We start from the raw sequence: 56,392 nt of genomic DNA, 5'->3' as shown, positions 1-56,392 counted from the left end.
ACGATTCAACACAGGATTCGCAGGAACAGGATGGGTGAACTTCGAAAGACCAGGTCACAGCAGGATCGGCAGCACCACGCCCCACGCGAACAACACCACCACAGGCAGCCCGAGCGCAACCCGCCACGCACGAGGCACCTCATCCGCGGTGACGACCGCCGCGACCGCGTAACCCCCACCGACCGCGGCCGAGACCAGGGGGAACGGCCATTTCCCCAGGTCGACGACCGTGGTCAGCAGCGCGAGGGTGACGAACGGCCCGACCACGGCAACGGGCCAGGCCGGGCGAAGGCGAGCCAGCGCCATGAGACCCCACGCCACCGCCGTTCCGGTGGAGAACATGATCGGCACGGCCAGCGCGGCGACGTAAAAGCACGCCGGACCGCTGCACAGCTCCAACGGCGAGAACGCCTTCAGGACCAGCGTCGCGAGCGCACCGGCCACGGCGGCGGCGAGGCAACGGTGAACCAGCTCCCGCGGTGCCATCCGCCGATCCTGGCCGACGCCGTCTCGGATCACCTGGATCAGCCGGGCGCGCCCGGCAGCCGGATCGTCATCAACGCGCCGCCTTCGGGCGCCCGCGAGGCGTACACCGCCCCGCCGTGCCGCTCGGCCGCGTGCTTCACGATCGCCAGGCCGAGGCCCGAACCGGGCAGCGTTCGCGCCTCCGACGAGCGGTAGAAGCGGTCGAACACCTTCGGCAGGTCCTCTTCGGCGATGCCCGGCCCGGCGTCGGCCACCTCGACCACGGCGGTGCCGTCGCCGAGCGGGTAGAGCCGCACCCAGACCGTCGCGTCGGGCGGCGAGAACTTCACCGCGTTGTCGAGGAGGTTGAGCACCGCGCGCTCCAGCGAGCTGTTGTCGCCGGTGAGCACCCACGGCTGCAGCGAGACGTCGAAGTTGATCTCGCCCGCGCGCCGCCGCGCCCGGTCCAGCGCCCGCTCGACGACGTCCAGGAGCTCGACGCGCTCGAAGCGCTCGCGCGGCTCGTCCTGGCGGGCGAGCTCGACCAGGTCGCCGATGAGCTGCGTCAGCTCGTCGAGCTGCCCGCTGATGTCGGCGATGATGTCGACGCGGTCTTCGTCCCGCAGCGGCGGCGCGCCCGGCTTGCTGGCGGCCAGCAGCAGCTCGAGGTTGGTGCGCAGCGACGTCAACGGCGTCCGCAGCTCGTGCCCGGCGTCCGCGACCAGCTGGCGCTGGCGTTCCTGCGAGTCGGCGACCGTCCCGAGCATGGTGTTGAACGTCTGGGTGAGGCGCGCGAGCTCGTCGTCGCCGCTGACCGGGATGGGCCGCAGGTCGCCGGTCTTGGCGACGCGCTCGGCGGCCGACGTCAGCCGGTCGACCGGGCGCAGGCCGGCGCGCGCCACCGCGGTGCCCGCCGCGGCGGCGACCAGGATGCCCGCCCCGCCGATCAGGAAGAGCACCAGCGCGAGCTCGTTCAGCGTGCGCTTGGTCGGGCCCATCGACTGGGCCAGCACGATGGCCTCGCCGTGCCCGTTCGGCAGCGCGACGACGCGGCTGTCGGACCGGAAGTCCGTCCGCAGCGACTCCGCCGAATCGCCGTTCGCGACGGCGAGCTCGTCCTGGCCGAACGGCGGCGGCGAGCTGGAGATCGGGTAGGTCATCACGGCGTGCTGGACGTCGGGCGCGGCGTTCAGCTGCCCGATCTGCAGGTCGGCGCTGGCCAGGAAGGCGCCGGGGACCTGCCGCAGCTCGGTCTGCACCTGCGGCGAGTCGGCGGCCGCCCGCGCGCGGGCCATCAGGCTGTCGTCGAGCTGCTCGTAGAGGTTGCTGCGCACGACCATGTACGCGCCGATCGACACCAGCGCGACGGCGCCGGCGACACAGGCGGCGGCGAGCAGCGTCACCCGGCCGCGCAGCGAGAACCGGCGGGCTCCCCAGCGCGTGCCGCGGGGGTCGCCGGGTTCGGTCACGGCGGGGTTTCCCTCAGGACGTAACCCACTCCCCGCACCGTGTGGATCAGCCTCGGCTCCCCCTCGGCCTCCGTCTTGCGGCGCAAGTAGCCGACGTAGACCTCCAGCGCGTTGCCCGACGTCGGGAAGTCGTAACCCCATACTTCCTCCAGGATCCGACCACGCGTGAGGACGTGCTTCGGGTAGGAAAGGAACAGTTCCAGCAGCGCGAACTCGGTCCGGGTCAGGCTGATCTCGCGGCCGCCGCGGCGGACCTCCCGCGTGCCGGGATCCAGTGTCAGGTCCGCGAAGGACAGGACCTCCGACGCCTGGCCGTTCTGGCCCTCCGGCATGGCGCGGCGCAGCAGCGCCCGCAGCCGGGCGAGCAGCTCCTCCAGCGCGAAGGGCTTCGGCAGGTAGTCGTCGGCGCCGGCGTCCAGCCCGGACACCCGGTCGGAGACGGTGTCGCGCGCGGTGAGCACGAGGATCGGCAGGTCATCACCGGTGCTGCGCAGGCGGCGGGCGACCTCGAGACCGTCGAGCCGGGGCATCATGACGTCCAGCACCATCGCGTCGGGCCGGTCGGCGATGATCGCCTCCAGGGCCTGCGCACCGTCACTGGCCAGCTGGACCTGGTAGCCGTTGAACTCCAGGGACCGCCGGAGCGACTCACGGACGGCGCGGTCGTCGTCCACCACAAGGATGCGCATGGCGCTAGTTTTACGCAGCGTGCTGAGACCCGCCTAAGAACACACGCAGAACTCACAAAGGATTTCTCACTCGGGACCCCGCGCGACCGGCGCGTTCCAGTGCCGCCAGAGCGCGATCATCCTGACGGAGACCACGACAGCGGCGGCGACGAGGGTCACCGGCCCCTCCGGAAGTTGCACAGCGTGACCGACGGCGACGAGCGCCGAGCCGGCCAGCGCGGCCACGGCGTAGATCTCCTTCCGCAGGACGAGCGGGATTTCCCGGAGCAGCAGATCCCGCACGGCCCCGCCGCCGATGCCGGTCGTCATCCCGATCAGACACGCGGCGTAGACGGTGGCGCCGGCGTTGAGCGCGATGGTCGTCCCGGCGGTGGCGAAGACGCCGAGGCCGAGCGCGTCCGCGAGCAGAACGCCCCGCCGCAGCCGCGCGACCTGCGGGTGGAAGACGAAGACGACCAGCGCGGTCCCGGCGCAGACGGCCAGGTAGGGCCAGTTCCGCAGCGTCGTGGGCGGGTGGATGCCGAGCAGAACGTCCCGGATGACCCCGCCGCCGAGCGCGGTGGTGAGGCCCACCACAACGACGCCGAAGACATCGAGCCGCGCCCGCACCGCGGCGAGCGCCCCGGACGCGGCGAAGGCGACGAGCCCGACGAACTCCAGCGCCGTGAGCAGCATCTACTGGTCGAGCAGCCCACCGCGGTAGGCCAGCAGCGCGGCCTGCACCCGGTTCGCGGCCCCGATCTTGGAGAGCACGGCGGAGACGTACCCCTTGACGGTGGCCTCGGACAGGTGCAGCCGCCCGCCGATCTCGGCATTGGACAGCCCCTGCCCGATCAGCGCGACGACCTCCCGTTCCCGTTCGGACAGCGACGCGAGCAGCTTCCGAGCGGGCTGAGCGGCGCGTTGTTCGTCCCGGTGCGACTGAACCATCCGCGCGGCCACCCCCGGGTCCAGCACGGCACCCCCGCGCGCCAGGTCCCTGACGGCCCTGAGCAGCGCGGCCGGGTCGATGTCCTTGAGCAGGAACCCGTTGGCCCCGAGCCGCAGCGCGAGGCTGACGTATTCGTCGATGTCGAAGGTGGTCAGCATCGCGACGGTGGGCGGGTCCGGGAGGGCGAGGATGGCCCGGAGAGCACGAATGCCGTCGTCAGGGGCCCGCATCTTGATGTCGAGCAGGGCAACATCGGGGTGATACCGCCGGGCGACCTCCACCGCGGATCTGCCGTCGCTCGCCTCGCCCACGATCTCGATGTCCTGGGCCCCGGACATCATCGCGCGCAGTCCCGAGCGCACCAGTTCCTCGTCGTCGGCGAACATGAGCTTGATCAACGAAGCCCTCCGCAACAGCCGGTGGGAGCGGCTCCCCGCGTCCCGTTAACGAAGGTTACCTACTGTTGTTCAGCAGTTCGAAACCAGACACGACCAGGTGAGGCACTGGTCCGTCCAGGTCAGGTCGGGTGGGCGGTCCGGCAGGGTGTATCCGCGATGTGGGAGACCGGTGAGAACCACTCACCTGGGTGACGACGAGAGTCGGGTCGCCCCACCTGCCAAGAGCAACGGCCGCCCGCTAAGCTGGGTCGGCAGCAGCAGGCCCTCGTAGCTCAGGGGATAGAGCACCGCTCTCCTAAAGCGGGTGTCGCAGGTTCGAATCCTGCCGGGGGCACCGTGGGTGACCGTCGTAGAGAGGTGTCCCGTCAACGGCACAGAACCGGTGACGGGCTCCATTGGCCGAATTCATGCGACTAAATGCGCCAGTATTCACATTGTCGCCGGGTCCACCTGTGGTCAACAGTCGCGCACTACTGCCACATGAACACTTCACCCCACAACATGACATCAGCACGCCCTCTGCACCCGAGACCTTGGACAGCTCACCGAACCTTGAACACCCGGTGAACTTATCGCAGCACTGGCCTCATGATGCGCAACAATGGACTATGAAGTTCCATCGATCACGCTGCGTACGTAATCCACCCGCCCTTGAACCGCCACACGAAATGCCCGCCCGGTCGCCATGGCAAGTGGTTCGCTATAGCTTACCTGCCCAGACTCGTCGACCTTAGTCGTAATGAACCAGCCCGCCTGATAAATACCGTCAGCCATAAACCTGCGGATCATCTCTTGATAGCGTTCACTATAGGACATTCCAGCAAAGACAGGATCAGTCGGAAAAAGGGCCTTGACACTCCGGTTTCGCTTTTCGGTTTCTTCCGTTTCCTGCAAGATGAAGACGTAGCCCAACCATGGAGGAACCTCCCCGTAGGCCTGGGCCTTCTTCTGAGCGGCCCACGTGTCAGCGCCAGATCCGAGCGCCTCTTCGAATCTATTATTTATATTCTTACCTACACTGCCAACCTGACTCTTGAATTCTATCGCAGCAACAAGTGAACCTTTATAGCGAATGGCCATATCCCACTTTTTTCGCGCACGAAAATGCCCCGGCAGGAAAGGTTCGTACACGATAGTGTCACGCGACACTCCAGCTTCCATGAATATGTCCGCAACCAAATCGCGGACTCCGTTCATGTGACCCGCAGCTCGCGCAGCGCCGCCAGCGAGACCACCATCAGCCAGGGCAGCCCTTTGATCTGCTCGCTTGGACCAAAAGAGCGCGACTGCAACTTGCGTAGGATCTTCATCGAATTCACGGTCACTCAACAATAAACTCCTTTGAATGGGTTGCACATTCAATAAAATTTGACGCTCGCCACCCGTTGCGGAAAGCTTCGCGAATAGTAAAGGTCCGCGCATTTTTTGCGCATTCCAGCTACTCGTCGCGTAGAGCTTGGATCGCGAACTTGACCCGGGCCTCGATCTGAGTTGCCAGCGTCTCGGCTGTCGCAGTCGGGATCGGCTCGGAGTGACCGACGGTGCCATCGCCGTTGAGCCAGGTGATGAGCATCCACCCCGCGTCGTAGACCTTCTGCGAGATGAGCCTCTCAAGCGCGATAGCGTACTGGCTAGCATACGTCATGATTTGGAACGCGGGATCGTCAAGAGGGAAACGAATCTTCGCCTTCTGCGCAGGCGTCAATCGGATGGGCTCACCGCTCTCCGCGTCTCGGTTGAACGTCATACACCACGCCGCCCAGACCCCGAGATTGCCGAACGCACCCGTCAGCTCCTGTACGGCTTTCGCGTCAACGGCGCTGCCGATCGCTTCTTCGATGCGGTTGTTCGCGTTGTTGCCCGAACTCGAAGCCTGTGATTTCAGCTCTACAACGCCCACCAAGTGCCCCTTGTGCTTTGCAACCACGTCCCAGTTTTTTGAGCGGCGGTAGTAGCCCGGGACAACACTGTCCACAGTGACGTCCGACTCGGTGAGTCCTGCGTCCACAAACATCTGCCTGACAAACATTGCGATGCTCTGCATGTGTCGTGCATCGCGCGCCTGCGCGCCGGTCGCCGACCTGCCATCCGCGGCAAGCCGGGCAACGGCGTCCTTTTTAGCCTTCCACCAGTTGACGAGGAGGGGTTCAACATCACGCGTCATGGTTAGGTACCGTATCGGTTAGCTCGTACTCAAGGATGTCGATTCCGTAAGCTCGTGCCGCGGCCGAGGTTGCAGCTTCGACATCGCGTACTCGGAAGGCACGACGCAGATCGTCAGCAAGTTCGCCGGAGATCGCGGTAGGCGCCGGCACGCGGATCTTCTTCAAGTACTGAGCTTGGAACCGCAGTGTTCCGCCCCGCATCCGTACACAGTATGCTTCGATGAAGGCCTGCGCGATCCGCGACAGCAGGATCCCGCCGAGCACTTCCATGTCCCACGTCTCCGAAACGACGTAATAGAGGTTGTGGTGAGGGTAGTGGCCACCCCGCTCCAGAACCGGATGGATATGCGCCTTCATATCCTGCAGCAGAAGCTTCGGCCTGTCGATGATCGAGGCGTTCACTTTGTCGATGGTGCGATGCCAACGATCGGGATTCTTCTTCGCAACAAATCGATCTTTGATTGCCGGGTGCGCGCTCAGGTGGGCGGCGAGGCGTGGGTAGTCGGCAAGATCGACAAGGTTGCCGTCGGCGTCCCATGGGTTCACCAGGTAGTTGCCCTGCCACTCGAACGAGCCCGACATGAGGTCTCGCCGCATTGATAGCGGCAGCATTCGATCCGGCTCCGCCGCATCAGCATCCTTGGTGACATAGGCCTTGTCGGCACCCGTGGCGATCCCGATGGAGACGCGAGTACCGGTGGCCTCGTCGTGCAGCGAGGCAAAGCCGTCGTTGAGGCGCTCGATCAGGGCGAGCCGCGCCGGCGAACCAGTGGGCCACATTTCGCCGGGCGGAAACCAGTGCGGGAGGCGGTGGGCACGAACACCATCGTCGGTGAAGTGCGTCAGCGATTCATCTCGCGACCACTTGGCCAGCGCCTGTGCCGAGGACTCGCCGAAAGCGGCAGTGGTCTCCGCGACGACCGACGTGCCCTGCGGTTCATTGGCCAGCACCGTGATCGCCGGGTACGCAGAAACGGCGGACTCGAACGCGTCGACATCGTGCATGGTCCACACGTGTTGGACCGAATACCGAGAGGACACCAGGTCGCGTAAGACCACGCCGTACTGGTTACGCATCCAGCGATCGGCGCAGATGAAGCCCACTCTGCCACCGGGTTTCAGCATCGCAAGGCATCGCTCGTAGAAGCCCACGTAGATGTCTCCGCGGCCCTTCATGGTGGTCCAGGCACGGCGATACTCAGTCGCCGTGTCCGCGTCGAGGTCGTCGTAACGGATGTACGGAGGGTTACCGATGGCGACATCGGCGGGCAGGCCGTCGACGCCAGGCAGCAGGAAGTCCTGATGACGGACCCAGGTCTTCGCGAGAGTAATGGCTATGTCACCGGGCAGACCTGCGGCAGCGAGCAAGTCGTGGCAGACCCGGCGAGCGGTCTTGACATGCTCCGACTGCAGGTCATATGCACGGACGGCATCGCCGAGCAGCGCAAGGTCCCGACCTTGAGATCGTGCTGAGGAGATCAGGCGTTCGACCGCCGGGCCGAGGAACGCCCCGGATCCGCACGACGGTTCGAGCAGGTGCAACGCGCCAAGGTCTCGATCGGCGGTGTAGCCGGTGATATCAAGCAGAACGTCGACAACCCAACGGCGAGTGAAAATCTCGCCGTAGTTGGCTGTCGGCGTGGGAGCGGTCAGGGTCACTCCGCCACTCTAGAGACGACCACCGACGGTTCTGAGGCCGACACGACAGAGAGGGTATCCCAGCTGCCTACCGCGTGAAGGGCCCTGCCGAGGGGCTGACGATGGTCTAGCACCAGGTGGTGCAGGCTGCATCACGACGATCCAAACTCACTACTTTGTGTAATCACGTCATTACAATATGCCTTGAGCTCCGCGCGCGTGCAGCAGGCCTGACGCCAGCTCACTCGTAGGTTCAAGCTGTGACCTGGCTCTCGCCAGGTCTGCACGGAGCGGACGAACTGAATAGAGCGGTATGCCCAAGCATGGAACTCAGCCAGCCTTGTTGGACCACAAGCCGATCACGGGTGAGTTTCACGAGATCAATCAACTGCTCGTCGATGAGCTGTTCTCATAGGCTCTCATTATGTCGGATTCGTGTTCGAGGACGAAGACCCTCCGAGGGCCAACCTCAAGTTGCTGCCGGCCGCAGTGCTCGAAGTGATGCAGACGAACCACATCGCCGGCCCCCATGCGGACATCAACCAAGCTACTGCGCTCGCCGCCGCGGAGACTAGCGACGGGGTGTCTGACGTGAATCAGTCACGTCCTTCGAGCTGGCAGGAGTGGGTTGCGGAAAGTGCCCGGCTTGCTGCCCTGCCATCCCCTCGGCGCAGTGATCAGGTGCGGCGGGGCACGGGGACCCGAAATTTGTGCTAGAAGACTTCCTGACCACCTGCGGGAAGCGAAGTCACCTTTCGAGGCGGCGGTAACGTCGCACTGGACCTGAATTGGGCGGCTCAGCTGGTGTACGCAGTCGGCAAAACGATGCTGACTTGCCACGTCCTGAACGTCTTACCGGAGCCTTGAATGATCTACATGATGAAGTCGGTTCCATCTTGAGGCCTGAGGTCGACACGTGTGATGAAGCGCCGTTTATAGTCGACGAACAAGTACGGCAGGACCAACCTCCGTGAGCTGACTCATAACCAGCTCATACCAGCGGTGCCTGTTCAGGCCGTGGTGGGCGGTCGCTGGGGCAGCTCGCCACGGTTGGCCTCGGAGCGGGGCCAGTTCGGTCAGGACGCCTCCGAGCTCGGTGAAGAAGTCGTCTCGCGCGGGACGGGTGCCGAGCCAGCTCATCGGCAATTCGATCGCGAACAGACCACGACCACCCGAGGTCGCTCGAAGCCGTTCGCCACCGAGCCGGAGGTCCGTCTGGGCGAAGGCCTACACGCCGGCACTTATTGCCCACCTTGGACCGAGTTTCCTTCATCTGCCCACCGAGCCCCGTACACCAGGCCTGGCGTCAGGTGGCGGAACTGCAGGTGGACCTCCCCCGCCCCGTCCACCTGCAGTGTCCGTCCCCGGTACCTCGGGTCCGGTACGTCCCTCTCGAACGCGCCGTCCAAGGCCAGGACCTCCGGCGGCCCTTCCTTCCCCAGCCGCAGCCGTAAATCGAATACCTCGCACCGGTGCCGCGGGACGTACACCAGGTGTGACTGCGGCTCCAGCGGGAACACCGCCGCGAACTCCCGTGACTCCCCGCGAGCCAGCGGAGCCGCCAGTAATGCCTTTCCCGATGCCAGCGTTCCGCCGTACAGCACCATCCCCTCGACCGCACTGGCAGCCAGGTCGAACGACCTCACGCCGTCCTGGTCGGCCACCACCCGGTGCTGCTCGAACACGCACGACTCCTCGGCCACCAACGCCAGCGTCAACGATGCCGTGTGCCAGCGGCCTGAGGAATTCTCCGACGCGCTCGACAGGGCCAGCTCCGCCAGCAGGTCTATCGCCTCGTCGACGCGGCGGCGGACCGTTCGCGGGTCGCGGTCGACGCGCGAAGCCGCCCACAGCACCCTCTCCTGGTACAGCGGCTGGCGGGCCTCCGGTGTGATCGCGAAGGCCGCCAGGGCCGCCAGACGCAGGTCCTCCGGCAACTGCAGCGACAGCTCCGTCAACCGGGCTGACACCTTGTCGCGGGTCGGCACCATTCCGTCGGACTCCGACACCCCGCAGGCCGCCCTCAGACACGGGCCGATGCGGTCCGGCAGCCTGCTCGCCTGCAGGCCGCGGCCCTTCCGCAACGTCTTCAGCTCCCGGACCAGCTCAGCGCGCTCCACCGGCTTCTCCCTCAGTGAGTCTCCATGGCAACCCCCTTTTGGACAGGGTGCGGTCGGCCGGTGGACGGGAAGTGGACAGAACGTGCATCACCGAGGCGATCAAAGCCGTTCCCATCCGGATGCCGTCGCGGCCCAGGTACGCGCGGAACGTTCCGATGCGGCCCAGTGCCTCCTGGTCCGCGTCGCCGAGGCCGAACGTCACCACCCGGGGGCAGAACGGCCACGCCGGGTCCACCAGGGCGGCGAACGCGCGCGGCCACGTCACCGGGTCCGTCGGCTGGCCGTCGGACAGGAAGAACACCAGGGGGCGGTGGACCTGCAGGCGGTGACGCCGCAGGATCACGACGTCGCGGTCGATCTCGGTGCGGAGGAACGTGAACAGCGGGCCGAAGTTCGTACCCGCGCACGGGCCCGGTTGTGGCAGCTCAGCGAGGTCGTCCATCGGCAGCAGTGACTGGACCACCTGCGGCCGGTCGCCGAATCCCACCACGCTGCAGAACACGCGGCCGGCCACCGAGGCGTCCGCGTGGACGGCGCCGCGGAACTCGCGCAGCCCGGTGTTCAGCTCGTCGAGGTGGTCGGTCATCGACAGCGAGACATCGCAGGCCACGTAACACGGCAACACGTCGGACCCCATACCGGTTTCTCCTTCACCCCTGATCGACCGGCGGAGTGTGCCAACGCCGTGTGCATCGAACGTGGAACAAATGCGGATTCCCGAAACCCGGACGGCCGATTGCGCGACATCGAAAGAGGACAGCAAGCTGACGCCGGGGAGGCCGCGTGGAGTTTCGGATGCTCGGTCCGCTCGAGGCGTGGCACGACGGGGTGCCGGTGCCGCTGGGTGACCAGCAGCAGCGGTTCGTCCTGGTCGTGCTGCTCCTGCACGCCAACAAGCCGGTGACGCCCGCGCGGCTCGCCGAGATCGTCTGGGCCGACCGCGAAGCCAAACCCACGCTGGTGCGCAGCTACATCAAGCGGCTGCGGGACGTCGTCGGGGACGCCACCATCGAGACCACCCCGACCGGCTACCTGCTGCGGGTCGGCGAGGACCAGCTCGACACCACGCGGTTCGACCGGCTGCGCGCCGAAGCCGCGGACGTCCGCGCCGACGACCCGCGCCGGGCGATCGCGCTGCTGCGCGAGGCCGCCGGCCTGTGGCGCGGGAAGTTCCTCGAGGACATCGACATCGACCGCGTCGGCGGGCCCGAGGTCATCTCGCCGGACGAGAGCTACCCCGATGTCGTCGGTGACCTGGCCGAACTCGAGCTCGAGTCCGGCGACCACCGCTCGGCGCGCGACCGGCTGCGGCCGCTCGTCCAGGCCGATCCGGCCAGCCAGAAGCACGCCGAACTGCTGATGCGCGCGCTGCTCGCCGGCGGCGACCGGGTTGCCGCGCTGCGCGTCTTCCACGGCACGCGCGACGCGCTCGCCGCCCTGCGGATGGCGCCCGGGCCGGTGCTGCGCAAGCTCGCCGCACGCGCCGAGCAGGGCGATCCGCCCAGCTCGCTGCCGTCGCGGCCCGGTGAGTTCACCGGCCGGGCCGCCGAACTCGCCACCATCGAGGCGGCCGCCGCAGCCGGGCGGCGGGCGGTCTGGATCAGTGGTGCGCCCGGGGCCGGCAAGTCCGGACTGGCCATCGAGGCCGCCCACCGGCTGCGCGACCGCTTCCCCGACGGCCAGCTGCTCGCCCGCCTCAACGGGTTCACCCCCGGCGTCGAGCCCACCAGTACCGGCGACGCCCTCAGCGAACTGCTCGTCGAGCTCGGCGTGCCCGCCGAGCAGATCCCGGCCACCGTCGGCCGGAAAGTGACGCTTTACCAGGCGACGCTCTGGGGCACCCGCACGCTCGTCGTGCTGGACAACGCCGCGTCGCCGGAGCAGATCCGGCCGCTGCTGCCCGAGGCCGACGGCTGCCTGGCCGTCATCACCAGCAGGCGGATGGGTGACGCCGACACCGGCGAAAACATCCGGCTCGCACCGCTGCCGCCCGAGGAAGCCGCCGAGCTGTTCCACGCCCTCGCCGGCCCCGCGCGGCTGCGCGGGCGCGCGTCCGACGTCGCCGCCGTGGTCCGCCGCTGCGGGTACCTGCCGATGCCGATCCGCGTCGCGGCCGCGCTGTTCCGGCGGCACGACCGGTGGCCGCTGGAGCACCTGCTGCGCCTGCTGGAGGAGAACGGGCCGTGGGGTGAGGACGACGGCGGCGCGGCCGTCCGGGTGTCCTACCGGCAGCTCGGCGAGCCGCAGCGGTCGCTGTTCCGGCTGCTGGGCAGCCTGCCCGGTCCGGACGTCGACGTCGTGGGCGGCGCGGCGCTGGCCGGCTGTGACGTCGCCGAGGCGCGGTCGCTGCTCGACGACCTGCACGAGGTCAGCCTGCTGGAGGAGGCCGCGCCCGAGCGGTACCAGATGCTCGACCCGCTCAAGGAGTTCGCCGGCCGCGAGCCGGCACCCGCGCCCGCGCTGGTGCGGCTGCTCGACTACTACCTGGTCACGCTCGCGGCCGCCGTCAGTGCCGCCTACCCCTTCGACCGGGCTCAGCTGCCCTCGACGACGGATCGGTCCTGCGCGGTGACGCCGGTGTTCGCCGACGGCGAGGCCGGGCTGCGGTGGATCGTCGCCGAGCGCGACAACCTGGTGGCCGCCATCCGCTACGCCGCCGGGCACGGGCTGCCCGAGCACACCTGGCGGCTGGCCGTGCTGCTGTGGCGGTACTTCAACACGACCAACCAGTTCGAGGACTGGATCGGCACGCTCGAGCTCGCCTGGAAGACCGTCTCCGCCGACGAGGGGAACGACTACGGCCAGGCGCACGTCCTGCTGCGGCTGGCCACCGCGCACGACCGGCGCGGGCAGCTCGCCGAAGCGCTGGAACTGGCCGCGAAGGCGCTGCCCAAGTGGCGCCGCCTCGGCGACCCGCGCGGTGAGGCGGCGACGCTGTGCGCGCTCGCCATCCCCACCATGGAACTGGGACGGCACGACCAGGCGATCGCCCACCTCGAGGCCGCGCTGGCCAAGTACGAGCAGACCGAAGACCGCCGGGGCGAGGCCCACGCCCTCGGCATGCTCGGCTACCTCGGCGAACTCCACGGCGACCTCCGGGTCGCGTTGGGGCGGCACGAATCCGCCGCACGGATGCTGCGGGAAATCGGGCACGTCCAGGGCCTGGCGCACACGCTCAACAACCTCGGTTCCGTGCAGGAGAAGCTCGGCCTGCTCGGCGAAGCGCTGGCCAGCTACACCGACGCGCACGGGTACGCCGCCGAAGTCGGCGACCACTGCGTCGAGGCCTACGCGCTCAACAACATCGGGAACGTGCACCGGCAGCGCGGCCGGTACACCGAAGCCGTCCGCTACCACGACAAAGCCCGCGAAGTCGCGGCGAACGTGCCGGACGCGGACCTGCGCACCCAGCTCTACCTCGACCGCGCGGCGACGGCGCTGGCCAGGGGCGCCCGGCAGGAAGCGCTCACCGCCGGCCAGGCCGCCCTCGACCTGGCCGACGGCAACGGCAACCGCGCCTACCGGGCCCGCGCCCACCGCGGCGTGGCCGAGACCCTGCACGCGATGGGCGACCACGAAGGCGCCGTCGCGCACTGGGCCGCGGCCGAGGCCGAGTTCGCCGCGCTCGACCTGCCCGAAGCCGGTGAAGTGCGCGAAGCGCGTTCGGCGCTGGGCTGCGCCTGCGGCCCGCGGTGAGCCGGGAGCGGCGGCCGGTCCGCCGCCGCTCACGGCCCGGTCCCTCAACCGTGCCAGGGGTTGCCGTCGGTGGTGGGCGTCGGGGTCGGCGTGACGACCGGGGCGGCCAGCGCCCCGCCGTTGTCGTCCGCGTAGGCGGTGGTCGAACCGATCACCGGCAGCGCGGCGAGCGCGCAGATCGCGAGCACGGGCCCACCGATTTTGGCCAGCTTCTTGAACATGACGAATCCCTCCTCGGGAATGGTGATTTCGAGCGCTTCTTCGAATTCCTGCGCTCACACCGAGGATTCACGCCTGTCAGGGCTGCCGACCAGGGGTTTCCTGTTTCATAAACGAATAGGAAACAGTTCCCGGCTCAGCGCTGCCGAGCCGGCCGGACCCGCTCGGCCGGGATCGAAGCGACGGTCGCCGCTCCGGCCAGGAGCACGCCCGCGGCCGCGGCCAGCGCGACCGGCGCCGTCGTCGCGGTCAGCACGGCGCCCAGAACCGCCACCCCCAGAGCCGCACCAGCCTGGCGAGAGGCGTTCAACGCACCCCCGGCGATGCCGGTCAGGTCGGGCGGAGCCGCGGCGACCACCACCGTCAGCAGCGAGGGAATCGCCAGCGACACCCCGAAGCCCAGCAACGCCAGCGCGACCACCGACAGGGCCGCCGAGGTCGAGCACGCCTGGAGCAGGACCCCACCGGACATCAGCAGAAATCCACTCACCGCCGGAATGCGCGGCCCGACCCGGGCCACCAAGCGGCCGGTGAAAATCGGGTTGAACGCGGTCGGGATCGTCAGCGGAAGGAACGCCAGCCCGGTCATCGACGGCGGATAACCGCGGGTTTCCTGGAAATACAGCGACAGCACGAAAAGCACGCCGGACAAACCGAAGTTCACGATCGCGCCCGCCACGAGCCCCAGCGGAACGGCGCGATCCCGGAACAGGCGCGCGGGGAGCATCCGGCCCACCCGCACCGGGGTCGCCGGAGCCTGCCGCGCCAGCACCCAGGCGACCACCGCCACCGGGACGTTGACCAGGAAGATCGCCCGCCAGCCGAACGCCTCGGTCAGCAGGCCGCCCAGCAGCGGGCCCGCCACCAGCCCGGTTCCGCTCACCGCGGCCCACACCCCCATCGCCTTCGCCCGCGCGGCGGGCACCGGGTGGGCCGCCGCGATCAGCGACAGCGAAGACGGGACCAGCAGGGCGCCCGCCACGCCGAGCAGGGCCCGGAGCGCGATCAGCATCGGGGTCGAGAACGACAGCGCCGACAACCCGGACAGCGCCGCGAACGCAAGCAGGCCGAGGGAGAACACCCGGTGGGCGCCGAAGCGGTCCGAGCACGCCCCCGCGGGCAGCAGGAAGGCCGCGAACGTCAGCGTGTAGCCGTTCGAAATCCATTGCTGCGCCGGCAAAGACGGCGAAATGGCCGGGAGCGCGACGGTCACGATCGTCGTGTCCAGCATGACCAGGAAGTAGCCCAGCGAAAGGCCGGTGAGGAGTCTTGCCACACCGGAAAGCCTGGACGCTCGGTGACACCGGTGGAAGCAGGCAGTTACGATGGGCGGTATCGGGACTGCCGATGGGGGCCGCCATGGAACTGCGCCACCTGCGCACCTTCCGCGTCGTCGCGCGGACGCTCAACTTCACCCGCGCCGCCGCGGAGCTGCACTACGCCCAGTCCAGCGTCACCGAGCAGATCCAGGCCCTGGAAGCGGAACTCGGCTCGAAGCTGTTCGAACGCGGGCGGCGGCTGCGGCTCACCGGCGCCGGGGAACGGCTCGTCGGCTACGCGGACCAGGTGCTCGAACTCGTCGAGGAGGCCCGGGCCGCGGTCGACGAGGAACGCGGCGAGCCCGAGGGCGACCTGACCATCGGCGCACTGGAAACGCTCTGCGCCCAACGGATCCCGGCTCTCTTCGGCGAGTACCGGACGAAGTGGCCGCGCGTGCGGCTCACCCTCCGGGAGGGCGGCCGCGGCGAGCTCTACCAGGCCGTCCGGCAGTCCGAAATGGACGTCTGCTTCACCTTCGGCGACCCGCCCGCCGACCCGGCGCTGGCCAGTGCGTCGCTGGGCACCGAACCGCTCGTCGTCCTCGTGCCGCCGGGACACCCGTTGGCCGGTGAGGACGAGCTCCGGCCCGGCGACCTCGACGGCGTCGGCTTCCTCGCCACGCCGAAGGGGTGCGGCTTCCGGGAGATGCTGGACCGGATCGACGGGCCCGTCGTCGAGGCGGAGGTCGGCAGCCTCGCCGCCCTCGCGCGGTGCGTGGCCGCCGGACTGGGGTGCGGGCTCGTGCCCGCGCTCGTCGAGCCCGAAGGTGCGGTTGCCGTTCCCCTGGCCGGTGCCACCACCGACGTCACCATGACGTGGCGGCGGCGCGACGAGCACAAGCCGGGCGTCGCCGCGCTGCTCGCCACCGCCTACGCGTTGTCCAGCACCGAAAGCAGCTCGTCCGGCAGCTCCAAGGTGAAGGCCGGGGCGATCGACTCGTAGTGCGCCCACGTCCGCGGGCCGATCAGCGGGATGACTCCCTTGCGCAGCAGCCACGCCAGCGCCACCTGGTTGCCGGTCGCCCCCAGCGAAGAGGCCACTTTGGACACCGCGGCCAAGCGCGTCTCGCTGTCGGGGCCCGCGTACGACCGCCAGATCGGCGTCGACTCCCGGTAGGCGGCGTCGTCGTAGATTCCGCGCAGCAGCGAAGAATACGCCGCCAGGGAGACGTCCGGGTGCTCGTCGAGCCAGTCCAGCAGCTCCGCACCCGCGATCGAGGACACGTCGGCGCCGGTGGGGCGCAGGTACGAGTGCTGGACCTGGACCGCCACCGGGGACGCCCAGCCGTTGGCCACCGCCAGCGACCGGATGCGCTCCAGGCGCCAGGTCCGGACGTTGCTCCAGCCGATGTACCGCACCTTGCCCGCACGGACCAAGGCGTCCAAAGCGGACAGTGTCTCCTCGAGCGGGGTGCGCCGGTCGTCGACGTGGACGTAGTAGAGATCGATGTGGTCGGTGCCCAAGCGGCGCAGGCTCGCCTCGGCCTCGCGCTCGATCACCGCGGCGCCGGCGCCCTCGAACGCGCGCCCCACCGCGTCCCAGTCCGTCGTGCCGTCCGGCCGCCGGGCGGCGCGGGCCGCCGGGAGGTCCGTGATGCCCGCCGACACCTTCGTCGCGAGGAAGACGCGGTCGCGCCGGCCCCGCAACAGCTTGCCCAGCTGGGTTTCGCTTTCCCCGCCCGAGAACTGCTCGCCCACCCACCAGGCGTAGCAGTTCGCCGTGTCCAGGAAGTCGCCGCCGGCGTCGAGGTAGGCGTCCAGGATGCGGGCAGACGTCGGCTCGTCCGTCGACGTCCCCATCAGCATGCAGCCCAGCGACACCTGGCTCACGTACTGGCCGGTCCGGCCCAGTTCCACCTTCTTCATGCCGACCACGCTAAGCCCGGATCGGTCCGGTACTACAGTCCAATACCGTGGCTGGATCACAGACCGATTGGGGTGTGCTGCTGGAGCCGGCCGGACCCGGCCCGAAGCACGAACAGCTGGCCAGGGCCCTGCGCAAGGCGATCCGGGACGGCGTCCTGACCGGCGCGGTCCCGCCGAGCCGCCGGCTCGCCGCCGACCTCGGGTGCTCGCGGTGGGTCGTCACGCAGGCCTACGCCCAGCTCGTCGCCGAGGGCTACCTGGCCGGGCGCACCGGATCGGCCACCCGGGTCCGGCCGGTGGGTGACGCGGTGGCGGCGAAGGAGCCGGCGCGCGCGGCGCCGCCGCGGTACGACCTCGCCCCCGGCCTGCCCGACCTGCGCAACTTCCCGCGGCGACCGTGGGCGGAAGCGGTGCGCGAGGTGCTGGCGAACGCGCCGCACGCGGACTTCGGGCTGCCCGAGCCGGGCGGCCACCCGCGGCTGCGACGCGTCATGGGCGAGTACCTCCGGCGCGTCCGCGGCGCCGCGCCCGGCACGGTGCTGGTCTGTGGCGGCGTCACCGACGGCGTGACCGCCGTCTGCCGCGCGCTGGCCGAGCGCGGCAGCACGCGGCTGGCCGTCGAGGATCCCGGGTGGCCGCGGCTGCGGCGGGTGGCCGAGGACGCCGGGATGACCGTCGAGCCGGTGCCGGTCGACGGCGAAGGCATCGACGTCGGGCGGATCCCGGCCGGCGTCCGGGCCGTGCTCGTCACCCCCGCGCACCAGTTCCCCACCGGCTCGGTCCTCTCGCCGCGGCGGCGGGCCGAGCTGCTGGCCTGGGCGCGGGACGTCGACGGGCTGATCCTCGAAGACGACTACGACGCCGAGTTCCGCTACGACCGGCGGCCCGTCGGCACCGTCCAGGGCACCGACCCCGGGCGGGTCGCGCTCTTCGGATCGGTCAGCAAGACACTCAGCCCGGCACTCGGGCTGGGCTGGGCCGTTCTTCCTCCACAGTGGACGGTCCGGGCGCACCCGCCGCCCGTGGTCGACCAGCTCGCGCTGGCCGGCTTCGTCGAAAGCGGCGCCTACGACCGGTACCTGCGCAGTGCCCGGCTGCGCTACCGCGCCCGGCGGGACCGGCTCGTCGCCGCGCTCGGGCCGGCGCGCCTCTCCGGCGTCGCTGCGGGGCTGCACCTGGTGCTGCACCTCGCCCGGGACGCCGCGGCCGTCGTCGGCGCGGCAACGGCGGCAGGCGTCAAGGTGGCCGACCTCGACGCCTACCGGACGACGGCGGGCGAGCCCGCGCTCGTCCTCGGCTACGGCAACCTCGCCGACACCGGCGTCGAGGCCGCCGCGGGGCTGCTCCGGCGCGCAATGACAACGGTTTGACCTGGTTGCCGCCTTCCCAACTGTTCGCGGATGTGAAAAGCTGCTGGACAGTCCGCTTCTGACAACGTTGTCAACTGGAGGTGCGCGCCCGTGGGGTCGCCAAGCAGACAACTGATCGCCGCGGCGGCCGCCGTGCTCGTGGTCGCCGCCACGACCCAGGCCACCGCACACGCCGCCGCGCCGGTCGACCCGGTGGGCCTGGTCAACCCGTTCGTCGGCACGCAGAACTTCGGGAACACCTTCCCCGGCGCCAGTGCGCCGTTCGGGATGGTGCAGGTCAGCCCGGACACCGGCGGCCAGGGTGGTTACGACTACCTGCAGAACGCGATCTACGGCTTCAGCCAGACGCACCTGTCCGGCGTCGGCTGCGGCGTGATGGGCGAACTGCCGATCATGCCGACCACCGGGGCTGTCGACAACGTTGACAAAGACGCCTACAAGTCCGCCTACAGCCACGACGACGAGCACGCCGAACCCGGCTACTACCGCGTCGGCCTGCAGAAATACGGGATCAACGCCGAGCTGACGGCCACCGCGCGCACCGGCTGGCAGCGCTACACGTTCCCGTCGACCGGGCAAGCGAACGTCCTGTTCAACACCGGCCAGGCCAACCAGTCGGTCAAGGACTCCGAGATCCACGTCGTCGGCGACCGGACCCTCGAAGGGCGGGTCAAGGCCGGCGGGTTCTGCGCCGGCCACGACGAGCACACCGTCTACTTCACCGCGACCTTCGACCGGCCGTTCAGCTCGTTCGGCACCTGGCGCGGCTCGACGCGCACCCCTGGCGGCCGCGACGCCGCGGGCACCGGGAGCAACGGCGCCTGGGCGAGCTTCGACGCGAGCACCGACCACGACGTCGTGCTCAAGGTCGGCCTGTCCTACACCGGTCTCGACGGCGCCCGGAAGAACCTGGCCGCGGAGACCTCGGACTACGACTTCGACGCGACCCGCGCGGCGCTGCACCAGCAGTGGGTGGACCGGCTGGGCGCGATCAAGATCGCGGGCGGCACGACCGAGCGGCAGACGGCGTTCTACACCGCCCTCTACCACGCGCAGCTGCACCCGAACCTGGCCGGCGACACCGACGGCGCGTACACCGGCTTCGACGGCAAGGTGCACACCGCGAGCGGCTACACGCCGTACCAGAACTTCTCGCTGTGGGACACCTACCGGCCGCAGAACCAGCTGCTGGAAATGCTGGAACCGCAGGTCGCCCGGGACGTCGCGCTGTCGGTCGTCGCCATCGGCCGCGACGGCGGGTGGCTGCCGCGGTGGGCGCTGGCCGAGAGCGAAACGAACATCATGACCGGCGACCCGGTGACGCCGTTCCTCGTCGAGGCGTGGTCGAAGGGCCTGCTCGCCGGGCACGAAGAAGAGGCGTACGCGCTGCTCAAGAAGAACGCGACGAGCACGCCACCCGCCGACTCGCCGTACAACGGCCGCTCCGGCGTCAACTACTACAACGAGCGCGGGTACATCCCGAGCGGCCTCGAACTCGGCAAGGACTGCGCGGCCAAGGGCGGCGACAACGACTGCGAGCACCCGGCGTCGGCGACCATGGAGTACGCCGCCGCGGACGCGTCCCTCGCGCTGATGGCCCGCGGCCTGGGCCACCAGGCGGACGCGCGGATGTTCGCCGACCGCGGCCAGTGGTACCGCAACCTGTGGGACTCCTCGATCCAGCAGTTCCGCCCGCGCACCACCGAGGGCACGTTCGTCACGCCGTACAACCCGGTCGACGCCGGCCACCAGTTCCACGAAGGCGGCGCCTACCAGTACCAGTGGCTGGTGCCGCAGGACCCGGCCGGGCTCGTCTCGCTGATGGGCGGCCGGACGGCGACCGAGAAGCGCCTGGACTCCTTCTTCTCCTACGGCAACCTGCTTTCGGACCCGGCCGGGACGGCGCGGAAGGACTGGATCGCCAGCCCGTACGACTACTACGGCAAGGCAACCTACAACCCGAACAACGAGCCCGACCTGCTCGCGCCCTACACGTACAACTGGGTCGGCGCGCCGGCGAAGACGGCGACCGTCGTCCGCGCGGCGATGACGCTGTTCACCACCGGCCCCGACGGCATGACCGGCAACGACGACCTCGGCACCATGTCGGCCTGGTACGTCTTCTCCTCGCTGGGCCTGTACCCGACGATGAGCGGCGCGAACTTCCTCGCGCTGTCGAGCCCGCAGTTCGAGTCGGCGACCGTCCGCATCGGACAGTACGGCTCGGCGCAGGGCGGCACGCTGACGGTGTCGGCACCGGGCGCGAGCGACGCGAACCGGTACATCCAGAGCGTGTCGCTCAACGGCCGGGACATCCGGCAGACGTCCCTCGACTGGTCGGCACTGGCGCACGGCGGGAAGCTCTCGCACAAGCTGGGCTCGCGGCCGTCTTCGTGGGGGACGTCGGTTTCCGCGGCACCGCCGTCGGTGAACAACGCCCCTGGCGACCAGCGGCGGCACGTCGACGCGTCGCTGCGGCAGGCGTCCGTGGTGGTCCCGGCCGGGGCGGCCCAGCAGGTGCACCTCGACCTGGACGTGGTGGCCCAGAACCCGGGCCTGCAGCCGGTGACGGTCTCGGTGACTTCGCCGTGGAAGTCACGGGTCCAGCCGTTGCTGCTGGTCTGGTCGGGACGGCTGCCGGTGCAGCAGTCCGTGCCGATCACGGTGAGCGTGCCGGCCGGGGCGGCTGTGGGGACGTACCCGGTGCAGGTGAAGGTGTCCGGCCCGAACACGGTGACCCGCTCGGCGACGATCGAGGTCCGGACCCCGTCGGCGTGCGCTTCTGCCGGCCCGCAGTGCGCGGTCGACCTGACCCGCGACCGCAACCACGACGGAACGGCAACGGTGGCCGCTCCTTCGGAAGGCAATTTCGACGACAGCGGCTGGAGCTACGACGCAGAACTCCTGCCGCCGGCAGGCCCGGTGACCTGGGACGGCGTCACGTACGCGGCCCCGGACGCTTCGGGGACGGCGGCCAACTTCGTGGAGGCTCGTGGCCAGTCGCTGTTGCTCCCGGCGGGGCAGCACACGGCGCTTCGCCTGGTCGGGGCGTCCCACAACGGTCCGGTGTCGACGACGCTGACCGCGCACTACACCGACGGGACGAGCGCGGACCTCGCGGTGACGTTCGGTGACTGGGCCGGGTCCGGGAGCCCGGTGGTGCTGGAGATGCCGCACCGGATCAAGGCAGGCAGCGGGATCGACGGGCCGCCGGTGCGGTTGTTCGGGATCTCGAGCGCACTGGACGGCGGGAAGACCGTGCAGTCGGTGAGCCTGCCGAACGATCCGCGGGTGGAGATCTACGCGCTCACCCTGGCCTGACGGTTCGGTTCGCCGGTTTCCCCGGCGAACCGTTCCGCCGGGTCAGGACGAGGGCCGAACACCCGGCTGCGGCGGGCGGTCGTGCTTGCGGAACTCGATCCAGCGGCGGCTCACATCGGCCCAGAGATCCTGCTGCTCGGTGTAGAAGCGGTCCAGCCGATCTCGCCCGAGATCCGCTGCCGGCGTGGTGACCAGGTAGTAGTCCATTTCGTCGCGCAGCCGGTTCATCCGGTACTGCGTTTCTTCCATGAGCAGCCACCGCGAGCGCCAAGTGAAGAAGGTTTCCAGGCCGGTCAGCAGCGTGACCGCCGCAACCAGCGGCAACGCGATGGAGGCGCGCAGCGGGATCTCGGGGATGCCGAGCACCACCGTGGACAACGCGGTGAGGACCAGCGCGGCGATCCGCACCCGCGAAGCCGGCCGCTTGAACCGCTTCTTCCGCGAATCGATCCAGTCGATGTCCGCGGACACGAGATCTCGGAAGCCGAGAAAGACTTCGCGCAGTGGAAGGTCGGGCTGCCGCCCGACCAGTTCCAGGAAGCCCCGTTCGGAGGTGAGTTCGGTCGGCGACGAGGTGCGGTGTCTGGCCCACATCCGGCCAGGTTCTCGAACCCGCCGTCCGTGCAGCAAGCGTCAGGCGACGATCCTCGGTTCGGACGCCAGCCGCGACAACACGTGCGTCAACCGGCGGGCCGCCACGTCCCACTCCTCCAGCGCACTTCCGCGGCCGAGGGCCGCCGTGCGCAGCGAGCGGCGCAGCTCCGGGTCCGCGTACCAGCGGTGCAACGCGTCCGCCAGCGCGTACGGGTCGTCCGGCTCGACCAGCACGCCCGGCATCTCTCCGTCCGCGTCCACGCCGAGAGCGTCGTGGACCCCACCGACCTCCGTCGCCAGCACCGGGATGCCCCTGGCCAGTGCCTGGGCCACGAACATCCCGGACGTCGCCGCGCGGGCGGGGATGACCAGCAGGTCCGCCGCGTTGTAGGCCGCTCCCAGGTCGACCGCGTCGCCGGCCAGGGTGATGCGGTTGCCGAGGCCGAGTCGCTCGATCGTCCAGCCGAGCTCGTCGACGTACGCCCGGTCCGCCTCGAGGGAACCGACGAACACGCACGACAGCGCCAGGTGGTCGACCTCGCCGAGGGCCTGGATCAGCAGGTCGTGGCCGTTGCGGCGGGTCACGTCCCCGACGCAGAGCAGCCGGGACACACCGTCCGCGCCCGCCGCGAGCGGGGCCGCGTCGGTGCCCGGCTTGGCGACGTAGACGCGGCCCGGGTCCAGGTCGTGGCGGTCGATCAGCAGCCGGGCCAGCCACGGGCTGGTCGCGACGACCATCCCGGCCATCCGCAGCGTCTCGCGCTCGCACGCGTCCAGCTCCGCCGCGTGCGCCGGGGCGAGCCCCGGCTCGTCGGCGAGGGGCTGGTGCACCAGCACGGCCAGGCGCAGCCGCCGGGCGTGCGGGACGACGATCTCCGGAACGCCGGAAGCGATCGTGCCGTCGAGCAGCACGACCGTCCGGTCCGGCAGCGCGGCGAGGGACCGCGCCAGTCTCCGTCTCGCCGTCGCGTCGGGCTCCGGCCAGTCACCTGCGACCGGCAGTTCCAGCACCGGCTGGCCGACGGCAGGCAGGTTCTGGCACATCCGTTTGTCGTAGGTGTCGGTACCCGGCGGCGCGGCCGGCAGGATGAACACCATCGGGTCGGCGGGCCTCATCGCGCGCGCCGGGGCAGAGCGGTGGGAACGGGCACGGCTACCTCCAGCGTGGGTCGACGGCGGTGACGGCTCATACGTCACACGCACCCCAGGCCGGGAAGGTTCACTTGCTCTGCGAGTCGATTTTCCAGACGCCGCCCTCTTGGACGAGGGTGAAGATGTCGTTCTCGGCGTTCCCGCCGTCGTAGGTGATCGTCGCGGCCACGCGGTTGGGCCCGGCCTCCCGCGCATTGATCACGTTCACCTGCTTGTACTTGCTCCAGAAGCTCTTGTACGTCTCGTACGTCTGGCTGCGGGACGCCTTGAACTTGGCGGTGAGCAGGTCCCAGGCCGCCGCCGGGTTGCCGGGCAGCAACCCGTAGTAAGCGGTGAGGGCGTCGACGGGGGTCTTCGACGAGGCCACCGTCGAAACCGTCGGTGACGTCGAGGGCGCCGAAGTCGGCGGCGTCGGCGAGGGGGACGACGACGAAGACGGTGTGGCCGGCGGCGCTGCGGACGCCGAGGTGGACGGCGTCTCCGACGGCGGCGGCGGGGCGGCGTTGTCCGACGGCGGCTTCTGCCGCACGACCAGCAGGATGGCCACGACGACGGCCACGCACAGCAGCGCCGCGCCGGCCCCGACGGCGATCAGGCCCTTACGCGCGCCCGGCGACACCGCGGTGACCTCGCCCGCGGGCACGGCGACCGCGGCCGGCACGGTCGGCACGACCGCGGGTTCGGCCTCGGGGACCGTCGCCGCGAGGACCGACTCGCCCGGCTCCGGGTCCGGCAGCAGCGCCCGCAGCTCCTGCTCGACCTCGTCCATCGACGGCCGCTCGGCCGGCTCGGAGGCGAGCATCCGCAGCAGCAGCGGGGTCAGCCGGCCCGCCTTCTCCGGCGGCACGATCTCGCCGCTGGAGGCCTTGTAGAGCAAGGCGATCGGGTTGTCGGCGACGCCGTAGGGCGACTGCCCCTCGACGGCGGCGTACAGCGTGGCGCCGAGGGAGAAGACGTCGGCGGCGAAGTCCGCGTCCTCGCCGCGGGCCACTTCGGGCGCGAGGTACGCGGGCGTGCCGGCGATCTCGCCGGTGGCCGTCAGCTTGACGTCACCGATCGCGCGCGAGATGCCGAAGTCGGTGATCTTCGCCGTGCCGTCCTCGGAGACCAGGATGTTGGCCGGCTTCACGTCGCGGTGCACGACCCCGGCGCGGTGCGCACCCGCCAGCGCCGAGCTGATCTGCACGCCGACGCGGATGGCGTCGTCCACCGTGGCCGGCTGCTCGCCGAGCACGAGGGCCAGGCTCTTCGACGGCAGGTACTCCATCACCAGCCACGGCCGGTCCTCTTCTTCGAGGACGGCGAACACGGTGATCGCGTGGGAATGCTGCAGCCGGGCGGCGATCCGCGCCTCGCGCATCGCGCGGTTCTTCGCCTCCTGCGTGCGTTGCTCGTCGTGGTCGTGCGGCAGCAGGAGTTCCTTGATCGCCACGGTGCGGTCGAGCTTCTCGTCCTGGGCCCGCCACACCGTGCCCATCGCGCCGCCGCCGATCGGCTCGAGCAGCCGGTACCGATCGCGGATCCGGCGACTTTCCACGAGCATCCACCATTCTCCGAAGTGGCCGACGAGATCCGGTCAGCATGCCAGCCCGGGCGGCCGACCGGTACCAACGTAGCCGAAAACCTTGCGCGGACAGCGCAAACCAGCGCTGTGGCGCCGCTTACGTGTACCCCGGAATCCTAACGAACAACCCCGTACGCGCGATCAAGTGCGTCCACGATCTCCTTGCGCAGCCCCGCGCCGACGGCGATCGTCGCCGCGGAACCGACCGTGTGCTCGCTGCCGTCGCGGTCGACGACGACGCCGCCGGCCTCGCGCACGAGGAGCACGCCGGCCATGGTGTCCCAAGGATTGTTGGACAGGATCAGTGCGGCGTCGAGCTTTCCGTCCGCGACCCAGGCGAGGTCGATCGCCGCGGTGCCGAGCATCCGGATCTTCTGCGCCCGCGCGCCGAGGTCCGTCAGCAGGGTCAGCCGGGCGCGGTTCTTCTCCTCGGCGAGCTCGCCGATCGCGAAGTCCCCGACGGCGATCATGGCGTCGGACATTTCCGTCGCGGTGGAAGCGCCCACGCGCGTTCCGTTCGCGAAGGTGCCTTCGCCGCGCGCGGCGGTGTAGGTGACGCCGAGGTACGGCAGCGTGATCGCGGCGACCGTGCTGTGTTCGCCGTCCACGAGGGCCAGGGAGATCCCGCAGAGTGGAATGCCGCGGGCGAAGTTCGCCGTCCCGTCGATCGGGTCGAGCGCCCACCAGCGGCCGCCGGCGTCCCCGCTGCGGCCGCGCTCCTCGCCGAGGATCCCGATCTCGGGCGTCTCGGCGGCGAGGAACTCCCGCAGCGCGTCCTCGACCGCGGTGTCGACGTCGGTCACCAGGTCGCGATCGCCCTTCGCGGACACCGAAAAGCTCGGGCGCGACCGGACGATGCCGGTTGCCTTCGCGACGGCTTCGCGCGCGATGTCCAGTAGTGCGGCATGCTCGGTCATGTCACCAACCTAAGTGAAGGGCCGCGGTCATGACCGATCTGTTCCCGCTCGCCACCACCGCCGACGAGCAGCAGCGGCGGGCGTCGGTCGCGGTGCTGCCGGTGGGCAGCTTCGAACAGCACGGCGCGCACCTCCCCTTGGCCACCGACACGGTGATCGCGGCCACCATCGCCGGCGCGGTGGCCGCCGCCCACCCCGTCCTCCACCTGCCGCCGATCACGATCTCGTGCTCGCACGAGCACGCCGGGTGGGCGGGCACGGTGAGCATCTCGGCACCCACGCTGCACGCGGTGGTCACCGACGTCGCCGCGTCGCTGCGTGCGTCGGGGGTGGCGCGGCTGGTGCTGGTCAACGGGCACGGCGGCAACTACGTACTGTCCAATGTGGTCCAGGAGGCGGCCGGCGCGATGGCGCTGTTCCCCGGCGTCGCCGACTGGCAGGCGGCGCACACCGCGGCCGGCCTGCGGACGTCGCTGGACGACGACATGCACGCGGGCGAGCTGGAGACGTCGATCCTGCTGCACGCCCACCCGCACCTGGTCCGCCCCGGCTACGAAACGGCCGACCACGTCACCGACCGGGAACACCTGCTGACGCGGGGCCTGCGGGCGTACACGGAGTCGGGAGTGGTCGGCCGTCCTTCCCTGGCGAGTGCGGCGAAGGGGCACGTCCTGCTGGACACGCTGGTCCAGCGCTTCGCCGGCGTCCTCGCAGTGTTAGGCGCCTGAGAACGCCTGGTCCAGGTGCGGCAGCAGGTGGGCCATCCGCTCGGCCTTCGTGCGCAGGTACCGCAGGTTCTCCGGGTTCGGCGGAACCAGCAGCGGAACCTGCTCGCTGATCCGGATTCCGTAGCGGGTGAGCTGTTCGACCTTCGCCGGGTTGTTCGACAGCAGCCGCACCGAGCGGATGCCGAGGTCGGCCAGGATGCCCGCCGCCGCGTGGTAGTCGCGGGCGTCGACCGGCAGGCCCTGCACCACGTTCGCGTCGACCGTGTCGAGGCCCTCGTCCTGCTGCAGGCGCATCGCCTCGAGCTTCGCGAGCAGGCCGATCCCGCGGCCCTCGTGGCCCTGGACGTAGACCAGCACGCCCGCGCCTTCCTCGACGATCCGGTCCAGCGCCGCCGCCAGCTGGTCGCCGCACTCGCAGTGCGTCGAGCCGAAGACGTCGCCGGTCAGGCACTCGCTGTGCACCCTAACCAGCGCACCGAGCGGGGCGACGTCGCCGTACACCAGCGCGACCTGTTCGGTGCCGGTGCGGTCGAGGTAACCCACCGCGCGGAACGTCCCGTACCGGGTCGGCAACCGGGTTTCGACCACCCGCTCGACCACGGCCCGGCGCGGCAGATCCCCGACGACCTCACTTGCGGTCATGACTTCAACCCCACTTCCGATTCCATCCCGGTGCCGGCCGCAACGCGCGGAGCGGGCACGGCACCGGTGTGCGGAGCGCGGGTCACGCGGAACCCGGCGACGCTCCGGACGAGCAGGACACCGGCGCCCGGCAGGCTCGCGACCAGCGTGAGCACGCCGTAGACGACAGCGACGGTGACACCTTGGGCGGCCCCCAGACCGGCCGCGCCGAAGAGCAGGGCGCAGACGCCCTCGCGCGGGCCGAAGCCGCCGACGTTCAGTGGGAGGCCCATCGCGAGCAGCGCGAGGACCATCAGGGGCACGAGCTGCCACACCGGCGCGCCGACCCCGGCGACGCGGGCGGCGACGACGAACAGCGCCAGGTGCCCGGCCAGGGTCGCGACGGACAGGAAGCCAACGCTCGGCCACGTCTCCCTGGTCAGCAGGCCGAGGCGCACGTCGGCGAGGGTCACGGCGAAGCCGCGGCGGAACTTCGACGAGCTGTGGATCCACTGCCCGCCGAGCAGGCGGCCGACGACGAGACCGGCGATGGCGGCGAGCACCACGACCACCCCGGCCCCCACGACGACCTCCCGGAACGCGCCGGGCACGACCGACGGCGACGCGAGCACCACGGTGACCGCCGAAGCGATCAGCACGATCTGGCCCGCGGTGCGTTCGAGCACGACGGCCCGCACGCCACGGGGCACGTCTCCGCTGTCGCGGCCGTGCTGGACCGCGCGGTGGACGTCGCCGAGGACGCCGGCGGGCAGCACGCCGTTGAGGAACAGCGCGCGGTAGTAGTCGCCGACGGCGGTGCGCAGCGAAAGCCGCAGGCCGAGCCGGGTGGCGACGACCTGCCAGCGGCCGGCGCTGAACAGCGTCGTCGCGAACCCGATGAGGAGGGCGGCCAGCACGCCGGGCGCGCTGATCCGGGCGAGCCCGTCGAGGAAGGCGGCGCTGCCGAGCTGCCAGACGAGGACGCCGAGGATGGCGAACGCGCCGAGGATCCGCAGCCAGGCCAGTGCGCGCTTCACGCCGCCACCTCCAGGCTCGGCGGCAGGACAAGCAGGTCGCCGTGGTGGATCACCGCGTGCAGCTCGCCCGCCGCCGCCATTTCCAGCCGCCGCTGGAGGTACACGTCGGCGACCGGGCGCAGGTGGGGCAGCTGTTCGACGGCGGCACCGACCCAGCCTTCGAGCCACTGCCGCTGCAGTTCCGCCTGGTCCGGGCCGAGCCGCCAAGCGCTGTCGGCGCGCCGGACCTGGGCCCCGAGCCTGCCGAACGCGGTCGCGGCGACGTCGACGGCGTTCGGGCCGAGCAGCCGGCGGCCGTCTTCGGTGACCCGCCGCTGGTGTGCGTTGAACGCGGCGGCGATGGCCGGGTCGATCGGGTCGGCGGGCGAGAGCTCCACCTTGCCGGTGACCGACAGCATCAACAGCGCCGCGCAGCCCGCTTCGACGACGGCGGTGGCCAGCGCGGTGATCTCGTCCCTGGTCAGCAGGTCGAGCAGAGCGGAGGCGGTGACCAGCGACGTCCCGGCGAGGTCGGCGGCCCGCAGCGCGGTGACGTCGCGCTGCTCGGCGACGACGTCGACCGGGCTGCCGTCGAGCGCGGTGCCCGGCAGGCTGGCCTGCGCGTGGCTGAGCAGCTCGGTGTCGTGGTCGTGCAGGATCCAGTGCTGGGTGCCGGGAAGGCGGGCGGCCAGCCAGCGGCCGAGCGAGCCGGTGCCGCAACCGAGGTCGCGGACGACGAAGTCCTCCGGCAGGAAGTCGCGGAGCGGTTCGACGAGTTCGGTGGCGCGGGCCGCCGCGTCGGCGGGTTCGCGCAGGTAGAGCCAGTCGGGCTGGAAGCCACTCATGCCGCCGCCTCCTGCCGGAGGAGGATGTCGGCGATCCGGCGGGCGGTGTCGTCCCAGCCGGTCAGGGTCTCGCGGCGCAGTTTGGCGGACGCGCGCAGCTGCGTGCGCAGCGCCGGCTCGGTGAGCCAGCGGCGCAGGGCGGCGCCGAGCGCCGGGACGTCGTCGCCGGGGACGAGCATGCCGGGCACCGAGCCGTCCGGGGCGACGCCGACCGTGTCCGGCAGCGCGTCGACGTCGGTGGTCAGCACCGGCACACCGCGGGCCAGCGCCTCGGTGACCACCATGCCGAAGGTCTCGGCGCGCGAAGGCAGCACGAGCAGGTCGGCGGTGTGGTAGGTCGCCTCGAGCGCCCGGCCGGTGCGCGGGCCGGTGAGCGTGAAGCGGGCGCCGAGCCGGTGCTCGCGCAGCCGCTCGACGTACTTGGTCTCGCGCCGGATCCCGCCGACGCATTCGCAGGTCCAGCGCAGGTCGGCGACGGTCTCCAGTGCCTGGGCGAGCACGCCCTGCCCCTTGCGCGGGGTCACGTTGGCCACGCAGACCAGGCGGGAGACGCCGTCGGTGCCGACGGCGAGCGGTGCCGGGTCGACGCCCGGCGTCACCGAGTGCACGCGGTGCGGGGCCAGGCCGTGGTGGTCGATCAGCCGGCGCGCGGCCCACTCGCTGGTCGCGACGACCGAGCCGACGGCCCGCAGCGTCTCGCGCTCCAGCGCGTCGAGCTCGGCGGCGAGCGCGGGCGGCAGGCCGGTCTCGTCGGCCAGCGGCAGGTGCACCAGCACCGACACCGACAGCCGGCGCGCCTGCGGGACGACGACCTCGGGGACACCGCAGGCGACCAGGCCGTCGAGCAGCACGGCCGAGCCGGTCGGCAGCGCGGACAGCAGGTGGCCGAGGACCGCGCGGGTCTCGGTGTCCGGCCGCGGCCAGCTGCCGGAGACGGCGATCTCGTGCACGTCGAAGCCGGCCTCGCCGAGCCGGTCGCACATCCGCCGGTCGTAGGTGTTGCCGCCACTGGGGACGGACGAGTCGTCGACGTCCCCGGGGAGGACCACGTAGAGGCTGTTCACAGTGCACGCTCGTAACTCGCCCACGCGACGTGCGATTCGTGCAGGGAGACGGCGATCGCTTCGAGGCCGCGCGCGCCTTCGCCGAGGCGTCCGGCGTGGACGGCGTCGGCCAGGCGGTCGGCGATGACCTTCGCGAGGAACTCGGTCGAGGTGTTGATCCCCTTGAACTCGGGCTCGTCGTCGAGGTTGCGGTAGTTCAGGTCGCTCAGCACCGCCTTGAGCTCCTCCGTGGCCTTGCCGATGTCGACGACGATGTTGTCCTCGTCGAGCTCGGCCCGCCGGAACGTCGCATCCACCAGGAAGGTCGCCCCGTGCAGGCGTTGCGCGGGACCGAAGACTTCCCCGCGGAAACTGTGGGCGACCATCACGTGGTCACGGACGGTGATGCTGAACACCAAGACCTCCGATGCGTTCGGGTGGACGTGGTCACTGCGGCTGATACATGACACGGAGGCACAAGGCGGAAAGTTCATTCGTGGCCAGCCGGGGTAACACGGACGGCAGCTCTTCAAACATGCACTCGCCGCTGACCAGCGCTTCGAAGGCCGGATCGGCCAGCAGATCGAGTGCCACGCCGAGGCGCTGGGCGTAGCTGCGGTCCGGCCGCGCGACCGTCCCGACCTGGCTGCTGCGGATCGTCAGCCGCCGTGAATGGAAGTTTTCGCCGAGCGGGACGCTGATCCGGCGGTCGCCGTACCAGGACAGCTCGACGACTTCGCCTTCCGGCGCGAGCAGTTCCAGTGCTTTGGCGAGGCCGGCTTCGGACGCGCTGGCGTGCACGACGAGGTCGCAGTCGCCGAGGGCCTCCTCGGGAGCCGAGAAGCCGACGCCGAGCGCGGCGGCGATGTCCGCCTTGGCCGGGTCGACGTCGACCAGCTGGACCCGGGTCGCCGGGAAGCCGGTGAGGAGCTTGGCGACGCTGGCGCCGACCATCCCGGCGCCGATGACGGCGATCCGGTCGCCGAGCCGGGGCCGCGCGTCCCAGACGGCGTTCACCGCGGTCTCGACCGTGCCGGCGAGGATCGCGCGTCCGGGCGGGACGGCCTCCGGCACCGGCGTCACCGCGCTCGCCGGGACGACGTAGGCGGTCTGGTGCGGGTAGAGGCAGAAGACGGTCTTGCCCTGCAGGTGCGCCGGGCCTTGTTCGACGACACCGACGTTGAGGTACCCGTACTTGACCGGGCCGGGGAACTCGCCCTCCTGGAAGGGCGCGCGCATGACGTCGTGCTGGCTCGCCGGGACACCGCCGCGGAAGACCAGGGTTTCGGTGCCGCGGCTCACCCCGGAACAGAGCGTCCGGACGAGCACGTCGTCCGGCCCCGGTGTGGGCAGCCGCTCCTCGCGCAGCTGTCCCGAGCCGGGACTTTGAACCCAGAAAGCCTGTTCCACGTGTTTCTCCTCAGCGGGCGACCGGAGGCTGGTGTCGCCACCCTATGAGCAATTCGCGGAGTCGACGATGATCAAACACGACCTACTCCTGCGTGCGGTGATCCCGGCGCCGGTGCTCGCCGCGGGGGTCTTCGCGGGCGGGTTCTCCCTGCTCGCATGGGCGACCGGCGTCGTGTACGGCCTCGCGCTGGTGCTGCTCACCGAGTGGGGCCTGCGCCGCAGCGGCCGTCCCGCGTTCGGGCCGGCGGACTGGATCACCTTCGCCCGCGCGATCCTCGTCGGCTGTGCCGCGGAACTGATCGCCGAGGGCGGGTTCTCCCTCGGCTGGCTGGTCAGCCTGGTGGGCGTGGCGCTGCTGCTGGACGGCCTCGACGGCCAGGTGGCGCGGCGCACGGGGACGGCGTCGGAGTTCGGCGCGCGCTTCGACATGGAGGTCGACGCGTTCCTGATCCTGCTGCTGTGCATCCAGGTGTCCCGCACGCTCGGGCTGTGGGTGCTGGCGATCGGCCTGATGCGCTACGTGTTCGTCGCCGCGTCGTGGACGATGCCGTGGCTGACCGCACCGCTGTACCCGAGCATGGCCCGCAAGACGGTGGCCGCCGTGCAGGGCGTGGTCCTCGTCGTCGCGGTGTCGGGCCTGCTGCCGCTGTCCCTGACGTTCGCCGCGGTCGCGCTCGCCCTGGCCTCGCTGACGTGGTCGTTCGGGCGGGACGTCGTCTGGCTGGCCCGGCACCGCGTCGCGCCGGCCCGGATCATCACGTTCACCCGCGCGTCCCTGCCCCGCCCGCTCGGCTACGGCCACAACCAGGCCGCCTGAGACGACCCTCCGGGTACGCCAACCGACCGTCCGGGTACGCCAACCGACCGTTGCGTTACGCGGATTCGCCGGATTCGCGGGCCGCGCGGGCCCGGCGCTTGCCCTCGTGCATCGCCGCGACCCGAGCGATCGGGATCGTGTGCCCCTCCTCCACCAGGTCCGCGGGCAGCACGAACGGCTCCGGCATCTCCTCGGTCCACGGGTCGACCTCACCCAGCAGGCCCGGGACCGTGTGCACGGTGAAGTCGCCCGGCTTGACGCCGTCGAGGTCGGCCCAGCGGACCGGGTACGACACCGGCGCGCCCGGGCGGTGACGCGGGCTGTAGACCGAGACGACCGTGCCGCCGCCGGCCCGCGTCGAATCCAGGAACACCTTGCCCTCCCGGCGTTCGAGCACGAACTCCGTGGTGCCCAGCGCCGGGTCGATCCGCTCGGCACGGGCCGCGACCGCGCGGGTCGCCGCCGCGATGTCCTCCGTGGACTGCCCCGGCGCGAGCGGCACGAAGACGTGGACGCCCTTGGAACCGCTCGTCTTCACCGCGCCGTCGAGGCCGTCCTTGCGCAACGCCTCCCGCACCAGCTTCGCGGCGCCGACGGCCAGCGAGAAGTCCGCGTCCGGGGGCGGGTCGAGGTCGAGGATCAGGTGTGTCGGCCCGTTCGCGGGCTCGCCGCGGAACAACGTCGTGTGGTACTCGATCGCGCGCTGGTTGCCGAACCACAGCAGCGTGCGGAGGTCGTTGCAGAGTGCGTAGGTGACTTCGCGCCGGGAGCGGTCGGCCCACAGCGCCCGCCGCTCCACCCAGTCCGGCGTGTACTTCGGCAGGTTCTTCTGCATGAACGGACCCTGGCCGCGCAGCACCCGCACCACGCTCAGCAGCCGGTCGTGCAGCTCCGGCAGCATCCGGTCCGCCACCGCTTCGAGGTAGTCGAGCATCTCCCGCTTGGTGACACCCGCGTCGGGGAACACCTCCTGGTCGAGACTGCTCAGCTTGACGCCGTGCCTTTCTTCATCGCCGCTCATGCGCCAACCCTCGCGCCCCCGCGGGAGGCGGTCAACTCCCAACGAGCGGTCGTCCGGTCCGCAGCCGCCACCGCAGATCCAGGAGGCAGAGGTTGAACGGGAACCGCCGCAGCGGCCCGGGCAGGACGCGGACGACCCGGCCTACCGCGGCAAGCAGCGCGTCGAAGCGGCGCTGGTCGGCCGCGGTCCAGGGCAGCCGCATCTCGTCGCGGAAGCGCGGCGGGAGGAACCCGGTGGTCACGAACCGGTGGAACCGCCGTCCCGGCCGGGCGAAGACCGGCGGCAGGAACTCCAGGTCGACGATCCGGGTGAGGTAGCGGCGGACGGTGTCGTCGATGCCGACCTCGGCCAGCCCGCCGGCCCAGTACGCCTCGAAGGCCGCCCGGTCGCCGGGCCACATCTCCGGACGCACCTGCAGGGTGGTCCCGAGGGCGGCGGCCTCGGCGTAGAACCGCTCCGGCTCGCCGCCGACGAACGCGAGGTAGACGTCTTCGAAGCCCTTGTACAGGCAGGCCGCGACCCACAGCTGGAGGTCGGTGTCGAAGGCGTCGTAGGCGACCGGGCTCGCCGGGGTCGAGCGCACCTGCGCGTGGGCCCGGTCGACGGCCTTCCGGTAGGCCGCGCGTTCGGCGTCGGTGCCCATCGTCGCGACCGCCAGGTAGGTCAGCGTGGTCCGCGTCCGCTTCACCGGGTGGCGGAAGAGGTTGCCGCTGTCGACCCGGCTCTCCAGGACGCCGTGCCCGACCGGCGCGCGGGACAGCTGCATGATCACGTTCGCGCTGCCGGCCAGCAGCCCGGCGCCGACGACGGCGTCGCGGAGGGCGGTCTCGGTCATCACCCGATGAGAGCGCCCCTGTTGACGACCTGTCAAGAGCGGTAAGCCGCCCGGGCGAACGCGATCAACGCCCGCGCGGCCGGGCTCAGCGGCCCCTCCGTCCGCCACGCGAGCGCCAGCACGCCGCGCAGCCCCGGCCCGAGCAGCTCGACGACGGACAGCTCGGACTGGTGGTAGCGGGCCAGCGACTCCGGCACGATCGCCACCCCGAGCCCGCGCATGGCCAGCTGCACCAGCACGTTCGGGTCGGCCGCCTCGAACGCGATCCGCGGCGTCAGCCCGGCCCGCGCGAAGGCGGCGTCGAGCGCCGTCCGCAGGCCCGTTCCCTTGGGCAACGCCATCAGCGGCAGGCCGTCGAGCTCGGGGATCTCCGCCTCCTCGCGGCCGGCCAGCGGACCGGACGGCGCGGTGACGGCCAGGAACGGCTCGTCGAGCAGCACCTGGGTCGCGATCCCGGGCGGCGGGTCCGCCGCGAGGCCGACGACGGCGAGGTCGAGCCGGCCCTCGCGCAACCCCGCCAGCATGGTGTCGGAGTTGGCCTCCGAGAGCGTGATCTCGACCGCCGGGTACCGCTCGTGGAAGCCGGCCAGCAGGTCGGGCAGCCCGACCGGCCCCGCCGACGTCACCGCGCCGATCGCCACCTGCCCGCGGACCAGCCCGGCGAGCTCTTCGACGGCTTCGCGCACCCCCTGCACCGCCGCGAGTGCGGCCCGGGCGTGCGGGAGGGCCGCGGCGCCGACGTCGGTGAGCCGGACGGTCCGGCCGGAGCGGTCCAGCAGCTCCTGCCCCAGCTCCCGTTCCAGGCGTTTGACCTGCGCGCTCACCCCGGGCTGGGCGACGTGCAGCCGCTCGGCCGCGCGCGTGAAGCCACCTTCCTCCGCGACGGCGACGAAGTACGCGAGCTGGTGCAGTTCCATAAGCACTGATTCTAGTCAGTAGAAAAACCAGATCTTGGACTTCTGATCGCGTTCCCCCGAAGCTGGAAGCAGGAACGAAAGGAGCCGAGATGAACATCCTCCGCCCAGGTCAGGACGGGTACGCCGAAGAAGTCGCCGGCTTCCAGACGGCGGTGCCCACCTCGCCCGCGGCCGTCGCCGCGGCCGAAAGCGCCGAGGACGTCGCCGCCGCGGTGCGCTACGCGGCCGAGCACGGGCTGGGCGTCACCGTCCAGGCCACCGGGCACGGCCTGACCGCGGGCACCGACGGCCTCCTGATCAGCACCCGGCGGCTGACGGGTGTCGAGATCGACGCCGCGGCCCGCACCGCCCGCGTCGAGGCGGGTGCCCGCTGGGAAGCGGTGCTCGAAGCCGCCGGGAAGCACGGGCTGGCGCCGCTCAGCGGCTCGTCCCCGGACGTCGGCGTCGTCGGCTACACGCTCAGCGGCGGCTTCGGCCTGATGGCCCGCCGGTACGGGCGCGCCGCCGACCATGTCCGCGCGCTCGACGTCGTGACCGCCGACGGCGAGCTCCGGCGCGTCGAGCCGGGCTCGGACCTGTTCTGGGCCCTGCGCGGCGGCCGCGACGGCTTCGGCGTCGTGACGGCGATCGAGTTCGGCCTCCTGCCGGTGCGCGAGCTCTACGGCGGCAGCCTCACCTTCGACAGCGCCGACGTGCCCGCCGTGCTGCGGGCCTGGCGGACGTGGTCGGCGGCCGCGCCGGACACGCTGACGACGTCGGTGGCCCTGATCCCGTACCCCGACCTGCCGATGGTGCCGGAGCCGCTGCGCGGGAAGCACGTCGCCCAGGTCCGGATCGCCTACCTCGGCGAGGACGGTGACGACGTCGTGGCGCCGCTGCGGGCCGTCGCCCCGGCGCTGGCGGACACGCTGCGGCGGCTGCCGTTCACCGAGTCGGGGTCGATCGCGGCCGAGCCGCGGCAGCCGCACGGCTACCACGGCACCAACGCCACGGTTTCCCAGCTGAACGACGCCATGCTCGACGCGGTCGTCGAGCACGCGGGCCCGGGCGCGGCCGCGCCGCCGGTGCTGATCGTCGACCGGCTGGGTGGCGCGCTCGCCCGGACGCCGGAGACACCGGGTGTGGGCTGGGACCGCTCGGCGGAGTTCGTCGTCCGGGCGCTGTCGGTGGTCGGCGTCGGCGGGGTCGCGGCGGTGCGGCGCGCGCACGCGAAGCTGTTCGACGCACTGGCGCCGTGGACAACCGGGCGGCTGCTGCCCTTCGTCTACGGCGAGCACGCGCCGGAGGAGGTCGCGGAGAGCGTCTTCCCGGCCGCCGACCTGCGGCGGCTCCGGGAGCTGAAGCGCCGGTACGACGCCGGGAACGTCTTCCGGGCCGGGTGAGGCGGGGAATCGGGCCGGAACCGGGCGCCATATACTCGGCCGGCCTGATCACACCGTTAGGGGAACCGTCTTGCGCACGATGAGTCACGAAGACTACCTCGGCATGCGGCGGTTCCCCGGGCTCGACGGCCTGCGCGCGCTGGCCGCGACGATGGTCATCTTCTTCCACTTCGGCGGGCCGAACTGGACGTGGCTGTCGGGCTGGGTCGGCGTCTACCTGTTCTTCGTGCTGTCCGGGTTCCTGATCACCACGCTGCTGCTGCGCGAGCAGGACCGGACCGGCCGGATCTCGCTGTCGAACTTCTACATCCGGCGCGTGTTCCGGATCCTGCCGCCGTACCTGGTGATCCTGGGCGGGATCGTCGCGTTCGTGATCCTGCGCGGCGAGTTCTACTCGCGGGACTTCCCGCAGGCGCTGAAGTACTACCTGACGTTCCTCAACGAGTTCCTGCCGGCGGCCACCACCGGAACGGACAACTTCTTCAGCGGCTCGTGGACGCTGGGGATCGAGGAGAAGTTCTACCTGGTCTGGCCGTTCCTGCTGGTGGCGATCGGGATCGGCGCGGCCAAGCGCAAGTTCCTGCTGGTCGGCGCGTCGATGGTGGCCCTGCTGGCCCTGGTCCCGCTGACCACCGGCGGCTTCGTCCTGAACGAATCCCAGACGGCGATCTACCGGTCGACGATCCACTACTTCATCCTGGCGGGCGGCTGCCTGCTGGCGATCCTGCTGCACTACCGCCGCGGCTACACCCTGCTGAAGCCCCTGACCCACCCGCTGGCGGCGATCCCGATCGTGGCGGCGTTCGCCCTGCTCCACACGAACTTCGACGACCTCTGGCACGAGACCCGCAACAACCTGTGGCTGCTGGTGGCGTACGCGGGGCTGACGATGCTGCTGCTGATCGTGCTGGTCAGCCCGGGCCCGCTGCGCTGGCTGCTGAGCACGGCCCCGATGCGCTTCGTCGGGGAGCGGTCGTACTCGCTGTACCTGCTGCAGGGGCCGGTGCACTTCGCGGTGGTCCAGGCAGTGCCGGGGCTCGCACCGCACCGGACGGTCTCGGCGGTGACCGTGTTCATCGTCGGCCTGGCGATCGCGGACCTGATCCACCGCTGGGTGGAGAAGCCGCTGATCGACGTGGGCAAGAGGATCATCGCGGCCAAGGAAGCCCGGCGCGAGCAGCGGCGGGAAGCGGAACGTCCTGCCGAGACCCGCGCCGAGCCCACGCCGGCGCCGATCGGCTCCTAGCGCTCCAGGACCACGATCGGGATGACCCGGTCGGTCTTCGTCTCGTACTCCGCGAAGCCCTCCGCGTGCGCCACCATGCCCGCGTACAGGCGGTCGCGCTCGGCGCGGTCGGCGATCACCGTTGCCGTGGCCTCGAACTTCTCCGTTCCGACCTCGACCGTCACCTTCGGGTTGGCCACCAGGTTGTGGTACCAGGCCGGGTTCTTCGGCGCGCCGCCCATCGAGGCCGCGATGACGTAGCGGTCGCCGTCCTTCGTGTACACCAGCGGGGACAGGCGCTCGGCTCCCGTCTTCGCGCCGATCGTGGTGAGCAAGAGCACGTTCTTGCCCTCGAAGTAGTTGCCGACCTTGCCCTCGTTGGCGCGGAACTCCTCGACGACCTGCTTGTTGAACTCGTTCATGTCGGCTGGCGTGGTCATGGGATCCCCTTGTTTCTGGCCGGTAGGCTCGAACGGGCGCGAGGTACGCTCGAGACAAGTGTTTGCTTTGCAAACAAAGCTACCGACGGGAGGTGAGTGGTGTCAACGGAGGCCGGACCGAGTGTCGAAGACGGCGTGCGGCAGCTCCTGCTGCTGATGCCACGCCTGGTCGGCCGGGCGAAGCGCACGCCGGTGCCGGCCGAGCTGAACGGCTGCGCGCTCGCGCCCCGGCACCTCTCGCTGCTTTCCTACCTGCTCTTCGACGGCCCGATGACGGTCACCGAACTCGCCACCCGCCTCCAGGTCGCGCCGACCACGGCCAGCCTGATGGTCGGCGACCTCAGCCGCCAGGGCGTGCTGAACCGCGACGAGGACCCGGCCGACCGCCGCCGCACGATCGTCAGCATCACCGAGGACAAGCGGCCGGCCGTCGACGCCTGGCTCGCGCGCGGCGCGAAAGCCTGGAGTGACGCGCTGACGCCGTTGACCCCCGCCGAACGTCAGCTGGTGATCGCCACGCTGGAAGCCTACGAACGCGGCACCTGCGACGGACCGGCCTGCTAGGCGTCGCCGCGCTTTTCGCGGGCCAGCCGGCGCTGGGCTTCCGCGCGTTCCCGGCACTGGCGGAGGAATTCCTCGTCGTCTTCCGGGTTCGTCGCCGCGAACCGGCCCGGCCGGTCGTATTCCGGGAACGCCGGCGCGTTCCGCTCGTACGGCCCGCGCACCCGCGCCGCCTGCTGCGGACGCCCCGCGACCAGCCAGATGAGCGAGCCGACCAGCGGCACCACCAGCACGAGCAGCAGCCACAGCCCCTTCGGCAGGTTGCGGCAGGACCCCTCGTCGGTGGTGATCACGTCGACCAGGCAGAAGATCCACAAGCCGAACGTGACGACGCCGAGCAGGCCGTTGAAGTACAGCAATTCCCCGCCTTCCCCCGAGAAATGAACGCGGTAAGTCTTAGCAGAAGGCCGCGGCGGGTCACCCGCGGGTCACCAGCAGAACCGCGGGCATCCGGAGATTCGGCGCCGGAACCCACGAGATTTCCGTTTCCGTCAGGCGAAACCCGTGCAACGCCTCAAGAACACCGGCCGCCAGGGCGACGGCGTGCCGCGATCCCGGGCACGCGCGCGGCCCGGCCCCGAACGGCGTCCCGGCGAGGGACACCGTGACGTCGGCGCCGTCGATCCGGCGGCGGGTGGCCAGCACCGGCTGCTCCGCCGGTTTTCCGTGCCGCGCCGCCAAAAGCCCGTTGCCGATGAGGCCCGCCGTGGCGTCGCAGGCCTGGACGAGCAGGCCGATCCGGGCGGCGGCGAGTTCGGTCGGGCCGCCGCACACGGCGAGCAGCCGGGTCAACGCCGCTTCGGCGGCCGCGCCCGGTTCGACGTGCGGGTGGTAGGCCGCCGCGACCGGGACCACGTCGGCCGAGACGTCCGGCAGGCCCAGCGCCTCGGCGAGCACCCCGACCGGCACCGGCCGCGCGATCCCGGCCATCACGTCGACGACGTCGAGTCCGGCCACCAGCCGCCGAGTGCGTGCAAAAGCGCTGTCCTGCAAGGCATCCGCGTCGACAGCGGCCAAGAGGTCCACCGCCAGCGCGCGCCGCCGGACGTGGTCGAGGCCGTTGCTGAAGCGGGCCACGGACGCGCGCAGCCAGGAGATGCTCCCCCGCGGCACGTCGGAGGGAACGGGCGGAACCGGCGCGGAAAGCGAAGTCATACCGCGAAGTTAGCGGCGGAAAACGTCGGCGAGCGCCGAAGTTACTGTGACAACCGGGGCTTCGCCCCGGGCCGGGGGCTCCGCCACCCGGAACCCCCGAAAGATTCAGAGCAGGGAGGCCGCCGGGAACCACGTCGCTTGCGGGCCACCACAGCGTTCCGGGCGCGGGACGTCGTGCTGGAACCACCACGCCTCGGTGACCCGGCCGTCCGGCAGCCGGTACGTCGGCGGGCCGGCGACGCGGAGGAGCCCGGCGGCCTGCAGCGACCGCGCGCTGGCGATGTTGCCGACCTCGGCGCCGGCACGCACCCGCGGCAGGCCGAGGTGGTCGTGGGCCAGCGTCAGCCCGGCCGCGAACAGCACCCGCCCGTGGCCGCGGCCGCGGTAGGCGGGCGCGAGGTAGCCGCCGGTCTCCGGGCCGCCGTCCTCGCCGGTGTGCACGCTCACCAGCCCGGCGCAGCGGTTGGCTTCGAGATCGATCATCACCAGGTCGACGGACTGCGGATCGGGTGACGCCCAGTCCGGCCCGGTGCCGGGCACGACCCGCAGCGCGTCGGCCCGCGCCGGCTCGGCGACGATCGAGTCGCGCTGCCAGCCGAGCCACCGCTGCGCGGCCGGATCGCTGCCCCCGGCCACGGCGGCGGCGTACTCCCACGCGGTCGGGGTGCGGAACAGGAAGCGCTCGGAGCGCAGCACGTGGCCCCGCCGGTCGCAGGCCCGCTTGCTCATCAGGCGGCCCCGGCGGGTGAGCCGGTCGAAGATCCCCTTGGTGGCTGGCAGCATCGCGGCGAAATCGTAGCGGAGCGGACCGGCCGGGGTTGCTATCGTGGCGCGATGACGGCCGTACCCGAGGCAACCGAACTGGACGGCTCCGGCCGGTCCGCCCAGCCTCGCCAGCTCATCGTGACGGTGTACGGCCTCTACTCGCGCACCGAGGGCGGCTGGCTCTCGGTCGCGTCGCTGATCGATTTGCTGGCGGCCGTCGGCGTCGACGAGCCCGCGGTGCGCTCGTCGATCTCCCGGCTGAAGCGGCGAGGGATCCTCGAAGCGGTCCGCCGCGACGCGACGGCGGGCTACGAGCTGTCCGACGAAGCCCGCGAAATCCTGCGCGAGGGCGACGAGCGGATCTTCCGCCGCGGCCGCGCGACCCCGGCGGACGGCTGGCTGCTCGCGGTGTTTTCGGTGCCCGAGACCGAGCGCCACAAGCGCCACCTGCTGCGCACCCAGCTGGCCAGGATGGGTTTCGGCACGGCGGCCTCCGGCGTCTGGATCGCCCCGGCCCACCTCCACGCGGCGACCGAGGAAGCGCTCACCCGCCTCGGCCTGGCCGGGTACGCGGACTTGTTCCGAGCCGACCACCTGGCCTTCGGCGACGTCGCGGCGAAGGTCCGCGACTGGTGGGACCTCGACCGCCTGGACGAGCTGTACACGACGTTCCTCGACGAACACGGCCCGGCACTGCGCCGCAAGTCGGTGACGGACGAGCAGGCATTCGCCGACTACGTCCGGGTGCTGACCGGCTGGCGGCGGATGCCGTACCTCGACCCGGGCCTGCCGGCGGAGTTCCTGCCGCCGGGCTGGTCGGGGATCCGCGCGGCGGAGCTGTTCTTCGAGCTGCACGCGAAGCTGGAGACCCCGGCGAGGGCGTACGTCGCCAGGGCGATCAACCTCGGCTGAGCACCGCGAACCCCTGTACCTCCACCAGCGCCTCCGCGTCCCACAGCCGGGACACGCCGATGCCCGCCATCGCCGGGTACTCCGTTCCCGCCAGCCGCTTCCACACCCGGCCGATCTCGCGGGCGTGGTTCCGGTAGTCGGCCATGTCCACGATGTAGATCGTCACGCTGCACAGGTCCGCCGGTGACCCGCCCGCCGCGCGCAGGGACGCCAGCAGGTTGCCCAGCGCGCGCTCGAACTGCTCGACCACCCCCTCGCCGACGATCTTGTTCGACGCGTCCAGCGCGGTCTGGCCGGCGAGGAAGACCACCCGGCCCTCGGCCACCACCGCGTGCGAGAACCCGGACGGCTTGCCCAGCTCCGGCGGGTTGATGCGTTCCATGAGAGGACACCGTACGCCATCTTTCGCCTCATTGACGGTCGTACACACCACGACATACCCTGGACGACGTGCGAATCGCGGTCATCGGTGGCGGCCCGGCGGGTCTGTACTTCGCCGCGCTCGCGAAGCAGCTCGGGCCCGGCCACGAAATCACCGTCTGGGAACGCAACGCCCCCGATGACACCTTCGGCTTCGGCGTCGTGTTCTCCGACGAGACCCTCGGCGGCATCGAGCACGCCGACCCGGCCGTCCACGAGGCCATGAAGGCGGAATTCGCCCGCTGGGACGACATCGACGTCCACTACCGCGGCACGGTCACCACCTCCGGCGGCCACGGCTTCGCCGCGATGAGCCGCAAGCGCCTGCTCGGCATCCTGCAGAGCCGCTGCGGCGAGCTCGGCGTCGGCCTGCACTTCCGGGAAGAGGCCCCCACGGACCTCTCCGGGTACGACCTGGTCATCGCCGCCGACGGCGTCAACTCGGCGGTGCGCGCGCGGTACGCCGAGACGTTCCGGCCGAGCGTCGAGACGCGCCGGTGCCGGTACATCTGGCTGGGCACGGACCTCGTGTTCGACGCCTTCAAGTTCTACGTCCTCGAAACGCCGGCCGGGATCATGCAGATCCACGGCTACCCGTACGGCCGCGACGGCAGCACGTTCATCCTCGAGGTGCAGGAGGACGTCTGGCAGCGGACGTTCGGCCCGATCGCGGCCACCGCGCTCAAGCCGGCCGAGAGCGACGAGAAGTCGATCGCGCTGATCCGCGAGCTGTGCGCCGACGTCCTCGACGGCCACCAGGTGCTGGCGAACAACTCGAAGTGGGTCTCCTTCGGCACGGTCCGCTGCGAGACCTGGGTGCACGAAAACGTCGTCCTCCTCGGCGACGCCGCGCACACCGCGCACTTCTCGATCGGCTCGGGCACGAAGCTGGCGATGGAGGACGCGCTCGCGCTGGCCGCGTGCCTGCACGAAACCGACGGCGTCACCGCGGCCCTGAAGGCCTACGAGCTGGAGCGACGGCCGGTCGTCACGTCGACGCAGCGGGCCGCGCAGGCCAGCCTCGAGTGGTTCGAGAACATCGCGCAGTACGCCCACCAGGAGCCGCCGCAGTTCGCGTTCAACCTCCTCACGCGCAGCCGCCGCGTCACCTACGACAACCTCCGCCTGCGCGACCCGGAGTTCGCCACCGAGCTGGACCACTGGTTCGCGCGCAAGCTCGGGACGACGTCGCGGCCGCCGATGTTCCAGCCGTTCTCCCTCGGCGGACTGGAGCTGCCCAACCGGATCGTCGTGTCCCCCATGGACATGTACTCCGCAGTGGACGGTGTGCCGGGCGACTTCCACCTGGTCCACCTGGGCAGCAAGGCGCTGGGCGGGGCCGGCCTGGTGATGACCGAGATGGTCTGCGTCTCCCCCGAAGGCCGGATCACCCCCGGCTGCGGCGGGCTGTACACGCCGGAACAGGAAGCCGCGTGGAAGCGGGTCGTCGACTTCGTGCACGGGCAAACGCCGGCGCGGATCGGCGTCCAACTGGGACACTCCGGGCGCAAGGGCTCGACGAAACTCATGTGGGACGGCATCGACGAGCCGCTGCCGTCCGGCAACTGGGAAATCTGCGCGCCTTCACCACTGCCCTATTCGGACCGGAACCAGGTTCCGCGTGAACTGTCCACTTCGGAGCTGGCGGAAATCCGCGATCAGTTCGTCGCGTGCGCCGAGGCTGCGGGCCGGGCCGGGTTCGACGTCCTCGAACTGCACTGCGCGCACGGCTACCTGCTGTCTTCGTTCCTCTCGCCGCTGACGAACCAGCGCACGGACGCTTACGGCGGCTCGCTGGACAACCGGCTGCGCTTCCCCTTGGAGGTCTTCGACGCGGTCCGGGCCGCCTGGCCGGCCGAGCGGCCGATGACCGTCCGGATCTCGGCCACCGACTGGTGCGAAGGCGGCATCGACGCCGACGACGCCGTCGAGATCGCGCGGGCGTTCGCCGCCCACGGCGCCGCGGGCATCGACGTCTCCACCGGCCAGGTCGTCAGCGAGGAACGCCCGCAGTACGGCCGCAGCTACCAGACCCCGTACGCCGACCGCATCCGCAACGAAATCGGCGAGGAGTACGGGATCGCGGTGATCGCGGTCGGCGCGATCTCCTCCTACGACGACGTCAACTCGCTGATCCTGGCCGGGCGCGCGGACCTCTGCGCCCTGGGCCGGACCCACCTCTACGATCCACAGTGGACGCTGCACGCGGCGGCCGAGCAGGGTTACCCGATGCCGTGGCCGAAGCCGTTCGCCGCGGGCAGCCGCAAGCCGCAGACGGGCCGCTCCGACGGGCCGGAGCCGCGTCTCGACCTCGTCCGGTCCGGTCCCGCCGGCACCGCACACGCCCGCTGGCGACCGGGAGCTTCGTCATGACGTTCACGCTGAACCCCGAGCAGCAGGCGTTCGCCGCCGACGTGCGGAAGCTGGCGAGCGAGCAGCTGCTCCCGCTCGCCGAGTCCGGTGTGGAGGGTGCGGTCAACCGGCCGCTGCTGAAGGCGATGGGCGCGCTCGGTTTGCTCGCTCGGCTCTTCCCCGGTGTCGCCTCGGGAACGCCGTCGAGGCAGGCGGCCGCGACGGACCTGTGCATCCTGCGCGAGAACCTCGCCACGGTGAGCACCGAGGCCGAGACGGCGCTGGCCTTGCAGGGCCTGGGAAGCTACCCGGTCCTCCAGTCCGGAAGGGACGAGCAGGTCGCGAAGTGGCTGCCCGCGGTGGCGGCAGGCGACGCGGTGGCGGCGTTCGCACTGACCGAGCCGGACGCGGGTTCGGACGCGGCCGCGCTGTCGTTGTCCGCCGAGCCGGACGGCGACGGCTGGCGGCTCACCGGCGAGAAGATGTGGATCTCGAACGCCCCCGAAGCCGACTTCTACACGGTGTTCGCCCGCACGACGCCGGACGCGGGCTCGCGCGGGGTGAGCGCGTTCGTCGTCCCGGCCGACCGACCCGGCCTCGGCGGCGAGCACCTCGACCTGGTCAGCCCGCACCCGATCGGCACCGTGACGTTCGAGGGCGTCGAGGTCCGGCGCGAGGAGCTGCTCGGCGAGGAGAACCGCGGCTTCGCCGTGGCGATGCGGACCCTGGACCTGTTCCGCCCGAGCGTCGGCGCGTTCGCCGTCGGCATGGCCCAGGCGGCACTGGACGCCACGGTGGACCACACCGGCGAGCGGGAAGCCTTCGGCGGGCCGCTGATCAAGCAGCAGGCGGTGGCCCACACGCTCGCCGAGATGGCCACCCGCACGGAAGCGGCGCGGCTGCTGGTCTACGCGGCGGCGGGTGCCTACGACGCGGGCGAGCCGGACCTCGGCGGCCGCGCGGCGATGGCGAAGCTGTTCGCCACCGAGGCGGCCCAGTTCGTCGTCGACTCGGCGGTCCAGCTCCACGGCGCCCGCGCGCTGCGGCGCGGGCACCTGCTGGAGCACCTGTACCGGGAGGTCCGGGCACCCCGGATCTACGAAGGCGCGTCGGAGATCCAGCGCACGATCATCGCGCGCTGGCTGGCTTCCGCTCGATCCACCACTGGCTGAGCAGCAGCAGGGTCAGGACGCTCAGCACCCCGGACACGGTGGCGGCGCTGAGGATCATCGTCTCCTTGTCGAAGCCCCGCGGCATGACCACCAGGAAGCCGATCGGGGACAGCGCACGGGACATCAGCGTGTTCATGCACATCGCGAAGCTGCGGATCATCCACTTCCGGTGCTCGCCGTACCGGCGCTGCCGGATCGCCCGCCACCCGGCGATCGTGAAGGCGAGCCACAGCAACGCGGCCACGACGTCGAGGACGGCGACGACCGGCCCGAACGGGCTCACCGCGCCGATCGCCGCGGCCATCACGGCCGCCGGGATGGCCCCGCCGAAGACGTAGACGCGCCCGACGCGGCGGTGGACGACCGGGTGCGTCCGGCGCAGCCACGGCCAGACCTGCAGGATCACCCCGGCGATGGCGACGGTCCCGAAGGCGATGTGCGCGACGAGCAGCCAGTAGTGCGCGGCGAACCCGGCCGGCGCGGGCACGCGCGACCGCGCCGGATCGAGCGTGAGGTAGGGCGGAACGGAGAAGGCGAGGAAGACGGCGACGACCAGGGCGAGCGGCGCCACCCAGGGTCGTCGCCACCACTTCGGCGTCGTTCCGGCGGGTCTGACTTCGGTTTGCACGGACACTGCCACCCCCGAGGTCGGCTTTCTTCCCGACGCTAGGGAAGACCACGGGGAGGAGGCCATGGGGTGGGCCACCGGCGTCCCGGTGGGGCCCACCCCACCGCCGTTCAGCTGCCGCGGACCCGCCGGACGGTGTCGCGGTAGAAGTAGCCGCTCTGCTTGATCGTCCGCTCCTGCGTCTCGTAGTCCACCCGGATCAGCCCGAACCGCTTCGCGTACCCGTACGCCCACTCGAAGTTGTCCAAAAGGGACCAGGCGAAGTAGCCGCGCACGTCTGCACCCGCCTGGCGGGCCGCCGCCACCGCCGCGATGTGCGAAGCCAGGTAGGCCGTACGGCCGTCGTCACGCACGAAGCCGGTGGAGTCCGGGTCGTCGTCGAAGGCCGAGCCGTTCTCCGTGATGTACATCGGCAGGCCCGGGTAGTCGCGGCCCAGTCGGGTCAGCAGCTCGGTGAACTTGCCCGGCAGGATCTCCCAGCCCATCGCCGTCGTCGGCTCGCCGAAGGGGACCACGCGCGACGTCGGTGCCCCGTCTTCGTCGACGGCGGAGCCGTTCTCGTCCACGCCCGAGAACTGCTGGCCGAAGTAGTAGTTCACGCCGAGGAAGTCCAGCGGGGTCGAAATGATCGACAGGTCGCCGTCCTGGACCGGGAGGCGGACGTCCCGCGCGGCCAGGTCCTCCACCACGTCCGCCGGGTAGCGGCCGTGGACCAGCGGATCCAGGTAGATGCGGACGCCGAGGCCGTCGGCCTGGCGCGCCGCGCGCACGTCCTCCGGGGAGTCCGTCGCCGGGTCGGCCGTGCACATGTTGAGCGTGATGCCGAACTGCGTGTCCGCCGGGGCCGCCTCGCGCATGCGCTGCACCGCCAGCCCGTGGCCGAGCAGCAGGTGGTGCACCGCGTGCAACCCCGCCGCGTAGTCACGCCGTCCCGGCGCCATCACGCCGTGCACGTACCCGTGCATCGCCGAGCACCACGGCTCGTTCAGCGTCGTCCAGTGGCGGACGCGGTCGGAGAGCCGGTCGAACACCAGCATCGCGTAGTCCGCGAACCGGTACGCCGTGTCGCGGGCCGGCCAGCCGCCCGCGTCCTCCAGCTCCTGCGGCAGGTCCCAGTGGTACAGCGTCAGCCACGGCGTGATCCCACGGCTGAGCGTCTCGTCGACGAGCCGGTCGTAGAACCCGATGCCGGCCTCGTTGATGCCGCCGCGGCCGTGCGGCTGGACCCGGGGCCAGGAAACCGAAAACCGGTAGGTGTCCGCTCCGAGCGAGCGGACCAGCTCGATGTCCGACGGCATCCGGTGGTAGTGGTCGCACGCCACGTCACCGGTGTCGTTGTTGTCGATCGCCCACGGCACCTGGCAGAACGTGTCCCAAATGGACGGTGTGCGCCCGTCTTCGGCGACCGCCCCTTCGATCTGGTACGCAGCGGTGGCCACGCCCCAGCGGAAGTCCGGCGGCAGGGTGTCGATCAGCGCCTGCTGCTCGGCGGTCGCGGCAGTGGTCTCGGTCAAGGCAGCACTCCTCCAGTGGTACCGGACAGGTCGGACGGCGTTCAGGGAGCGGCGACGGGATGCAGCCAGCACGCCACTTCGCGCGCCGGGTCGCCGGGTGTGCCCAGCAGCGGCACGCGGTCGGGGCACGGCTCGAAAGCCTTGGGGCACCGGGGGTGGAACGCGCAGCCGGACGGCATCCCGCGCGTGTCCGGCGGCGACCCGGGGATCCCGCTCAGCTCGCGCCGCGGCCCGCGCAGCGCGGGGAACGAGTTCAGCAGGCCGTGGCTGTACGGGTGCAGCGCGTCCCGGTAGAGGTCCGACGCCGGCGCCTGCTCGACGATCCGGCCGCCGTACATGATCGCGATCCGGTCCGAGAACTCCACCAGCAGCGACAGGTCGTGCGTGATGAACAGGACCGAGAAGCCCAGCCGCTCCCGCAGCTCGACCAGCTGGCCCAGGATCTGCCGCTGCATGACGACGTCGAGCGCGGTGGTCGGCTCGTCCATGATGACGACCCGCGGTTCCAGCGCGAGCGCCATCGCGATCATCACCCGCTGCCGCATGCCGCCGGAGAGCTGGTGCGGGTACGCGTCCAGCCGGTCGGCCGAAATCCCCACCAGCTTCAGCAGGTCACGGGCCCGCGCGAGGCGGCTCGCCTTCGTGGTCCGCGGTTCGTGCGCCTTGATCACGTCGACGAGCTGCGTGACGACCTTGTGCACCGGGTTCAGCGAGTTCATCGCGCCCTGGAACACGATGGACGTCTCCGCCCACCGGAAGTCGCGGAGCTGCTTGTCGGTCAAGCGGAGCACGTCGTACGGTTCGCCGTCCGCGGGGTGGTAGATCACCTCGCCGCCGCGGATCACGCCCGGTGGCGCGAGCAGCCGCGTCAGCCCGTAGGCCAAAGTGGACTTGCCGCTACCGCTTTCCCCGGCCAGGCCGAGCACTTCGCCGCGGTGCAGCGTCAGGTGCACGTCCCGGACCGCGCGCACGGCTTCGTCGCCGACGCCGTAGTCGACGTCCAGGCCCTTGATCTCCAGCACCGGGTCCATCACGGCTGCTCCTCCCGCCCGAGCACGGGCGTGAAGCCCACGCGCATCCGGTGCGTCTTCCCGTCCGCGCCGCGCACGCGGGACTTGCCGCTGCCGCGCAGCCGCGGGCTGACGAATTCGTCGATGCCGAAGTTCAGCAGGGACAACGCCGTGCCGAGGATGGCGATCGCCAGACCGGCCGGCACGAACCACCACCACGCGCCCTGGGCCAGCGCCTGCTGGCTCTGCGCCCAGAACAGGATCGTGCCCCAGTTCCAGTCGGACAGCCCGGAGACGCCGACGAAGGCCAGCGTGATCTCCGACATCACGGCGAAGATCACCGTGCCGACGAAGCTGGACGCGATCACCGCGGTCAGGTTCGGCAGGATCTCGAAGAAGATGATCCGCCAGGTCGACTCGCCGGTCGCGCGGGCCGCTTCGACGTACTCGCGGCCTCTCAGTGACAACGTCTGCGCCCGGAGCACCCGCGCGCCCCACGCCCACGACGTGAAGCCGATGATCACCGCCACCAGGATGTCGCCGCCGGTGGGCACCGCACTCCCGATGATGATGATCAGCGGCAGCGCCGGAATCACCAGGAACACGTTGGACAGTGCGGACAGGCCTTCGCCGGGGGTGCCGCCGAGGTACCCGGACGTCACGCCGACGATCACCGCGAGGATCGTCGCCACGATCCCGGCGGCCAGCCCGACCAGCATGACGCTGCGGGTGCCGACCACGACCTGGCTGAAGATGTCCTGGCCGAGGTGGGTGGTGCCGAACCAGTGCCGCGCCGACGGCGCCTCCAGCAGGTCGCTGCTGCGCGCCGACGGGTCGTACGGCGCGATCCAGTCCCCGATGATCGCGATCACCAGGAAGAAGCCGATGACGGCGACACCGGTGACGGTCTTGCCGCCGGTGAGGAACCGGAAGCGGCGCCGGCGCGCGACCGCTTCGAGCGGGAGGGCCTGTGCGGCCTTGACGTCCGCTGCGGGTACGGCCATGTCAGCCCTCCTTCCGGGTGCGCGGGTCGAGTGCGAGGTAGGCGACGTCGGCGAGCAGGTTCGCCACCAGCACCGAGAGCGTGATGATCAGGAAGATGCCCTGCATCAGCGGGTAGTCCTGGGAGCCGACGGCCTGGAACAGCTGGTAGCCGACGCCGGGGTAGGAGAAGACGATCTCCACCAGCAGCGTGCCGCCGACGATGAAGCCCAGGGCCAGCGCGAAGCCGGACACGCTGGGCAGCAGCGCGTTGCGGGCGGCGTACCCGACCATCACCCGGCGTTCCGGCAGGCCCTTGGCGTGCGCGACGGTCACGTAGTCCTCCGACGCGACCGTGACCATCATGTTCCGCATGCCGAGGATCCAGCTGCCCATCGAGCTGATCAGGATGGTCAGCGCGGGCAGCAGGCTGTGCTGGATCGCGCTGCCGATGAACGACGGGTCCCACCCGGGCACCGTGCCCGGGTCGTAGCCGCCGGACGACGGGAAGAAGCTGCCCGGGCCGGCCAGCAGCGTCAGCGCGATCAGGCCGAGCCAGAAGTACGGGATCGACGACAGGAACGTCGTCACCGGCAGCAGGCCGTCGACCCACGAGCCGCGCTTCCAGCCGGCCACCACGCCGAGCCCGGTGCCGATCGCGAACCCGACGACCGTGGTGATGCCGACCAGGATGATCGTCCACGGCAGGCTGTCGGTCAGCAGGTCGGAGACCGGCGTCGGGAAGAACGTGAACGAGATCCCGAGGTCGCCGCGGAAGAGCTGGCCCCAGTAGTCGAAGTACTGGGAGAGCACGCTCTGGTTCTTGTCCAGTCCGAACAGGACGTACAGCGACTCGATCGCGTCCGCGCTGATCATGCCCTGGTTCTTGGCGATCAGCGACTGCACCGGGTCGCCGGGGATCAGCCGCGGGATGAAGAAGTTGATGGTGACGGCGGCCCACGCGGTGAAGACGTAGAAGCCGAACCGTTGCAGCAGGTACCTCATCGGGCGGCCCCGTCGTACAGCCAGCAGGCGGCCCAGTGCCCCGGCGCGTCGCCGACGTCGAACCGCGGCGGCAGCTCGGTCTCGCACCGGGCCATCGCCACCGGGCAGCGCGGGTGGAAGCGGCAGCCCGCCGGCGGGTCGATCAGGCTCGGCGGTTCACCGGACCCGCGCTCGGCCGGCGCCTCCGCGGGGTCGCCGCCGCCCGCGATCCGGTCCGGGTCGGGTGCGGATTCGATGAGCAGCCGGGTGTACGGGTGCGCCGGCCGCTGCGTGATGGTCTCGCTGTCGCCGCCTTCGACCATCCGGCCCGCGTACATCACCATGGTCTCGTCGGCGAAGTAGCGCGCGGACGCGATGTCGTGCGTGATGTACAGGATCGCCAGGTGGAGGCGTTCCTTCAGGTCCCGCAACAGGTTCAGCACGCCGAGCCGGATGGAGACGTCCAACATGGACACCGGCTCGTCGGCCAGCAGCGCCTCCGGGTCGGCGCCGAGCGCCCGCGCGATCGCGACGCGCTGGCGCTGGCCGCCGGAGAGCTCGTGCGGGAACTTGTCGACGTACCGCTCGGGCGGGGTCAGCTGGACGCGGGCGAGCAGCTCGTGCAGTGCCTTCTCCAGGTCTTCGCCGCCGCGGCCGTGGATCTTCAGCGCCCGCGTCAGGTGGTAGCGCACGGTGTGCACCGGGTTCAGCGACGCGAACGGGTCCTGGAAGATCATCTGGACCCGGCGGGCGTAGGCGCGGAACGCCCTGCCGCGCTTGACGTCCACCGTCTCGCCGTGCAGCCGGATGTCGCCGCCGGTGCGCGGGTAGAGCCCCGCGAGCAGGCGCGCGACCGTCGACTTGCCCGAACCGGACTCGCCGACCAGCGCGGTGACGCGGCCGCGGCGGAGCGTCAGGGTGACGTCGTCGACGGCCTGGATGCTGCGCCGGGGACCGGTCAGCGCGGCCCGGCTTTTGCGGCGCACCGGACTGCGTCTGATAAGGAAGTGTTTGGTGAGGCCCGCGGCCTCGAGGACCACGGGGAGGTCCCCCTCCGACCCGACGGCGACGGGGTCGGAGGGGGACTGCTCGGTCGTCACTGCTGAATCCGCCATCGTCAGGCCGCGGGCTTGAGGTGCAGGACGATGTCGAGCGCGTTGCGCAGCGTCGGCTGGGCCGGCGCGTACGGGTTGGCGTCGTCCGGCCAGCCGACCCAGTTCTTCGTGCTGTACTCGCCGCCGGAGTTGGCCGCCGAGGTCGGGATCATCGGCTGCTGCTCGATCATGATCTTCTGCAGCGTGGCCATCGCGGCGGTGCGGGCGGCGTCGTCCTCGGCGTTGGCGTAGGTCTCGAGCGCCTTGGTCGCCTCGTCGTTCTTGAAGCGGCCGTAGTTGCCGTTGATGCCACCCTGGCCGGTCGGCTTGTAGCGGTTGCCGTCCATGACGTCGCGGTACATGTCGTACGGCGTCTGGCCGTCGTTGGTCCAGTGCATCAGGCCCTCGAAGTCACCGGTGTCGACCGACTTCATCCAGGCGTCCTGGTTCATCTTCTCGACCGTGGCGGTGATGCCGATCTGCGCCAGGTTGTCCTTGATGATCTCCAGGTCGGTGACGTAGTCCGACCAGCCGGACGGGACGGTGAGCTTGATGGCGACCGGCTTGCCGCTCGGGTCGGCCAGCTTGTCGCCGTTGAACTTGTAGCCCGCTCCGGTCAGCAGCGACTTCGCGCCCGCGACGTCGAGCTGCACCGACTGGCCCTTGTACTGCGGCGCGATGAACGGGTCGCCCGCCGGCGTCGGAATGCCGGTGACCTGGTCGTTCTTCGGGTAGAAGTAGCCGGCCTCACCCTGGTTGAAGATGTCGTCGCGGTTGATCACCTTGTTGATCGCCTGGCGCAGCTTCGCGTCGTTCCACGGCGCCTTCTCGGTGTTGAACCACAGGCCGTGGACGGCCAGCTGCGCGGGGAACCACAGCTTGTAGTGCTGCGGGTCCTTGTTGGTGTAGACGGCCTTGTAGTTCGGGATGAACACGAAGCTCCACTCGGAAGCCCCGTTGACCAGCGCGCTGACCTGCGCGTTGTTGTCGGTGTAGGAGGTGTAGCGGATCTCCTTGACCTTCGGCGCTTCCTGCCAGTAGCCGCTGTCGCGCCGCACGACGATCATCGTCTGCGGGGTGGCCGACTTGAGCGTGTACGGGCCGGTGCCGATCGGGTTCTTCACCAGGTCGAGCGCCGGGTCCTTGACGTCCTTCCAGACGTGCTTCGGCACGACGAGCGTCTGCAGGATCTTGACCTGGTTGACGAACTGCGAGTTGTCGAAGCCCAGGGTGACCTGGTTGCCGGCCGCGGTGATGTCCTTGTACGGGACGGCGTCGACGTTCAGCGCCTTGTTGTCGCGCAGCAGCTGGAACGTGTAGGCGACGTCCTCGGCGGTCATCGGCTGGCCGTCGGAGAACTTGACGCCGTCACGGACGGTCAGGACCAGCTTCTTGTAGTTGTCCGTCCAGTCCCACTTGGTGGCCAGCCACGGCTTCGCCGGGTCCTGGGGCTTGACGCGGTTGTGCATGGCCAGGGGCTCGTAGATCATCCACCGGTAGCCCATGTTCGACAGGGCGGAGGTCTCCAGGAACGGGTTGTTGTTCTCCGCCTGCGGGCCGTCCGGCTTGCCGACGGTGAGCACGGCGTCCGGGTTGCTCTGGGCGGCATTGGAACTGCCGCCCGAGCACGCCGTGAGCCCGCTCAGTGCGGTGATGGCTATGAGCGCTGCGACGATGGAGCGCTTGACTCGCATCGGTTCCTCCTGGTCATCGACGACTTGCGTGCTGTCGACTGGTAGCGAGCCCCGACCGCCGGCGACCGAACGACGTCCCGAAGTCAACCCGGGTGACTCGGGTCACGTCAATAACACGGCGGTAACATTTTGTGCCTAAGTTTAAGTACTGAAAGAACGCGCGGTCTGGACCAAACGATCGAACTAGGCCTTGCCGCGCAAGGGTTTCAGGCCGTGCGGCCGCCGTTCGCCAGCAGCTGCGCGATCGGCAGGGTGGCCGCGCCGAGCGCGACCGCCTCGGGCCCCAGCCTGCCGAGGACGACCTCGGTGCGCTCGGCGAGGTAGTCCAGGGCGTGCCGGCCGACGGCGTCCCGGACGGCCGGGAGGATCGCCTGCCCCATGATCGCCCCGGCCGAGCCGGAAAGCACCACCCGATCGGGGCTGAGCAGGTTGATCAGGTTGGCGATGCCGATGCCCAGGTACTCGCCGGTCTCGGCGAGCACGTCGGCCGCCGGGCCGCCGCCGGCCGCCTCCTCGACGATCCGGGCCAGCTCGCCGTCGCTTTCGTCCCCGATGACCGGTTCCTTGCCGACGCGGACGGCGTAGTGGCGGACGACCGCCTCGGTGCCGACGTAGGCCTCCAGGCAGCCGTGCGAGCCGCACCGGCAGGCCGCGCCGGCCGCCTTGACGACGGTGTGGCCCCACTCGCTGGTGGTGATGCCGGGGTGCGAGCGCCCGGCCGTCGCGACGGCGGCCCCGACCCCGACCCCGAGGAGGGCGACGATGGCGCGTTCGGCGCCCCGGCCGGCGCCGCGCCAGGCCTCGGCCTGCCCGAGCGTGCGCGCGCGGTTGTCGAGGTGCAGCGGCGCCTCGATGTGCGGGTGGATCAGCTCGGCGAAGTTCACACCGCGCCAGCCGAGGGTGGGCGCGTGCACGATGCCACCGTCGCGGACCGCCCCCGGCACGCCGATGCCGACGCCGAACACCGCGTCCGGATCGCCGTCTTCGAGCACTTCCGCGATGCCCGTGCGCACCAGGCCGGCCACTTCGTCCGGGTCGAGCCGGGTGCCGACGAGCGGGTGGCGCACGGTCCCGAGGGTGCCGAGCGCGCAGTCGAACAGGCCGACTTCGACGTGCGTCTCGCTGACGTCGACGCCCACGACGTGCCCGAAGTCCGGCCGGACGGCCAGCAGCGTCCGCGGCCGCCCGCCGTCCGATTCGACCGATCCGGCCTCGGCGACGACCCCGTCCGCGATCAGCTCGGAGACGACGTTGGTAACGGTGGCGGCCGACAGTCCCGATTCAGCTACCAGTTCCAGTCTGCTGATGGGACCGCGGAGGTAGAGCGAGGAGAGCAGTGCCGCGCGGTTGTGCCGCCTGAGGTCACGGGTCGTCTGGCGCACCACCTGGGTCACCGGGAGGATTCTGCCAGACCTCGGCCCGGTCACCATGGGTTCGGGACTTAGTTCACCACTTAATACATAGCCACAACTTACGGTGATCAGGCATCCTGTCAGTGAGCCGGTAAGAGTTCAGATGGGTTGCCCATGGCGAGCAAGCGCACCACCGTCCGCGATCTGCGGAGGCACAACCGATCCCTGCTGCTGTCGAAACTGTACTTCGACGGCCCGCTGTCGAGGCACGAACTCAGCCAGCTCACCGGATTGAGTGCCGCCACCGTGAGCAACGTGACCGCCGAACTGGGTGAAGAACGCCTGATCACGGAAGCCGGCCAGGTCGAGTCGGACGGCGGCCGGCCCCGGGTGCTGCTGCGCGTGGACCCGGCGTACGGGCACGTCGCGGGCGTCGACATCGGCGAGACGGGCGTCAAGGTCGAGCTGTTCGACCTGGCGATGAACCGCCTGGCGACGGTCGAGCACCCGCTCCCGAAGGCCCCCGACCCGGCGACGGCGGTCGAGCAGGTGACGTCCGGGCTGCGCGAGGTGTTCGCGAGCGCGGGCATCGACGAGTCGGGCGTGCTGGGCGTCGGCATCGGCGTGCCGGGCACGGTCGAGCAGGGCGCGCGGGTGCTGGTCCACGCCCCGACGGTGGGCTGGGACGGGGTCCCGTTCGCCTCGCTGCTCCTCGACGCGGGGGTCGGGTTGCCGCTGTTCATCGACAACGGCGCGAAGACGCAGGGCCAGGCGGAGATGTGGTTCGGCGCGGGCCGCGGGGCGCGCCACGCGGTGATAGCGCTGATCGGCTCGGGCGTCGGAGCGGCGGTGGTGACGGACGGGACGACGTACCGAGGCTCGACGAGCAGCGCGGGCGAGTGGGGCCACACGACGATCGCGTACGGCGGTCAGGAGTGCCGCTGCGGTTCGCGCGGATGCCTGGAGGCGTACATCGGCGCGGGCGCGGTCCTGGCCCGCTACCGGCGGGCGCGCGGGAAGGACATCACGGGCGAGGACGAGCAGGCCCGCTTCTCGGCGCTGTTGTCGGCGGCCCCGAAGTCCAAGACGGCGGCCCGCGTCCTCGACGAGACGGCGGGCTACCTGGGCGCGGGCATCGCAAACTTGATCAACTTGTTCAACCCGGAGCGCATCGTGATCGGCGGCTGGGCAGGGCTGGCACTGGGCGAGCAGCTCCTGCCGAGAATCCGCGAGGCGGCGGGCGAGCACGCGCTGCGCCACCCGTTCAGCCAGACATCGATCCAGCTGGGGTCCTTGGGCCTGGACGCGGTGGCAACGGGCGCGGCAACGTTACCGGTGGCGGACCTCCTGGAGCAGGGAGCAACGTCGAGGTTGGCCAAGCCGCAAGCCCCGAACTCCGACGCGGCATAACACCGAAACCGGACACACGGCGGCGCAAGCCGCCCACCAACCACCCACCCAACGGGCACCGAACCCGAAACCCGGAACCGACGAGGACCCAGACCTCCCCCGCACCCCGATCCGAAGCCCCAACACGGCCGGCGGCGCCGGGTCAAGGCATATTTGACCACAATTAACGGCGGCCGGCACCCCGAACAACGCACC

At 70.7% G+C, this 56,392-nt stretch carries 52 protein-coding genes and 1 tRNA gene; 14 read left to right on the top strand and 39 right to left on the bottom strand.

What is annotated here, in order from left to right:
• Positions 1-54: 54 nt before the first annotated feature.
• The 5 genes from ABZX11_RS13090 to ABZX11_RS13070 all read right to left on the bottom strand — a co-directional run bounded on the left by ABZX11_RS13090 (position 55) and on the right by ABZX11_RS13070 (position 3,952).
• A complete protein-coding gene (locus tag ABZX11_RS13090; RefSeq protein ID WP_354912802.1) occupies positions 55-486 on the bottom strand; it encodes a hypothetical protein in 432 nt (143 codons plus the stop codon).
• A gap of 38 nt (positions 487-524) precedes the next feature.
• Positions 525-1,934 carry a HAMP domain-containing sensor histidine kinase gene (locus ABZX11_RS13085; protein WP_176174721.1) on the bottom strand — a complete coding sequence of 470 codons (1,410 nt, stop codon included), beginning with the start codon at positions 1,932-1,934 and terminating at the stop codon, positions 525-527.
• Positions 1,931-2,623 carry a response regulator transcription factor gene (locus ABZX11_RS13080; protein ID WP_176174720.1) on the bottom strand — a complete coding sequence of 231 codons (693 nt, stop codon included), beginning with the start codon at positions 2,621-2,623 and terminating at the stop codon, positions 1,931-1,933. The genes ABZX11_RS13085 and ABZX11_RS13080 overlap by 4 nt, the downstream gene beginning before the upstream one ends.
• Positions 2,624-2,689: 66 nt before the next feature.
• A complete protein-coding gene (locus ABZX11_RS13075) occupies positions 2,690-3,298 on the bottom strand; it encodes a TRIC cation channel family protein (protein ID WP_176174719.1) in 609 nt (202 codons plus the stop codon).
• On the bottom strand, positions 3,299-3,952 hold the full coding sequence (locus ABZX11_RS13070) for a response regulator transcription factor (protein ID WP_003087851.1): 654 nt from the start codon (positions 3,950-3,952) through the stop codon (positions 3,299-3,301). It lies immediately after the preceding gene.
• 261 nt (positions 3,953-4,213) lie between these two features.
• Between ABZX11_RS13070 and ABZX11_RS13065 the strand changes: the two genes are divergently transcribed.
• Positions 4,214-4,286, top strand: a tRNA-Arg gene (locus ABZX11_RS13065).
• A gap of 272 nt (positions 4,287-4,558) precedes the next feature.
• Here the strand turns inward: ABZX11_RS13065 and ABZX11_RS13060 are convergent.
• The 5 genes from ABZX11_RS13060 to ABZX11_RS13040 form a co-directional block, all read right to left on the bottom strand.
• Positions 4,559-5,281 carry a PaeR7I family type II restriction endonuclease gene (locus tag ABZX11_RS13060; protein WP_354912799.1) on the bottom strand — a complete coding sequence of 241 codons (723 nt, stop codon included), beginning with the start codon at positions 5,279-5,281 and terminating at the stop codon, positions 4,559-4,561.
• Positions 5,282-5,390: 109 nt separating this feature from the next.
• Positions 5,391-6,116 (bottom strand): PaeR7I family type II restriction endonuclease, encoded by a 726-nt coding sequence (locus ABZX11_RS13055; RefSeq protein ID WP_354912797.1) that lies wholly within the window; start codon positions 6,114-6,116, stop codon positions 5,391-5,393.
• Positions 6,106-7,776 (bottom strand): Eco57I restriction-modification methylase domain-containing protein, encoded by a 1,671-nt coding sequence (locus ABZX11_RS13050; protein ID WP_176174716.1) that lies wholly within the window; start codon positions 7,774-7,776, stop codon positions 6,106-6,108. Before ABZX11_RS13050 ends, ABZX11_RS13055 begins: the two co-directional genes overlap by 11 nt.
• Before the next feature lie 1,220 nt (positions 7,777-8,996).
• Positions 8,997-9,875 carry a hypothetical protein gene (locus ABZX11_RS13045; RefSeq protein ID WP_354912794.1) on the bottom strand — a complete coding sequence of 293 codons (879 nt, stop codon included), beginning with the start codon at positions 9,873-9,875 and terminating at the stop codon, positions 8,997-8,999.
• The gene (locus tag ABZX11_RS13040; RefSeq protein ID WP_176174714.1) at positions 9,862-10,512 is read right to left on the bottom strand and encodes a hypothetical protein; all 651 of its coding nucleotides are present in this window, start codon (positions 10,510-10,512) and stop codon (positions 9,862-9,864) included. Before ABZX11_RS13040 ends, ABZX11_RS13045 begins: the two co-directional genes overlap by 14 nt.
• Before the next feature lie 158 nt (positions 10,513-10,670).
• On the opposite strand from ABZX11_RS13040, the gene ABZX11_RS13035 reads away from it, so the two are divergent.
• The gene (locus tag ABZX11_RS13035; RefSeq protein ID WP_354912792.1) at positions 10,671-13,571 is read left to right on the top strand and encodes a tetratricopeptide repeat protein; all 2,901 of its coding nucleotides are present in this window, start codon (positions 10,671-10,673) and stop codon (positions 13,569-13,571) included.
• 44 nt (positions 13,572-13,615) lie between these two features.
• On the opposite strand, the gene ABZX11_RS13030 is transcribed toward ABZX11_RS13035, so the two are convergent.
• The gene (locus ABZX11_RS13030) at positions 13,616-13,792 is read right to left on the bottom strand and encodes a hypothetical protein (RefSeq protein ID WP_354912790.1); all 177 of its coding nucleotides are present in this window, start codon (positions 13,790-13,792) and stop codon (positions 13,616-13,618) included.
• Between the two features lie 134 nt (positions 13,793-13,926).
• Entirely contained in the window at positions 13,927-15,066 is a 1,140-nt protein-coding gene (locus tag ABZX11_RS13025; protein WP_354912788.1) for an MFS transporter, read from the bottom strand.
• An 83-nt stretch (positions 15,067-15,149) separates the two neighbouring features.
• Between ABZX11_RS13025 and ABZX11_RS13020 the strand changes: the two genes are divergently transcribed.
• On the top strand, positions 15,150-16,052 hold the full coding sequence (locus ABZX11_RS13020; protein ID WP_354912786.1) for a LysR family transcriptional regulator: 903 nt from the start codon (positions 15,150-15,152) through the stop codon (positions 16,050-16,052).
• Here ABZX11_RS13020 and ABZX11_RS13015 read toward each other — a convergent pair.
• Positions 15,980-16,975 (bottom strand): aldo/keto reductase, encoded by a 996-nt coding sequence (locus tag ABZX11_RS13015; protein WP_354912784.1) that lies wholly within the window; start codon positions 16,973-16,975, stop codon positions 15,980-15,982. The genes ABZX11_RS13020 and ABZX11_RS13015 overlap by 73 nt on opposite strands.
• A 47-nt stretch (positions 16,976-17,022) precedes the next feature.
• Between ABZX11_RS13015 and ABZX11_RS13010 the strand changes: the two genes are divergently transcribed.
• Positions 17,023-18,345: a PLP-dependent aminotransferase family protein gene (locus ABZX11_RS13010; RefSeq protein ID WP_354912782.1), complete on the top strand. Its 1,323-nt coding sequence runs from the start codon at positions 17,023-17,025 to the stop codon at positions 18,343-18,345.
• Between the two features lie 90 nt (positions 18,346-18,435).
• Positions 18,436-21,666: a GH92 family glycosyl hydrolase gene (locus ABZX11_RS13005; protein ID WP_354912780.1), complete on the top strand. Its 3,231-nt coding sequence runs from the start codon at positions 18,436-18,438 to the stop codon at positions 21,664-21,666.
• 42 nt (positions 21,667-21,708) lie between these two features.
• Here ABZX11_RS13005 and ABZX11_RS13000 read toward each other — a convergent pair whose 3' ends face one another.
• The 4 genes from ABZX11_RS13000 to ABZX11_RS12985 all read right to left on the bottom strand — a co-directional run bounded on the left by ABZX11_RS13000 (position 21,709) and on the right by ABZX11_RS12985 (position 25,893).
• Positions 21,709-22,296, bottom strand: coding sequence for a DUF4231 domain-containing protein (locus ABZX11_RS13000; protein ID WP_354912778.1), 588 nt, complete (start codon positions 22,294-22,296; stop codon positions 21,709-21,711).
• Between the two features lie 3 nt (positions 22,297-22,299).
• Positions 22,300-23,358 (bottom strand): glycosyltransferase family 4 protein, encoded by a 1,059-nt coding sequence (locus ABZX11_RS12995; protein WP_176178129.1) that lies wholly within the window; start codon positions 23,356-23,358, stop codon positions 22,300-22,302.
• A 121-nt stretch (positions 23,359-23,479) separates the two neighbouring features.
• Positions 23,480-24,955: a serine/threonine-protein kinase gene (locus tag ABZX11_RS12990; RefSeq protein WP_176174706.1), complete on the bottom strand. Its 1,476-nt coding sequence runs from the start codon at positions 24,953-24,955 to the stop codon at positions 23,480-23,482.
• A gap of 137 nt (positions 24,956-25,092) precedes the next feature.
• Positions 25,093-25,893 (bottom strand): inositol monophosphatase family protein, encoded by an 801-nt coding sequence (locus tag ABZX11_RS12985; RefSeq protein WP_176174705.1) that lies wholly within the window; start codon positions 25,891-25,893, stop codon positions 25,093-25,095.
• 29 nt (positions 25,894-25,922) lie between these two features.
• Here ABZX11_RS12985 and ABZX11_RS12980 point away from each other — a divergent pair, with 29 nt between their 5' ends.
• Entirely contained in the window at positions 25,923-26,621 is a 699-nt protein-coding gene (locus tag ABZX11_RS12980) for a creatininase family protein (RefSeq protein WP_354912775.1), read from the top strand.
• On the opposite strand, the gene ribA is transcribed toward ABZX11_RS12980, so the two are convergent.
• Genes ribA through ABZX11_RS12950 form a run of 6 tightly spaced genes read right to left on the bottom strand, consistent with a single transcriptional unit; the run spans position 26,610 to position 31,556 of the window.
• Positions 26,610-27,263 (bottom strand): GTP cyclohydrolase II, encoded by a 654-nt coding sequence (gene ribA / locus ABZX11_RS12975; protein ID WP_354912773.1) that lies wholly within the window; start codon positions 27,261-27,263, stop codon positions 26,610-26,612. The genes ABZX11_RS12980 and ribA overlap by 12 nt on opposite strands.
• Entirely contained in the window at positions 27,260-28,279 is a 1,020-nt protein-coding gene (locus ABZX11_RS12970) for a lysylphosphatidylglycerol synthase transmembrane domain-containing protein (protein WP_176174702.1), read from the bottom strand. Before ABZX11_RS12970 ends, ribA begins: the two co-directional genes overlap by 4 nt.
• Entirely contained in the window at positions 28,276-29,103 is an 828-nt protein-coding gene (locus tag ABZX11_RS12965; protein ID WP_176174701.1) for a class I SAM-dependent methyltransferase, read from the bottom strand. The genes ABZX11_RS12970 and ABZX11_RS12965 overlap by 4 nt, the downstream gene beginning before the upstream one ends.
• Complete coding sequence (locus ABZX11_RS12960) at positions 29,100-30,167, bottom strand: glycosyltransferase family 4 protein (RefSeq protein ID WP_176174700.1); 1,068 nt, start codon at positions 30,165-30,167, stop codon at positions 29,100-29,102. Before ABZX11_RS12960 ends, ABZX11_RS12965 begins: the two co-directional genes overlap by 4 nt.
• Positions 30,164-30,562 (bottom strand): 6-carboxytetrahydropterin synthase, encoded by a 399-nt coding sequence (locus ABZX11_RS12955; protein WP_176174699.1) that lies wholly within the window; start codon positions 30,560-30,562, stop codon positions 30,164-30,166. The genes ABZX11_RS12960 and ABZX11_RS12955 overlap by 4 nt, the downstream gene beginning before the upstream one ends.
• Before the next feature lie 31 nt (positions 30,563-30,593).
• On the bottom strand, positions 30,594-31,556 hold the full coding sequence (locus ABZX11_RS12950; protein ID WP_354912770.1) for a zinc-binding alcohol dehydrogenase: 963 nt from the start codon (positions 31,554-31,556) through the stop codon (positions 30,594-30,596).
• Between the two features lie 67 nt (positions 31,557-31,623).
• Here ABZX11_RS12950 and ABZX11_RS12945 point away from each other — a divergent pair, with 67 nt between their 5' ends.
• Complete coding sequence (locus ABZX11_RS12945) at positions 31,624-32,373, top strand: CDP-alcohol phosphatidyltransferase family protein (RefSeq protein WP_176174697.1); 750 nt, start codon at positions 31,624-31,626, stop codon at positions 32,371-32,373.
• 55 nt (positions 32,374-32,428) lie between these two features.
• Here ABZX11_RS12945 and ligD read toward each other — a convergent pair whose 3' ends face one another.
• Genes ligD through ABZX11_RS12930 form a run of 3 tightly spaced genes read right to left on the bottom strand, consistent with a single transcriptional unit; the run spans position 32,429 to position 35,146 of the window.
• Positions 32,429-33,394, bottom strand: a complete 966-nt coding sequence (ligD, locus tag ABZX11_RS12940) for a non-homologous end-joining DNA ligase (RefSeq protein WP_176174696.1) — start codon at positions 33,392-33,394, stop codon at positions 32,429-32,431.
• Positions 33,395-33,425: 31 nt separating this feature from the next.
• Positions 33,426-34,229, bottom strand: coding sequence for an oxygenase MpaB family protein (locus ABZX11_RS12935; RefSeq protein WP_176174695.1), 804 nt, complete (start codon positions 34,227-34,229; stop codon positions 33,426-33,428).
• Positions 34,230-34,261: 32 nt separating this feature from the next.
• Complete coding sequence (locus tag ABZX11_RS12930; protein WP_176174694.1) at positions 34,262-35,146, bottom strand: LysR family transcriptional regulator; 885 nt, start codon at positions 35,144-35,146, stop codon at positions 34,262-34,264.
• Between the two features lie 89 nt (positions 35,147-35,235).
• On the opposite strand from ABZX11_RS12930, the gene ABZX11_RS12925 reads away from it, so the two are divergent.
• Both ABZX11_RS12925 and ABZX11_RS12920 read left to right on the top strand, forming a co-directional pair.
• On the top strand, positions 35,236-36,528 hold the full coding sequence (locus ABZX11_RS12925; protein WP_354912767.1) for an FAD-binding oxidoreductase: 1,293 nt from the start codon (positions 35,236-35,238) through the stop codon (positions 36,526-36,528).
• Between the two features lie 79 nt (positions 36,529-36,607).
• Positions 36,608-37,774 (top strand): acyltransferase, encoded by a 1,167-nt coding sequence (locus tag ABZX11_RS12920; RefSeq protein WP_254897114.1) that lies wholly within the window; start codon positions 36,608-36,610, stop codon positions 37,772-37,774.
• On the opposite strand, the gene ABZX11_RS12915 is transcribed toward ABZX11_RS12920, so the two are convergent.
• On the bottom strand, positions 37,771-38,193 hold the full coding sequence (locus ABZX11_RS12915; RefSeq protein WP_176174691.1) for a nitroreductase family deazaflavin-dependent oxidoreductase: 423 nt from the start codon (positions 38,191-38,193) through the stop codon (positions 37,771-37,773). The genes ABZX11_RS12920 and ABZX11_RS12915 overlap by 4 nt on opposite strands.
• A gap of 99 nt (positions 38,194-38,292) precedes the next feature.
• On the opposite strand from ABZX11_RS12915, the gene ABZX11_RS12910 reads away from it, so the two are divergent.
• On the top strand, positions 38,293-38,757 hold the full coding sequence (locus ABZX11_RS12910) for a MarR family winged helix-turn-helix transcriptional regulator (RefSeq protein WP_176174690.1): 465 nt from the start codon (positions 38,293-38,295) through the stop codon (positions 38,755-38,757).
• On the opposite strand, the gene ABZX11_RS12905 is transcribed toward ABZX11_RS12910, so the two are convergent.
• From ABZX11_RS12905 to ABZX11_RS12895, 3 genes are all read right to left on the bottom strand, one after another.
• A complete protein-coding gene (locus ABZX11_RS12905) occupies positions 38,754-39,113 on the bottom strand; it encodes a PLDc N-terminal domain-containing protein (RefSeq protein ID WP_354912764.1) in 360 nt (119 codons plus the stop codon). The two genes, ABZX11_RS12910 and ABZX11_RS12905, sit on opposite strands and share 4 nt — an antisense overlap.
• Positions 39,114-39,171: 58 nt before the next feature.
• A complete protein-coding gene (locus ABZX11_RS12900) occupies positions 39,172-39,831 on the bottom strand; it encodes a hypothetical protein (protein WP_354913106.1) in 660 nt (219 codons plus the stop codon).
• Positions 39,832-40,014: 183 nt separating this feature from the next.
• Entirely contained in the window at positions 40,015-40,692 is a 678-nt protein-coding gene (locus tag ABZX11_RS12895; protein ID WP_354912762.1) for a GNAT family protein, read from the bottom strand.
• A gap of 51 nt (positions 40,693-40,743) precedes the next feature.
• Between ABZX11_RS12895 and ABZX11_RS12890 the strand changes: the two genes are divergently transcribed.
• Entirely contained in the window at positions 40,744-41,586 is an 843-nt protein-coding gene (locus ABZX11_RS12890) for a PaaX family transcriptional regulator C-terminal domain-containing protein (RefSeq protein WP_354912760.1), read from the top strand.
• Here ABZX11_RS12890 and ABZX11_RS12885 read toward each other — a convergent pair.
• Entirely contained in the window at positions 41,573-41,968 is a 396-nt protein-coding gene (locus ABZX11_RS12885; RefSeq protein ID WP_176174686.1) for a RidA family protein, read from the bottom strand. The two genes, ABZX11_RS12890 and ABZX11_RS12885, sit on opposite strands and share 14 nt — an antisense overlap.
• 68 nt (positions 41,969-42,036) lie before the next feature.
• Between ABZX11_RS12885 and ABZX11_RS12880 the strand changes: the two genes are divergently transcribed.
• On the top strand, positions 42,037-44,379 hold the full coding sequence (locus ABZX11_RS12880; protein ID WP_354912758.1) for a bifunctional salicylyl-CoA 5-hydroxylase/oxidoreductase: 2,343 nt from the start codon (positions 42,037-42,039) through the stop codon (positions 44,377-44,379).
• The gene (locus ABZX11_RS12875) at positions 44,376-45,530 is read left to right on the top strand and encodes an acyl-CoA dehydrogenase family protein (protein ID WP_354912756.1); all 1,155 of its coding nucleotides are present in this window, start codon (positions 44,376-44,378) and stop codon (positions 45,528-45,530) included. Before ABZX11_RS12880 ends, ABZX11_RS12875 begins: the two co-directional genes overlap by 4 nt.
• On the opposite strand, the gene ABZX11_RS12870 is transcribed toward ABZX11_RS12875, so the two are convergent.
• The 8 genes from ABZX11_RS12870 to ABZX11_RS12835 form a co-directional block, all read right to left on the bottom strand.
• Complete coding sequence (locus tag ABZX11_RS12870) at positions 45,487-46,101, bottom strand: DUF2306 domain-containing protein (protein WP_354912754.1); 615 nt, start codon at positions 46,099-46,101, stop codon at positions 45,487-45,489. The genes ABZX11_RS12875 and ABZX11_RS12870 overlap by 44 nt on opposite strands.
• Positions 46,102-46,268: 167 nt before the next feature.
• Positions 46,269-47,672, bottom strand: a complete 1,404-nt coding sequence (locus ABZX11_RS12865) for a GH1 family beta-glucosidase (protein ID WP_354912752.1) — start codon at positions 47,670-47,672, stop codon at positions 46,269-46,271.
• A gap of 41 nt (positions 47,673-47,713) precedes the next feature.
• Positions 47,714-48,703, bottom strand: a complete 990-nt coding sequence (locus ABZX11_RS12860) for an ABC transporter ATP-binding protein (RefSeq protein ID WP_176174682.1) — start codon at positions 48,701-48,703, stop codon at positions 47,714-47,716.
• A complete protein-coding gene (locus ABZX11_RS12855) occupies positions 48,703-49,686 on the bottom strand; it encodes an ABC transporter permease (RefSeq protein WP_354912750.1) in 984 nt (327 codons plus the stop codon). Before ABZX11_RS12855 ends, ABZX11_RS12860 begins: the two co-directional genes overlap by 1 nt.
• A 1-nt stretch (position 49,687) precedes the next feature.
• Positions 49,688-50,668, bottom strand: a complete 981-nt coding sequence (locus tag ABZX11_RS12850) for an ABC transporter permease (RefSeq protein WP_176174680.1) — start codon at positions 50,666-50,668, stop codon at positions 49,688-49,690.
• Positions 50,665-51,747 (bottom strand): ABC transporter ATP-binding protein, encoded by a 1,083-nt coding sequence (locus ABZX11_RS12845; RefSeq protein WP_354912748.1) that lies wholly within the window; start codon positions 51,745-51,747, stop codon positions 50,665-50,667. The genes ABZX11_RS12850 and ABZX11_RS12845 overlap by 4 nt, the downstream gene beginning before the upstream one ends.
• 17 nt (positions 51,748-51,764) lie before the next feature.
• The gene (locus tag ABZX11_RS12840; protein ID WP_354912746.1) at positions 51,765-53,435 is read right to left on the bottom strand and encodes an ABC transporter substrate-binding protein; all 1,671 of its coding nucleotides are present in this window, start codon (positions 53,433-53,435) and stop codon (positions 51,765-51,767) included.
• Positions 53,436-53,641: 206 nt separating this feature from the next.
• Positions 53,642-54,829 (bottom strand): ROK family transcriptional regulator, encoded by a 1,188-nt coding sequence (locus tag ABZX11_RS12835; RefSeq protein WP_176174677.1) that lies wholly within the window; start codon positions 54,827-54,829, stop codon positions 53,642-53,644.
• Between the two features lie 132 nt (positions 54,830-54,961).
• On the opposite strand from ABZX11_RS12835, the gene ABZX11_RS12830 reads away from it, so the two are divergent.
• Positions 54,962-56,197 carry an ROK family transcriptional regulator gene (locus ABZX11_RS12830; protein ID WP_176174676.1) on the top strand — a complete coding sequence of 412 codons (1,236 nt, stop codon included), beginning with the start codon at positions 54,962-54,964 and terminating at the stop codon, positions 56,195-56,197.
• Positions 56,198-56,392 lie beyond the last annotated feature (195 nt).

Origin of the sequence: Amycolatopsis sp. NPDC004169 (assembly GCF_040610315.1) — a bacterium.
Lineage (GTDB): Bacteria > Actinomycetota > Actinomycetes > Mycobacteriales > Pseudonocardiaceae > Amycolatopsis.
This window is presented reverse-complemented; position numbering and strand designations above follow the sequence as displayed.

Excerpts from the sequence above, each read along its gene's own strand:
- ABZX11_RS13090 (WP_354912802.1), bottom strand. The coding sequence starts at position 486 with ATGGCACCGCGGGAGCTGGTTCACCGTTGCCTCGCCGCCGCCGTGGCC.
- ABZX11_RS13080 (WP_176174720.1), bottom strand. The coding sequence starts at position 2,623 with ATGCGCATCCTTGTGGTGGACGACGACCGCGCCGTCCGTGAGTCGCTC.
- ABZX11_RS13075 (WP_176174719.1), bottom strand. The coding sequence starts at position 3,298 with ATGCTGCTCACGGCGCTGGAGTTCGTCGGGCTCGTCGCCTTCGCCGCG.
- ABZX11_RS13055 (WP_354912797.1), bottom strand. The coding sequence starts at position 6,116 with ATGACGCGTGATGTTGAACCCCTCCTCGTCAACTGGTGGAAGGCTAAA.
- ABZX11_RS13040 (WP_176174714.1), bottom strand. The coding sequence starts at position 10,512 with ATGGGGTCCGACGTGTTGCCGTGTTACGTGGCCTGCGATGTCTCGCTG.
- ABZX11_RS13035 (WP_354912792.1), top strand. The coding sequence starts at position 10,671 with ATGCTCGGTCCGCTCGAGGCGTGGCACGACGGGGTGCCGGTGCCGCTG.
- ABZX11_RS13030 (WP_354912790.1), bottom strand. The coding sequence starts at position 13,792 with ATGTTCAAGAAGCTGGCCAAAATCGGTGGGCCCGTGCTCGCGATCTGC.
- ABZX11_RS13020 (WP_354912786.1), top strand. The coding sequence starts at position 15,150 with ATGGAACTGCGCCACCTGCGCACCTTCCGCGTCGTCGCGCGGACGCTC.
- ABZX11_RS13015 (WP_354912784.1), bottom strand. The coding sequence starts at position 16,975 with ATGAAGAAGGTGGAACTGGGCCGGACCGGCCAGTACGTGAGCCAGGTG.
- ABZX11_RS12995 (WP_176178129.1), bottom strand. The coding sequence starts at position 23,358 with ATGGTGTTCATCCTGCCGGCCGCGCCGCCGGGTACCGACACCTACGAC.
- ABZX11_RS12990 (WP_176174706.1), bottom strand. The coding sequence starts at position 24,955 with ATGCTCGTGGAAAGTCGCCGGATCCGCGATCGGTACCGGCTGCTCGAG.
- ABZX11_RS12985 (WP_176174705.1), bottom strand. The coding sequence starts at position 25,893 with ATGACCGAGCATGCCGCACTACTGGACATCGCGCGCGAAGCCGTCGCG.
- ABZX11_RS12980 (WP_354912775.1), top strand. The coding sequence starts at position 25,923 with ATGACCGATCTGTTCCCGCTCGCCACCACCGCCGACGAGCAGCAGCGG.
- ribA (WP_354912773.1), bottom strand. The coding sequence starts at position 27,263 with ATGACCGCAAGTGAGGTCGTCGGGGATCTGCCGCGCCGGGCCGTGGTC.
- ABZX11_RS12965 (WP_176174701.1), bottom strand. The coding sequence starts at position 29,103 with ATGAGTGGCTTCCAGCCCGACTGGCTCTACCTGCGCGAACCCGCCGAC.
- ABZX11_RS12945 (WP_176174697.1), top strand. The coding sequence starts at position 31,624 with ATGATCAAACACGACCTACTCCTGCGTGCGGTGATCCCGGCGCCGGTG.
- ligD (WP_176174696.1), bottom strand. The coding sequence starts at position 33,394 with ATGAGCGGCGATGAAGAAAGGCACGGCGTCAAGCTGAGCAGTCTCGAC.
- ABZX11_RS12935 (WP_176174695.1), bottom strand. The coding sequence starts at position 34,229 with ATGACCGAGACCGCCCTCCGCGACGCCGTCGTCGGCGCCGGGCTGCTG.
- ABZX11_RS12930 (WP_176174694.1), bottom strand. The coding sequence starts at position 35,146 with ATGGAACTGCACCAGCTCGCGTACTTCGTCGCCGTCGCGGAGGAAGGT.
- ABZX11_RS12925 (WP_354912767.1), top strand. The coding sequence starts at position 35,236 with ATGAACATCCTCCGCCCAGGTCAGGACGGGTACGCCGAAGAAGTCGCC.
- ABZX11_RS12920 (WP_254897114.1), top strand. The coding sequence starts at position 36,608 with ATGAGTCACGAAGACTACCTCGGCATGCGGCGGTTCCCCGGGCTCGAC.
- ABZX11_RS12915 (WP_176174691.1), bottom strand. The coding sequence starts at position 38,193 with ATGACCACGCCAGCCGACATGAACGAGTTCAACAAGCAGGTCGTCGAG.
- ABZX11_RS12895 (WP_354912762.1), bottom strand. The coding sequence starts at position 40,692 with ATGCTGCCAGCCACCAAGGGGATCTTCGACCGGCTCACCCGCCGGGGC.
- ABZX11_RS12890 (WP_354912760.1), top strand. The coding sequence starts at position 40,744 with ATGACGGCCGTACCCGAGGCAACCGAACTGGACGGCTCCGGCCGGTCC.
- ABZX11_RS12885 (WP_176174686.1), bottom strand. The coding sequence starts at position 41,968 with ATGGAACGCATCAACCCGCCGGAGCTGGGCAAGCCGTCCGGGTTCTCG.
- ABZX11_RS12875 (WP_354912756.1), top strand. The coding sequence starts at position 44,376 with ATGACGTTCACGCTGAACCCCGAGCAGCAGGCGTTCGCCGCCGACGTG.
- ABZX11_RS12860 (WP_176174682.1), bottom strand. The coding sequence starts at position 48,703 with ATGGACCCGGTGCTGGAGATCAAGGGCCTGGACGTCGACTACGGCGTC.
- ABZX11_RS12855 (WP_354912750.1), bottom strand. The coding sequence starts at position 49,686 with ATGGCCGTACCCGCAGCGGACGTCAAGGCCGCACAGGCCCTCCCGCTC.
- ABZX11_RS12850 (WP_176174680.1), bottom strand. The coding sequence starts at position 50,668 with ATGAGGTACCTGCTGCAACGGTTCGGCTTCTACGTCTTCACCGCGTGG.
- ABZX11_RS12840 (WP_354912746.1), bottom strand. The coding sequence starts at position 53,435 with ATGCGAGTCAAGCGCTCCATCGTCGCAGCGCTCATAGCCATCACCGCA.
- ABZX11_RS12830 (WP_176174676.1), top strand. The coding sequence starts at position 54,962 with ATGGCGAGCAAGCGCACCACCGTCCGCGATCTGCGGAGGCACAACCGA.